This window comes from Agrobacterium cavarae, assembly GCF_004310285.1.
Taxonomy (GTDB): Bacteria; Pseudomonadota; Alphaproteobacteria; order Rhizobiales; family Rhizobiaceae; genus Agrobacterium; species Agrobacterium cavarae.
Genome location: NZ_SISF01000032.1, coordinates 114,608 through 172,278 on the forward strand (window position 1 = coordinate 114,608; position 57,671 = coordinate 172,278).

The 57,671-nt window shown below is 58.2% G+C and carries 51 protein-coding genes (2 of these 51 running past the window's edge); 26 read left to right on the forward strand and 25 right to left on the reverse strand.

Annotation, left to right across the window (positions count from 1 at the left end):
- The 5 genes from purC to gpt form a co-directional block, all read left to right on the forward strand.
- Window positions 1-740, forward strand: the 3' portion of a protein-coding gene (gene purC / locus EYC79_RS16530) for a phosphoribosylaminoimidazolesuccinocarboxamide synthase (protein WP_027673419.1). It extends 25 nt beyond the left edge of the window; the window shows 740 of its 765 coding nt (coding positions 26-765); the start codon falls outside the window, past its left edge; its stop codon occupies window positions 738-740.
- Window positions 741-757: 17 nt separating this feature from the next.
- Window positions 758-1,000 (forward strand): phosphoribosylformylglycinamidine synthase subunit PurS, encoded by a 243-nt coding sequence (purS, locus tag EYC79_RS16535; protein WP_062441600.1) that lies wholly within the window; start codon window positions 758-760, stop codon window positions 998-1,000.
- Between the two features lie 118 nt (window positions 1,001-1,118).
- Window positions 1,119-1,790 (forward strand): phosphoribosylformylglycinamidine synthase subunit PurQ, encoded by a 672-nt coding sequence (gene purQ, locus EYC79_RS16540; protein WP_062424238.1) that lies wholly within the window; start codon window positions 1,119-1,121, stop codon window positions 1,788-1,790.
- Window positions 1,791-1,856: 66 nt separating this feature from the next.
- Complete coding sequence (locus EYC79_RS16545; protein WP_130978671.1) at window positions 1,857-2,261, forward strand: hypothetical protein; 405 nt, start codon at window positions 1,857-1,859, stop codon at window positions 2,259-2,261.
- A gap of 185 nt (window positions 2,262-2,446) precedes the next feature.
- Window positions 2,447-2,944: a xanthine phosphoribosyltransferase gene (gene gpt, locus EYC79_RS16550; RefSeq protein ID WP_062424236.1), complete on the forward strand. Its 498-nt coding sequence runs from the start codon at window positions 2,447-2,449 to the stop codon at window positions 2,942-2,944.
- Window positions 2,945-3,045: 101 nt separating this feature from the next.
- Here gpt and soxR read toward each other — a convergent pair whose 3' ends face one another.
- Both soxR and EYC79_RS16560 read right to left on the reverse strand, forming a co-directional pair.
- Window positions 3,046-3,513: a redox-sensitive transcriptional activator SoxR gene (gene soxR, locus EYC79_RS16555; protein ID WP_112357923.1), complete on the reverse strand. Its 468-nt coding sequence runs from the start codon at window positions 3,511-3,513 to the stop codon at window positions 3,046-3,048.
- A 187-nt stretch (window positions 3,514-3,700) separates the two neighbouring features.
- Window positions 3,701-4,279, reverse strand: a complete 579-nt coding sequence (locus tag EYC79_RS16560) for a histidine phosphatase family protein (RefSeq protein ID WP_130978672.1) — start codon at window positions 4,277-4,279, stop codon at window positions 3,701-3,703.
- Window positions 4,280-5,056: 777 nt separating this feature from the next.
- Here EYC79_RS16560 and EYC79_RS16565 point away from each other — a divergent pair.
- On the forward strand, window positions 5,057-8,860 hold the full coding sequence (locus tag EYC79_RS16565; protein ID WP_130978673.1) for a vitamin B12-dependent ribonucleotide reductase: 3,804 nt from the start codon (window positions 5,057-5,059) through the stop codon (window positions 8,858-8,860).
- A gap of 756 nt (window positions 8,861-9,616) precedes the next feature.
- Here the strand turns inward: EYC79_RS16565 and EYC79_RS16570 are convergent.
- From EYC79_RS16570 to EYC79_RS16590, 5 genes are all read right to left on the reverse strand, one after another.
- Window positions 9,617-9,964 (reverse strand): hypothetical protein, encoded by a 348-nt coding sequence (locus tag EYC79_RS16570; protein ID WP_062441615.1) that lies wholly within the window; start codon window positions 9,962-9,964, stop codon window positions 9,617-9,619.
- Between the two features lie 184 nt (window positions 9,965-10,148).
- Window positions 10,149-11,756 carry an ABC transporter ATP-binding protein gene (locus EYC79_RS16575; RefSeq protein ID WP_130978674.1) on the reverse strand — a complete coding sequence of 536 codons (1,608 nt, stop codon included), beginning with the start codon at window positions 11,754-11,756 and terminating at the stop codon, window positions 10,149-10,151.
- A 1-nt stretch (window position 11,757) separates the two neighbouring features.
- Complete coding sequence (locus EYC79_RS16580; protein ID WP_130978675.1) at window positions 11,758-12,888, reverse strand: ABC transporter permease; 1,131 nt, start codon at window positions 12,886-12,888, stop codon at window positions 11,758-11,760.
- Window positions 12,881-13,804 carry an oligopeptide ABC transporter permease OppB gene (gene oppB / locus EYC79_RS16585; RefSeq protein ID WP_062424177.1) on the reverse strand — a complete coding sequence of 308 codons (924 nt, stop codon included), beginning with the start codon at window positions 13,802-13,804 and terminating at the stop codon, window positions 12,881-12,883. Before oppB ends, EYC79_RS16580 begins: the two co-directional genes overlap by 8 nt.
- 60 nt (window positions 13,805-13,864) lie before the next feature.
- A complete protein-coding gene (locus tag EYC79_RS16590) occupies window positions 13,865-15,463 on the reverse strand; it encodes a peptide ABC transporter substrate-binding protein (protein ID WP_130978676.1) in 1,599 nt (532 codons plus the stop codon).
- Between the two features lie 379 nt (window positions 15,464-15,842).
- Between EYC79_RS16590 and EYC79_RS16595 the strand changes: the two genes are divergently transcribed.
- The 8 genes from EYC79_RS16595 to EYC79_RS16630 all read left to right on the forward strand — a co-directional run bounded on the left by EYC79_RS16595 (window position 15,843) and on the right by EYC79_RS16630 (window position 24,283).
- The gene (locus tag EYC79_RS16595) at window positions 15,843-16,640 is read left to right on the forward strand and encodes a DeoR/GlpR family DNA-binding transcription regulator (RefSeq protein ID WP_130978677.1); all 798 of its coding nucleotides are present in this window, start codon (window positions 15,843-15,845) and stop codon (window positions 16,638-16,640) included.
- 83 nt (window positions 16,641-16,723) lie between these two features.
- The gene (glpD, locus tag EYC79_RS16600; RefSeq protein WP_130978678.1) at window positions 16,724-18,232 is read left to right on the forward strand and encodes a glycerol-3-phosphate dehydrogenase; all 1,509 of its coding nucleotides are present in this window, start codon (window positions 16,724-16,726) and stop codon (window positions 18,230-18,232) included.
- Between the two features lie 87 nt (window positions 18,233-18,319).
- Window positions 18,320-19,402 carry an ABC transporter ATP-binding protein gene (locus EYC79_RS16605; RefSeq protein WP_130978679.1) on the forward strand — a complete coding sequence of 361 codons (1,083 nt, stop codon included), beginning with the start codon at window positions 18,320-18,322 and terminating at the stop codon, window positions 19,400-19,402.
- Window positions 19,403-19,414: 12 nt separating this feature from the next.
- Window positions 19,415-20,485, forward strand: a complete 1,071-nt coding sequence (locus EYC79_RS16610; protein WP_130978680.1) for an ABC transporter ATP-binding protein — start codon at window positions 19,415-19,417, stop codon at window positions 20,483-20,485.
- Window positions 20,486-20,488: 3 nt separating this feature from the next.
- The gene (locus tag EYC79_RS16615) at window positions 20,489-21,355 is read left to right on the forward strand and encodes a carbohydrate ABC transporter permease (RefSeq protein ID WP_062424173.1); all 867 of its coding nucleotides are present in this window, start codon (window positions 20,489-20,491) and stop codon (window positions 21,353-21,355) included.
- Between the two features lie 14 nt (window positions 21,356-21,369).
- Complete coding sequence (locus EYC79_RS16620; protein WP_062424172.1) at window positions 21,370-22,185, forward strand: carbohydrate ABC transporter permease; 816 nt, start codon at window positions 21,370-21,372, stop codon at window positions 22,183-22,185.
- Between the two features lie 14 nt (window positions 22,186-22,199).
- Window positions 22,200-22,481, forward strand: coding sequence for a DUF2160 domain-containing protein (locus tag EYC79_RS16625; RefSeq protein WP_113265306.1), 282 nt, complete (start codon window positions 22,200-22,202; stop codon window positions 22,479-22,481).
- 80 nt (window positions 22,482-22,561) lie between these two features.
- The gene (locus EYC79_RS16630) at window positions 22,562-24,283 is read left to right on the forward strand and encodes an ABC transporter substrate-binding protein (RefSeq protein WP_130978681.1); all 1,722 of its coding nucleotides are present in this window, start codon (window positions 22,562-22,564) and stop codon (window positions 24,281-24,283) included.
- Between the two features lie 59 nt (window positions 24,284-24,342).
- Here the strand turns inward: EYC79_RS16630 and EYC79_RS16635 are convergent, their stop codons facing one another.
- The 4 genes from EYC79_RS16635 to EYC79_RS16650 form a co-directional block, all read right to left on the reverse strand.
- A complete protein-coding gene (locus EYC79_RS16635; protein WP_130978682.1) occupies window positions 24,343-25,365 on the reverse strand; it encodes an LLM class flavin-dependent oxidoreductase in 1,023 nt (340 codons plus the stop codon).
- 91 nt (window positions 25,366-25,456) lie between these two features.
- Window positions 25,457-26,545, reverse strand: a complete 1,089-nt coding sequence (locus EYC79_RS16640) for a quaternary amine ABC transporter ATP-binding protein (protein WP_130978683.1) — start codon at window positions 26,543-26,545, stop codon at window positions 25,457-25,459.
- On the reverse strand, window positions 26,538-27,425 hold the full coding sequence (locus EYC79_RS16645; protein ID WP_062441642.1) for an ABC transporter permease: 888 nt from the start codon (window positions 27,423-27,425) through the stop codon (window positions 26,538-26,540). Before EYC79_RS16645 ends, EYC79_RS16640 begins: the two co-directional genes overlap by 8 nt.
- A 148-nt stretch (window positions 27,426-27,573) precedes the next feature.
- Window positions 27,574-28,575, reverse strand: coding sequence for an ABC transporter substrate-binding protein (locus tag EYC79_RS16650; RefSeq protein WP_130978684.1), 1,002 nt, complete (start codon window positions 28,573-28,575; stop codon window positions 27,574-27,576).
- A gap of 413 nt (window positions 28,576-28,988) precedes the next feature.
- Here EYC79_RS16650 and fba point away from each other — a divergent pair, with 413 nt between their 5' ends.
- The 3 genes from fba to EYC79_RS16665 all read left to right on the forward strand — a co-directional run bounded on the left by fba (window position 28,989) and on the right by EYC79_RS16665 (window position 32,695).
- Window positions 28,989-30,053 carry a class II fructose-bisphosphate aldolase gene (gene fba / locus EYC79_RS16655; RefSeq protein ID WP_062424165.1) on the forward strand — a complete coding sequence of 355 codons (1,065 nt, stop codon included), beginning with the start codon at window positions 28,989-28,991 and terminating at the stop codon, window positions 30,051-30,053.
- 185 nt (window positions 30,054-30,238) lie between these two features.
- Entirely contained in the window at window positions 30,239-30,898 is a 660-nt protein-coding gene (locus tag EYC79_RS16660; protein ID WP_062424164.1) for a peroxiredoxin, read from the forward strand.
- 168 nt (window positions 30,899-31,066) lie between these two features.
- Entirely contained in the window at window positions 31,067-32,695 is a 1,629-nt protein-coding gene (locus tag EYC79_RS16665) for an ABC-F family ATP-binding cassette domain-containing protein (RefSeq protein ID WP_113272522.1), read from the forward strand.
- Between the two features lie 77 nt (window positions 32,696-32,772).
- Here the strand turns inward: EYC79_RS16665 and EYC79_RS16670 are convergent, their stop codons facing one another.
- Window positions 32,773-33,006: a DUF2171 domain-containing protein gene (locus tag EYC79_RS16670; RefSeq protein WP_062424162.1), complete on the reverse strand. Its 234-nt coding sequence runs from the start codon at window positions 33,004-33,006 to the stop codon at window positions 32,773-32,775.
- Window positions 33,007-33,208: 202 nt separating this feature from the next.
- On the opposite strand from EYC79_RS16670, the gene EYC79_RS16675 reads away from it, so the two are divergent.
- Window positions 33,209-34,888 carry an FAD/NAD(P)-binding protein gene (locus tag EYC79_RS16675; RefSeq protein ID WP_130978685.1) on the forward strand — a complete coding sequence of 560 codons (1,680 nt, stop codon included), beginning with the start codon at window positions 33,209-33,211 and terminating at the stop codon, window positions 34,886-34,888.
- 52 nt (window positions 34,889-34,940) lie between these two features.
- Window positions 34,941-35,681: an MOSC domain-containing protein gene (locus tag EYC79_RS16680; protein ID WP_130978686.1), complete on the forward strand. Its 741-nt coding sequence runs from the start codon at window positions 34,941-34,943 to the stop codon at window positions 35,679-35,681.
- 17 nt (window positions 35,682-35,698) lie between these two features.
- On the opposite strand, the gene EYC79_RS16685 is transcribed toward EYC79_RS16680, so the two are convergent.
- From EYC79_RS16685 to EYC79_RS16740, 12 genes are all read right to left on the reverse strand, one after another.
- Complete coding sequence (locus EYC79_RS16685) at window positions 35,699-36,940, reverse strand: glucoamylase family protein (protein WP_245495305.1); 1,242 nt, start codon at window positions 36,938-36,940, stop codon at window positions 35,699-35,701.
- Between the two features lie 106 nt (window positions 36,941-37,046).
- Window positions 37,047-38,117: a lipocalin-like domain-containing protein gene (locus tag EYC79_RS16690; protein ID WP_165457057.1), complete on the reverse strand. Its 1,071-nt coding sequence runs from the start codon at window positions 38,115-38,117 to the stop codon at window positions 37,047-37,049.
- Complete coding sequence (locus tag EYC79_RS16695; RefSeq protein ID WP_130978687.1) at window positions 38,107-40,515, reverse strand: ABC transporter permease; 2,409 nt, start codon at window positions 40,513-40,515, stop codon at window positions 38,107-38,109. Before EYC79_RS16695 ends, EYC79_RS16690 begins: the two co-directional genes overlap by 11 nt.
- Complete coding sequence (locus EYC79_RS16700) at window positions 40,512-41,171, reverse strand: ABC transporter ATP-binding protein (protein WP_130978947.1); 660 nt, start codon at window positions 41,169-41,171, stop codon at window positions 40,512-40,514. The genes EYC79_RS16695 and EYC79_RS16700 overlap by 4 nt, the downstream gene beginning before the upstream one ends.
- Window positions 41,172-41,222: 51 nt before the next feature.
- A complete protein-coding gene (locus EYC79_RS16705) occupies window positions 41,223-41,762 on the reverse strand; it encodes a 2'-5' RNA ligase family protein (RefSeq protein WP_245495306.1) in 540 nt (179 codons plus the stop codon).
- Window positions 41,734-41,985 (reverse strand): DUF2188 domain-containing protein, encoded by a 252-nt coding sequence (locus EYC79_RS16710; protein ID WP_062600022.1) that lies wholly within the window; start codon window positions 41,983-41,985, stop codon window positions 41,734-41,736. The genes EYC79_RS16705 and EYC79_RS16710 overlap by 29 nt, the downstream gene beginning before the upstream one ends.
- Before the next feature lie 104 nt (window positions 41,986-42,089).
- On the reverse strand, window positions 42,090-42,983 hold the full coding sequence (locus EYC79_RS16715; RefSeq protein WP_130978688.1) for a DMT family transporter: 894 nt from the start codon (window positions 42,981-42,983) through the stop codon (window positions 42,090-42,092).
- 253 nt (window positions 42,984-43,236) lie between these two features.
- Window positions 43,237-44,979, reverse strand: coding sequence for a methyl-accepting chemotaxis protein (locus EYC79_RS16720; RefSeq protein ID WP_245495307.1), 1,743 nt, complete (start codon window positions 44,977-44,979; stop codon window positions 43,237-43,239).
- Window positions 44,980-45,158: 179 nt separating this feature from the next.
- Window positions 45,159-45,812, reverse strand: coding sequence for a DNA oxidative demethylase AlkB (gene alkB, locus EYC79_RS16725; protein ID WP_130978953.1), 654 nt, complete (start codon window positions 45,810-45,812; stop codon window positions 45,159-45,161).
- A gap of 2 nt (window positions 45,813-45,814) precedes the next feature.
- The gene (locus EYC79_RS16730; protein WP_130978689.1) at window positions 45,815-46,450 is read right to left on the reverse strand and encodes a hypothetical protein; all 636 of its coding nucleotides are present in this window, start codon (window positions 46,448-46,450) and stop codon (window positions 45,815-45,817) included.
- 264 nt (window positions 46,451-46,714) lie between these two features.
- Window positions 46,715-47,701 carry an aldo/keto reductase gene (locus EYC79_RS16735; protein WP_418123246.1) on the reverse strand — a complete coding sequence of 329 codons (987 nt, stop codon included), beginning with the start codon at window positions 47,699-47,701 and terminating at the stop codon, window positions 46,715-46,717.
- Window positions 47,702-47,803: 102 nt separating this feature from the next.
- On the reverse strand, window positions 47,804-48,580 hold the full coding sequence (locus EYC79_RS16740; RefSeq protein ID WP_130978691.1) for an SDR family NAD(P)-dependent oxidoreductase: 777 nt from the start codon (window positions 48,578-48,580) through the stop codon (window positions 47,804-47,806).
- 109 nt (window positions 48,581-48,689) lie between these two features.
- On the opposite strand from EYC79_RS16740, the gene EYC79_RS16745 reads away from it, so the two are divergent.
- Window positions 48,690-49,610, forward strand: coding sequence for a LysR family transcriptional regulator (locus tag EYC79_RS16745; protein WP_130978692.1), 921 nt, complete (start codon window positions 48,690-48,692; stop codon window positions 49,608-49,610).
- Window positions 49,611-49,780: 170 nt separating this feature from the next.
- Window positions 49,781-50,503: a metallophosphoesterase gene (locus tag EYC79_RS16750; RefSeq protein WP_130978693.1), complete on the forward strand. Its 723-nt coding sequence runs from the start codon at window positions 49,781-49,783 to the stop codon at window positions 50,501-50,503.
- Between the two features lie 80 nt (window positions 50,504-50,583).
- On the opposite strand, the gene EYC79_RS16755 is transcribed toward EYC79_RS16750, so the two are convergent.
- Window positions 50,584-52,395 carry an IlvD/Edd family dehydratase gene (locus EYC79_RS16755; protein ID WP_130978694.1) on the reverse strand — a complete coding sequence of 604 codons (1,812 nt, stop codon included), beginning with the start codon at window positions 52,393-52,395 and terminating at the stop codon, window positions 50,584-50,586.
- Between the two features lie 495 nt (window positions 52,396-52,890).
- Here EYC79_RS16755 and ytfQ point away from each other — a divergent pair, with 495 nt between their 5' ends.
- From ytfQ to EYC79_RS16780, 5 genes are all read left to right on the forward strand, one after another.
- Window positions 52,891-53,850, forward strand: a complete 960-nt coding sequence (gene ytfQ / locus EYC79_RS16760; RefSeq protein WP_062441680.1) for a galactofuranose ABC transporter, galactofuranose-binding protein YtfQ — start codon at window positions 52,891-52,893, stop codon at window positions 53,848-53,850.
- A gap of 174 nt (window positions 53,851-54,024) precedes the next feature.
- On the forward strand, window positions 54,025-55,548 hold the full coding sequence (gene ytfR / locus EYC79_RS16765; protein WP_112954046.1) for a galactofuranose ABC transporter, ATP-binding protein YtfR: 1,524 nt from the start codon (window positions 54,025-54,027) through the stop codon (window positions 55,546-55,548).
- Window positions 55,548-56,591 (forward strand): ABC transporter permease, encoded by a 1,044-nt coding sequence (locus EYC79_RS16770; RefSeq protein WP_165457058.1) that lies wholly within the window; start codon window positions 55,548-55,550, stop codon window positions 56,589-56,591. The genes ytfR and EYC79_RS16770 overlap by 1 nt, the downstream gene beginning before the upstream one ends.
- The gene (gene yjfF / locus EYC79_RS16775; protein WP_082546327.1) at window positions 56,588-57,568 is read left to right on the forward strand and encodes a galactofuranose ABC transporter, permease protein YjfF; all 981 of its coding nucleotides are present in this window, start codon (window positions 56,588-56,590) and stop codon (window positions 57,566-57,568) included. The genes EYC79_RS16770 and yjfF overlap by 4 nt, the downstream gene beginning before the upstream one ends.
- 21 nt (window positions 57,569-57,589) lie before the next feature.
- Window positions 57,590-57,671, forward strand: the start of a protein-coding gene (locus EYC79_RS16780) for a FadR/GntR family transcriptional regulator (RefSeq protein ID WP_130978696.1). It continues 647 nt past the right edge of the window; the window shows 82 of its 729 coding nt (coding positions 1-82); it begins with the start codon at window positions 57,590-57,592; the stop codon falls past the right edge of the window.

Genomic DNA, 57,671 nt, shown 5'->3' on the forward strand with positions numbered 1-57,671 from the left:
AAGGCAAGGCCAAGATCCTGTATGAAGGTCCGGAACCCGGAACGCTCATCCAGTTCTTCAAGGATGATGCGACTGCTTTCAATAAAAAGAAGCATGAAGTCATCGACGGCAAGGGCGTTCTGAACAACCGCATCTCGGAATACGTCTTCACGCATCTGAACAAGATCGGCATTCCCACCCACTTCATCCGCCGCCTGAACATGCGCGAGCAGTTGATCAAGGAAGTGGAGATGATCCCGCTCGAGGTTGTCGTGCGCAACGTTGCGGCAGGCTCGCTCTCCAAGCGCCTCGGCATTGATGAAGGCGTTGTGCTGCCTCGCTCGATCATCGAGTTCTATTACAAGTCGGATGCGCTGGAAGACCCGATGGTCTCCGAGGAGCACATCACTGCGTTTGGCTGGGCCAACCCCGCCGAACTCGACGACATCATGGCGCTTGCCATTCGCGTCAACGATTTCCTTTCCGGTCTTTTCCTCGGCGTCGGCATTCAGCTCGTCGATTTCAAGATCGAATGCGGCCGTCTGTTCGAAGGCGATATGATGCGCATTATCCTGGCGGATGAAATTTCGCCGGATAGCTGCCGCCTGTGGGATATCGAGACGCAGGAAAAGATGGACAAGGACCGCTTTCGCCGCGATATGGGTGGGCTTGTGGAAGCCTATTCGGAAGTGGCGCGCCGTCTCGGCATCATCAATGAAAACGAACCGATCCGCGGCACAGGCCCGGTTCTCGTCAAGTGAAATCAGGAGACCATCAGGTGATCAAGGCACGGGTGACTGTTACGCTGAAGAACGGCGTTCTCGATCCGCAGGGTAAGGCAATCGAAGGCGCGCTGGGCAGCCTCGGTTTTGACGGCGTGGGCCAGGTCCGTCAGGGCAAGGTCTTCGATCTTGAACTGAACACCACCGACAAGGCCAAAGCCGAAGAAAACCTGAAGGCGATGTGCGAGAAGCTGCTCGCCAACACCGTCATCGAAAACTACGCGATCGCCATCCTCTAGGGCAAGTGTGGTGAACGATGGTTCACCTCCATTGCTCTTAACTCTTTGTTTGACGCATTTTCCATGCAGACCGCAGGCACTCTTGCTGGAAATGCTCTGAATTTCGGAGCCAAGGCCCATGAAATCCGCAGTCGTCCAGCTTCCTGGCCTCAATCGCGACCGTGACATGATCGCGGCCTTGACGAAGATTTCAGGTCAGGCGCCCGTCACCATCTGGCAGACGGAAACCCAGATCCCGGATGTCGATCTGATCGTCATCCCCGGCGGCTTCTCCTATGGCGATTACCTTCGCTGTGGCGCGATCGCCGCCCGCATGCCCGTCATGCAGGCGATCCGCGAAAAGGCTGAACAGGGCGTCAAGGTTCTGGGTGTCTGCAACGGCTTTCAGATTTTGGTCGAGGCCGGCATGTTGCCCGGCGCCTTGATGCGCAATGCCTCGCTCAAATTCGTCTGCCGTGAAGTCAAGCTCGAGGTCGTCAACAACGACACGGAGTTTACCCGCACCTACGACAAGGGCCAGATCATCCGCTCTCCCGTCGCCCATCACGATGGCAACTACTTCGTCGAAGCCGACGAGTTGAAGGCGATGGAAGACAATGGCCAGGTGGTGTTCCGTTACGCCGAAGGTACCAATCCGAATGGTTCGCTGAACGATATTGCCGGCGTCATCAACGACAAGGGCAATGTTCTCGGCATGATGCCGCATCCGGAAAACCTGATCGAAGCGGCGCATGGCGGCAAGGATGGCCGAGGCATATTTGCCTCAGCGCTTGGCGTGATCGCTGCCTGATATGAGACACATCCAGCCGGGCGCATCCGCCCGGCTTTATTTTTGCAGCTCATGCTGGATTGAAGAATGAACCATATCCTTTCTGGACGTTCCATTGGCATTGCCGCTGTGGCCCTCGCTGCACTCGCACTGGCCGCATGCCAGCCAAAGCCTGAGCCCCCAACGGCCGCGTCGCAGGCCGCCCTTCCGGTCATGGAGCGCGTTGCGCTCGGCGCCAATGCCTGCTGGTTCAAGTCTGGCGATCCGGCATTCAAGGCCTATCGCCTGGCACCGGAACTCAACTCCTTCTCCGGTCGCCCCCGTATTCTGCTCGTTCCGCGTAACAGCCCGGAATCACGCCCGATGCTGGTGGTGCAGGCCGAAGGCAATCCGGCAAACCTCCAGGCCTTCGGCCCTGTCATGAACGACGGTCATGCACCGCGCATTTCCGCCGACATCAAGCGCTGGGCCAATGGCGGCAAGGGCTGCTGACAGCCAACCCAAGGGGCCACGACCGATTGTGGTCCCTCTGAAAGCCCCCCGAAAGCCCACGGCGGCTCTGCATCGAGCGCCGTCAACAAGATCATGATTGCCGAAAGCGCATAGACTTGCTTTTTGCCGTTTCTTGCCGCTATTAGCCAAAGCCATCAGCAATTGAATGAGATGGCAGACCCACCATGTCCCTTCCCGATAAAGCCTTCCCAGTATCCTGGGATCAGTTTCACCGCGATGCCCGCGCGCTGGCGTGGCGTCTTGCCGGCCTGAACCAGGAGTTCAGGGCCATCGTCTGCATCACCCGTGGCGGTCTCGTTCCGGCAGCGATCATTTCCCGCGAACTCAACATCCGCCTGATCGACACGGTATGCATTGCCACCCGCCACGATTACCTGAATCAGGGCGATACCGTTCTGCTGAAGGGCATCTCTCCAGAACTGTTGGAAAAGTCCGGTGAAGGCATTCTCGTCGTCGACGATCTGACCGATACCGGCAAGACCGCATTGGAAGTGCGCGAGATGCTGCCAAAGGCGCATTTTGCCTGCGTCTATGCCAAGCCAACCGGCGTTCCGACAATCGACACCTTCGTCACCGAAGTGAGCCAGGACACCTGGATCTATTTCCCGTGGGACATGGGCTTCACCTATCAGGAGCCGATTGCCAAGGGCGCGCCCGGCTGAGCACCACGCAAAATTCACGTCGCGCGAAATCCTGATGGGTTTTGCGCGACGCGGTCCGATCCTGTTTCCCAGATCGCCTTACAAGCCTGCGATCTCTTGCCTCACTCCCCAGGCTCGAGCAGCACCGGCCCAGGGCCCTTGTCCCCCAATATATCTGCCGGATTGCGCAGCGGACATTCATCCGTCGAAAGACAACCACAGCCAATGCAACCGGTGAGCTGATTGCGCAGCCGCGTAAGCCGCGCGATGCGGTCATCCAGTTGCGCTTGCCAATGGGTGGCGAGCCTTTGCCAGTCCTTTCCCGTCGGTGTGCGGCCATCCGGCAGGGTGTTCAGAGCCTGCTGTATCTCCTTGAGCGGGATGCCTGCCCTTTGTGCCACCTTGATGATGGCGATGCGCCTCAGCACGTCGCGCCCATAGCGGCGGTGGTTCGAGCTGTTGCGCCAGCCCTTGATCAGCCCTTCGGCCTCGTAAAAGTGGAGCGTCGAGACCGCCACGCCAGCGCGCTCGGCAACATCGCCGACCGAGAGGTCGCGTACGAGAGGAATCTGCTGAAGTTTTTTCGTCATGCCCGTTGACCTCAACTTTACTTGAGGAACTACCACTTGGAGGTCAACGCTGAAAGGGGGTATCGATCCATGACAGACACAACGCTCTCGCTCCGCATTATTCTGGGCAGCGCCCGTGCCAAGGGCCACATGCGAATTGATCTGCAAAATATGGAGATCAATCACATGCGGTAGTGATCGGGACGGATCACGTATTCCATGCTCGGATGACTGGTTCTTCCATATTGTGTTCGTAGCCCAATACGCTGACAGTTGCGGTATCGAGGACGAAGCTTCTCCCGTGTTCAGGCGGAAGCCCGAGCCACCTGGCTGCCAGCACGCGCAGGAAATGTGAACTTGAAAAGATCAGGATGGTCGTGCCGCTGGCCCTGATATCATGGATAATGCGATCTGCTCGCACACCCACCTGCTCAATGCTCTCACCACCGGGAGCGCCGTCACGGAATAGCTGCCAGCCGGGCGCCGTCTTGTGGATGTCCTTTGTGGTGACGCCTTCATATTGTCCGTAATCCCACTCGTTGAGGTCCGACTTGACAGACATTGCGGACGCAAATCCCGCAAGCTCGCATGTTCTGCGCGCTCGCAAAGACGGGCTCGACCACACCACATCAGGGGTAATCCCTTTCAAGCGCTCGGCGAGCAATCTTGCAGCATTTTCGCCGTTGGGCGTCAGATCGATATCCGACCTTCCGGTATGACGACCGGACACTGACCAGGCAGTCTCGCCGTGTCGGACCAGAAAAATCTGTGGCAGCGATGTTTGCATCGCGTATCCCTTCCATGAGTGTTGATCCGAGGTTAGATAAGCTCGCTCGTCGTTTCAAGATCGTGTTGTCCCGTTCCGTTGCTGGCGTGGGCGCAGGACCCGAAACCTTCCAGGTACCGCTATATCTTGTACCGCATCGCTTCCGCCTGCCCCACGCATCGCTTCCGCCTGCCCCACGCATCGCAAACCTTGTGGATAGGCCAACACTTGTTGCTTGTACGCAACAACGACACGTTCCCAGAATTCCGCCATATCGCTCCTTCCACCACCACAGGCAAGCTTCACGCAAGGTAAGCGGCCAGCCATAATGCGCCGCAAGTGCCTGATATTTATGGAAGGTTTTTCTTTCCCCGTTTTCCACACCCTATCCACACCACATCTTGTGGTAAATGAACCCTTACAAACTAGGCCTTGACGGAATCAGCACGTTTTCTAAAAGTAGATCCATGTTGCGGCGGCAACGGAATCGGCAGGTTCATCTGCGGTTCTCTCCTGTATCAGTTCACGCGATGTCTTGCGTTCCAACCACGAGGGGTGAGGAACGCTGGGGCGTGTCCATGTTCGGGAGCTGCCAAAAACATAAGGCGGGGTCTGGCGACAAGAAACTGTTAATACTATATATAGTATGCTTGCAGCCATCATAACCACGACATAAGGGAACGACATCCAAGGATGATCGTTTCCATTCATCGGCAGACAACTGGTGGCGCATGGCCCATGCGACGCCGGAACGATATTTTGCGCCCGATCAGGCGCCAACGGACAAGGACACCAACGATGCGCATCGAACGCCGCTTTACGAAGCCCGGCCAGTCGCCCTACGCGGAAATCGAATTCCGCAAGGCAATCAGTGAAATCAAGAATCCGGATGGTTCCGTCGTGTTCCGTCTCGCGGATATTGATGTGCCGGCGCAGTTCAGCCAGGTGGCGACCGACGTTCTGGCGCAGAAGTATTTCCGCAAGGCAGGCGTTCCGAAGGTTCTGAAGAAGGTCGAAGAGAATGATGTCCCGTCCTTCCTGTGGCGCTCCGTTGCCGATACGGCTGCCATGAAGGATCTGCCTGAAGCTGAGCGTTATGGCTCGGAAATCGACGCGCGTCAGGTTTTCGATCGCCTCGCCGGCACCTGGGCCTATTGGGGCTGGAAGGGCAAGTACTTCTCGTCCGAAGAAGATGCTCTCGCCTTCCGCGATGAGCTTGCCTACATGCTCGCCACCCAGCGCGTCGCGCCGAACTCGCCACAGTGGTTCAACACTGGCCTGCACTGGGCCTATGGCATCGACGGTCCGGGCCAGGGCCACTTCTATGTCGACCCCTTCACCGGCAAGCTGACCAAGTCCAAGTCCGCTTACGAGCATCCGCAGCCGCATGCCTGCTTCATCCAGTCCGTTGAAGACGACCTCGTCAACGAAGGCGGCATCATGGACCTTTGGGTTCGTGAAGCACGTCTGTTCAAATACGGCTCCGGCACCGGTTCCAACTTCTCCTATCTGCGTGGCGAAGGCGAAAAGCTCTCCGGCGGCGGCAAGTCCTCCGGCCTGATGAGCTTCCTCAAGATCGGTGACCGTGCAGCCGGCGCCATCAAGTCCGGTGGCACCACCCGTCGTGCGGCCAAGATGGTCGTCGTCGATGCCGATCACCCCGATATCGAAGCCTATATCGACTGGAAGGTGAACGAAGAGCAGAAGGTTGCCGCCCTCGTCACCGGTTCCAAGATCGTCGCCAAGCATCTCAAGGCCATCATGAAGGCCTGCCTCAACTGCGAAGGCGATAACGGCGATTGCTTCGATCCTGCCAAGAACCCTGCCCTCAAGCGCGAAATCCGCGCAGCCAAGAAGGATCAGGTTCCGGAAAACTACATCAAGCGCGTCATCCAGTTCGCCCAGCAGGGCTACAAGGATATCGAATTCAAGACCTATGATACGGACTGGGATTCGGAAGCCTACCTCACGGTCTCCGGCCAGAACTCCAACAACTCTGTTTCGTTGAAGGACGACTTCCTGCGCGCTGTCGAAAGCGACGGCGACTGGAACCTCACCGCTCGCCGCGACGGCAGAGTGATGAAGACGCTGAAGGCACGCGACCTGTGGGAGAAGATCTCGCATGCCGCCTGGGCCTCTGCCGATCCGGGTCTGCACTTCAACACCACCATGAACGACTGGCACACCTCGCCAGCCGCTGGTTCCATCCGCGCATCCAACCCATGCTCGGAATACATGTTCCTGGACGATACGGCCTGCAACCTTGCCTCGCTGAACCTCCTCCAGTTCAAGGACGCGGCCACCAAGAAGATCAACATTGCCGATTACGAACATGCGGTGCGCCTGTGGACCGTCGTTCTCGAAGTCTCGGTGATGATGGCGCAGTTCCCATCGCGCCAGATTGCGGAACGCTCCTACGAGTACCGCACGCTCGGCCTCGGCTACGCCAATATCGGCGGCCTGCTGATGTCGTCGGGCATTCCTTATGACAGCGATGAAGGTCGTGCGATTGCAGGTGCCTTGACCGCGATCATGACCGGTGTGTCCTACGCCACGTCTGCTGAAATGGCAGGCGAGCTTGGCCCCTTCCCGGGCTTTGCGCCGAACCGCGACAACATGCTGCGCGTCATCCGCAACCACCGCCGTGCGGCCCAGGGCCTTGCCTATGGTTACGAAGGCCTGTCGGTAAACCCGGTTCCACTGATCCATGCCGATTGCACCGATCAGGAGCTGATCAAGCACGCCGTTGCTGCCTGGGACAAGGCGCTGGAACTTGGCGAGCAGAACGGTTACCGCAACGCCCAGACCACCGTTATCGCACCGACAGGTACGATCGGCCTCGTCATGGATTGCGACACCACCGGTATCGAGCCTGATTTTGCGCTGGTGAAGTTCAAGAAGCTTGCTGGCGGCGGCTACTTCAAGATCATCAACCGTGCGGTTCCGGAATCGCTGCGTTCGCTCGGCTACTCCGAAAGCCAGATCGCAGAGATCGAAGCTTACGCTGTCGGCCACGGCAACCTGAACCAGGCGCCTGGCATCAACCCCGGCTCGCTGAAGTCCAAGGGCTTCACCGATGAGAAGATCGAAGCCGTCAATGGCGCGCTGAAAAGCGCCTTCGACATCAAGTTCGTCTTCAACCAGTGGACGCTCAGCGCTGACTTCCTGAAGGACACGCTGAAGGTTTCCGACGAGCAGCTTTCCGACATCAGCTTCAACCTTCTGGAGCATCTCGGCTTCTCGAAGAAGGACATCGAAGCAGCAAATGTTCACGTTTGCGGTGCGATGACGCTGGAAGGCGCGCCGTTCCTGAAGGATGAGCATCTGTCCGTCTTCGATTGCGCCAACCCCTGCGGCAAGATCGGCAAGCGTTATCTCTCGGTCGAGTCCCACATCCGCATGATGGCGGCGGCACAGCCCTTCATCTCGGGCGCGATCTCCAAGACAATCAACATGCCGAACGATGCCACGGTGGAAGATTGCGGTGCAGCCTACATGCTGTCCTGGAAGCTGGCACTGAAGGCAAACGCGCTTTACCGCGATGGCTCCAAGCTTTCCCAGCCGCTCAACGCTTCGCTGGTGGAAGATGAGGACGACGAGGACGCCATGGAAGAGCTGCTGGCTCAGCCACAGGCAGCCCAGGCCGTCACCATCACCGAAAAGATCGTCGAGCGCATCATCGAGCGCGTCGTTCGCAGCCAGGAAAAGCTGCCGACCCGCCGCAAGGGCTACACCCAGAAGGCCAAGATCGGTGGTCACACCATCTTCCTTCGCACCGGCGAATATGACGACGGCCGTCTTGGCGAAATCTTCCTTGATATGAACAAGGAAGGCTCGGCACTGCGCGCCTTCATCAACAACTTCGCGATTTCCGTGTCGCTCGGCCTGCAATATGGCGTGCCGCTGGAAGAATATGTCGACGCCTTCACTTTCACCAAGTTCGAACCTGCCGGCATGGTCACGGGCAACGACGCGATCAAGAACGCCACGTCGATCCTCGACTACGTGTTCCGCGAACTCGCCATCTCCTATCTCGGTCGCCACGATCTGGCGCATGTCGATACGTCGGACTTCTCCAACACCGCACTTGGTCGCGGCGTGTCCGAAGGCAAGGCAGATGTCGTCTCCAAGGGCCTGACCCGCGGCTACAAGCCAACGCTCGTCTCCAACAATGGAAGCGAACGCGGCTCGGCGGAAATCAAGGGCTCGGCAACGGCAGCCCCTGCCCGCGCCTCGGCCAACGTGACGGCGATTTCCGGCAACGCAGCCCGCAAGCTGGAGGCAACAGTTTCAGTCGCCACATCGGAAGTCGTCGCCTTCAAGCGTGACTATGAGGAACGCGCCCGCGAACTGGCCGAAGAGATTGCAGAAGAAGTGGTCGAAACCGAACAGAGCGCCACCGGCCTCTTCTCGGACAAGGCCGCTGCCGACGCAGCCTCTGCCAAGGCCGACGCCAAGAAGGTGGAAAACGAACGCCGCATGCGCTCGATTGCCCAAGGTTATACGGGCAACATGTGCTCCGAGTGCCAGAACTTCACGATGGTCCGGAATGGGACTTGCGAGAAGTGCGATACTTGTGGCGCGACGAGCGGTTGCAGCTAAAATAGGATTTAGTGGCGTGACTGATTAGTTGTAAAAACGAAAAAAGCCCGAGGAAACCATCCTTGGGCTTTTTTTCTAAAGGAGACAGATCAGTTATTCCAGTAGAGCCAAGAACAACGGAGCTGCGACGACAAAAAATCGGTTGCAGCGGTGAGTTCGCAGCGAATACGCTTCACTAGCTCGATATCAAAAGGCTCTTAAGCCAATGAGACCAAACATTATTGAAATTCGAGACTCAGCTGGAAGCAAAAGCACCAGTATTTGTCGTGAAGCTACGAATTGATGCCCCCAGCCGTCTAATACAAACGATGAGTCGCTAAAGGAGTCTCATGAGGAGTTGTGTTGTTGAAATTCCGTTGGACGCTTCGTTTGTGCGCATCCGTGACGAGAGAGACATTGAGCTTTTCCTCGGCGATGAAGATCAAGCCTCACGGATACTAAACATAATTCCGCCTGGAGTTGGAGGGCAAACCCATCTGATCTACTTACGAGGTGAGATAATACGTGAAAAAGATAATATAATCGTGGTTTATACTAAAGAAGCTAGAGATCTTGAGAGTGCCGTCGAGATTGAGGTTAGTGGCGGCACTGTGAGAAGAGTGTCTGTGGTGTGGCCGTAAGCTCGTTGCCACTTTTTGATTTCTAGCTCTTGTTTACGCCGCCAAACTTCCGGAATTGAATCTCTCGTAATCAGGCCATATCCCAAAGAAAAAGGTCCGCCCAAGCGGACCTTTCTCACCTTCTGAAAACCTACAATCAAATCTCCGGGCAACCGCGCTGGTTGGCGAAGGTGATGGTGTCGGGGCCGCGGCGGGTGTCGCCTTCGACGACCACGCGGCGTGGCGTGATACGGACCACCTCGGGATCGCGCAGGCCGGATGCTCGTGCAGCGGCGCGGGCTTCGCGTTCGCTGCAGCCCGCCATACGTGGCGGACCACGGCGGTCCATGTCGCGGCGGTCGCGGTCGCGATCGCGGATAACCGGGCGGACGCCATCGGGGCCGATCCGCAGCTCCACATCCTGCGCCTGTGCCACGCCGGACACGGCGACGCTTGAAACTGCCATAGTAACAGCAAGTCCCGCAACTTGAATAATCTTCCGCATGTTGCCTCCTCAGTGCCATTACTTCGGCACACATAAATGTTCACCGCGCTATAACGTCGAGACGTCTCACTGGTTCCTTCATGGTTGTTTCACGATGATCTTGGGACGGCACGCAGATCACAATAAAATGCCCCGCCGAAGCGGGGCATAAGAGATTGGTAGTGCGTATTTGAGGATCAACACATCAGGCTGCGACATCCGCCGTGAAAGCCGATTTGATCAGCGTCTTGGTGTAGTCGGCAGACGGCGCGTTGAAGATTGCGTCGGTCTCTCCCTCCTCCACGATTTTCCCATCCTTCATGACGATCACATAATCTGAGATCGCCTTGATCACCGAGAGATCGTGGCTGATGAAGATATAGGAGAGGCCATGCGTCTTCTGCAATTCGCGCAGCAGATCGATCACCTGGCCCTGCACCGAGCGGTCCAGAGCAGAGGTCGGCTCGTCGAGGATGACCACATCCGGTTTCAGGATGATGGCTCTGGCAATCGCGATACGCTGGCGCTGGCCGCCGGAGAATTCGTGCGGATAGCGGTTGCGGGCTGCAGGATCGAGCCCGACCTCCTTCAGCGCTTCGATGGCGCGCTTGTCACGCTCCGCGCGGCTCAATTGCGGCTCGTGGACGAAGAGGCCTTCGGTGATGATCTCGCCCACCGTCTGGCGCGGCGAGAGCGAACCGTAAGGGTCCTGGAACACCAGTTGCAACCGCCGGCGCAGGGGCCGCATGGCTTTGCGATCCAGCCCCGTGATCTCCCTCTTCTCAAAGGTGATCCGTCCCTTGGCATTGGTGAGCCGGAGCAGCGCCCGGCCGAGCGTCGACTTGCCCGAACCGGATTCCCCCACGATGCCAATGGTCTGGCCCTGGCGCAGATTGATATTCACGCCGTCGACCGCTCGAAACACGCTTGCCTTGGAAAGGAAGCCGCCGGGAATGTCGTAATCGACGGTGACATTCTGGCCGGAGAGCACGACTGGCGTGCCGTCTGCCACTGGCGGCTTGTGGCCGCTCGGTTCGGCATCCAGCAGCATCTTGGTGTAGTCCGCCTGCGGGCGTTCGAAGATATCCTCCGTCGTGCCCGCCTCGACCACCTCGCCGCGCCGCATCACCGTGACGCGGTCGGCAAAGTGGCGCACCACGCCAAGATCGTGGGTAATCAGCACTACAGCCATGCCGAAGCGTTGCTGCAGCGACTTCAACAGATCGAGGATCTGCGCCTGGATCGTGACATCCAGTGCTGTCGTCGGCTCGTCCGCAATCAGGATGTCCGGCTCGTTTGCCAGCGCCATGGCAATCATGACGCGCTGGCGCTGCCCGCCGGAAAGCTCATGCGGATAGCTGTCGATGCGGCGCTCCGGATCGGGAATACCGACGAGCTTCAGAAGTTCGAGAACACGGGCGCGCGCCTCGCTCTTGCTGCCGCCACGGTGATGCAGGATCGGCTCGGCGATCTGCGCGCCGATCCGGTAGAGTGGGTCGAGCGAGGTCATCGGCTCCTGGAAGATCATCGTGATCTTCGCGCCGCGGATGGTGTTGAGTTCATCGACCGGAAGGCCGATCAACTCGCGTCCGCGATATTTCGCCGAGCCGTTGATGACGCCATTGGAGGCGAGAAGCCCCATGATGCCCATCATCGTCTGGCTCTTGCCGGAGCCGGATTCACCAACCACGGCAAGCGTCTCACCCTGGCGAACATCAAGATCAATGCCCTTGACGGCATTGACCATGCCGTCCGGCGTGGTGAAATCGACCTTGAGATTGCGAACCGTCAATATGGTTTCAGATGTCGTCATGTCAGCGATCCTTTGGATCAAGTGCGTCACGCAACCCGTCGCCCACGAAGTTGAGGGAGAACAGGGTCAGCACGAAGAACAGAGCCGGGAAGATCAACAGCCAGGGTGCTGACTGCATGTTGTTGGCGCCTTCCGAAATCAGCGCACCCCAACTCGTCAGCGGCGCCTGCACGCCAAGGCCGAGGAAGGAAAGGAAGCTTTCCAGAAGGATGACCTTCGGCACCACCACGGTCACGAAGACGACGACCGGGCCAATGGTGTTGGGGATGATGTGACGGCGGATGATCTGCCAGTCGCTCAATCCCAAAGCCTGTGCCGCACCGACAAATTCCCGTCGCTTGAGCGCAAGCGTCTGGCCTCGGACGATACGCGCCATATCCAGCCACTCCACCGCCCCGATCACCAGAAAGATCAGGATGAAGCTTCGGCCGAAGAACACCACGAGGACGACGACGAGAAAGACGAAGGGCAGCGAGTAGAGGATTTCGACAAAGCGCATCATCACATTGTCGACGCGTCCGCCGATATAGCCGGCCGTCGCGCCATAGACCACGCCGATGCCGAGCGACACGAGGCTTGCCAGAACCCCGACCGCGATCGAAATCTGCCCGCCCAGCATGACACGGGCCAGCATATCACGCCCGTTGGTATCGGTGCCAAAGAAGAAGTATTCCCGGTTCACCTCGCCTTCCAGCTTCAATGTCCGTCCCTCGTCCTCGGTCGCGACGACCTTGGTGTTTTCGAACTCGTTGGCACGGTCGAAATAGCGTGTCGTGCGCGGATCGATGGCGCTGCTGGATGTCACCGTTGCCGTGAAGGTCTGGCCGCTGACGGCAAATTCCTTCAGATCGACACGGGCACGGCCTGCAACGCCTTCCATCACGTCTTGCAGATTGTTCACATCCGGACGTGGCTCCAGGCTCGGCGGCACGGAGACGTAAGATGAGAACACCTGGTCATAGGTGTGGGTGAGGAAATGCGGACCGATGAAGGAAAAGAGCGTGATCAGCACCAGCATGACGGAGCCCGCCATCGCCGCTTTGTTGCGGCGGAAGCGCATCGCTGCCAGCTGGAACAGGCTTCGGCTCTGCACCTCGGCTTGGGGTGGAAGATTGGTCGAAAGATCAGTCATGTCGGACCCTCGGATCGAGAAGGCCGTAGAGAATATCGACCACGAGATTGAAGAGGATGACGAAGATGGCGACGAGAACCACGGTTCCCATGACCAGCGTGTAATCGCGATTGATGGCGCCGAGCACGAAGTAACGGCCCACACCTGGAATGGTGAAGATCGTTTCGATCACGGCAGAACCTGTCAAAAGTGCTGCAGCGCAAGGTGCCAGATAGGAGACGACCGGCAGCATGGCAGCGCGCATGGCATGGAAGACGACCACGCTTCTTGCCGGAAGGCCATAGGCCTTGGCGGTGCGAATATGGTCCATGCGCAGAGCTTCGATCATCGCACCACGCGTCAGACGCGCGATCACCGCAAGCTGCGGCAAAGCAAGCGCAATCATTGGCAGGATGAGATAACGCAGCGATCCGTCGCCCCAGCTGCCGGCAGGCAGAAGGCCGAGGAACACAGCAAAGACGAGCGTGAGCACAGGTGCGACAACGAAGTTCGGCACCGTCACACCCACCGTCGAAATCGACATGATGGAGAAATCGAAGGCGCTGTTTTGCCGAAGGGCCGCGAAGGTACCGGCAATGACGCCACCAATTACCGCCAGAAGCAGCGCATAGCAGCCAAGCTCCAGCGAGTAAGGCAGGCCTTTGCCGATCAGCTGCGCGACGGTGTTATCCTTGTAAATATAGCTCGGACCAAAATCGCCTGTCACTGCATTGCGCAGATAAATCAGATACTGACGCCACAATGGTTCATCCAGATGATAAGTCCTCATCAGGTTTTCCATCGTTTGTGGCGGCAGGGGCCGTTCAAGGTTGAACGGACCGCCCGGTGCAAAACGCATCAGGAAAAAGGAAATGGTGACGACGATAAACAGCGTCGGCACCGCGCTCGCCAAACGGCGCAGAACAAATGAAATCATGGCTTTTCAGGCTCCGGGGCATGGCACGGCGGTCTTATTCAGCCGCCGTGCCAGCGCTGCTTATTCGGAAACGCTCAGAAAGCGGCTCAAGTGTTCATTGGCAGCGTTGTCGTGCCAACCCTTGACGCGATCCGATACGAGCCAGAGATCGGCCTGGGTCAGAAGCGGTGCCACCGGCTGTTCCTTCATCAGGATCGTTTCAGCCTCATGCAGCAGATTGGAGCGGGCAGCCGGGTCCTTCTCCTCGTAAGACTTCTTCATCAACGCGTCGTATTCCGCGTTGTTGAACTTCGCATAGTTGAAGGTCTTGTTAGAGGAAATGGAGAGTGCCAGGAAGTTTTCCGCGTCTGCGTAGTCGGCGACCCAGCCGGCACGCGCGACATTGTACTTGCCGCCTTCCTGCAGGTAGCCATAGTGCGACGCCACGTCGAGGTTCACCAGGGACACATTGGCACCAAACGTGTTCTTCCACATATCGGCGATGGCGGTTGCCACGCGCTCGTGGTTCGGGTTGGTGTTGTAGCGGATTTCGATAGAGAGCGGCTTGCCACCTCCACCGTAACCGGCTTCCTTCATCAGCTTGAGGGCTTCGTCTTCACGATCGAGCTGGGACAGGGTTGCGAAATCGGCCTTGGCCGGCTCGCCGTAGGAGTCCATGCCGGGCGGCACCATGGAATAGGCTGGAACCTGCGATCCGCTATAGATTTCCTTCGCCAGGAAGTCGCGATCGACAGCCATGGAGAGCGCACGACGAACGCGAACGTCGCTATAGGGCGCTTCGCGCGTATCGAAAGTGTAGTAGTAGGTTGCAAGTGTGGGCGACACATGGACCTGCTCGCCATAGGCTTTGCGCAGGCGATCGAGCTGATCGGCGGAGAAGTTGTAGGCGAGATCCATTTCCTTCGCCTCGAAGCGACGAACCGAGGCTGCCTGGTCGTCGATCGGGTAGAAGATCACCTTGTCGATCTTGGTATTGGCAGCGTCCCAGAAGTTCGGGTTCTTCACCACGGTCAGGCTGTCATTGGGAACATGCGACTGCAGCGTATAGGCGCCGTTCGAGACCATGACGCCCGGCTTGACGAAGTCCTTGCCGTTCTTGTCGAAGCTTGCCTTGGAGACGGGCAGTGCCGTCTGGTGCGCGAGAAGCTCTAGGAAGAAGGGTGTCGGGCGCTCAAGGGTAATTTCGAGCGTCTTGTCGTCCACCGCCTTCACACCAAGCTGATCGAGCGACAACTCGCCCTTGTTGATCTTTTCGGCATTTTTGATGGGATAAAGAATATTGGCGTATTTGGCAGCCGTCTTCGGGTCCTGAACGCGCTGATAGGAGAACACGAAGTCCTCTGCGGTAACCGGAGAGCCATCCGACCACTTCGCATTGTCGCGCAGCTTGAATGTATAGACGGTGCCATCATCCGACAGCTTCCAGCTTTCGGCTGTGCCGGGCACAATCTTGCCGGCGGAGTCATAAATCGTCAGACCTTCATAGAGGTCCTTCAGGATGAAGGCTTCGATATTGATCGAGGTCTGTGCCTGATCGAGAGTTTGGGGTTCCCCCGGATTACCGCGATGCAGAACGGTTTCAGCAAGAGCGGAACTGGCGCCAATCAGAAGTGAGCCGAGAAGAATTGCGGCTCGCGTTGTCGTTTTAAACGAAATCATTTTTTTAATGCTCCCAGACAGTTTGAGAGGCCTAAAACAAGGGCAAATTGGCTTGACGCGCAACCCCCAATATTTTCAGCCACTTCAAGCCTGCCTTTTGAGCAGGCAATACTTATGAATGCGCAACAATGCGGCAAGGCAAAATATCTTGGAAAAATATCGGGATACGCGACGTCGTAATCGGTCAAGCTGACTGACAAATTTCGTCTAGATATGGCGTCCGCCTGTGGAAAACGATGAACGGGGAAGCGCAAATAGAGCCCACCTTTTAGAGAATCCTCTGCCGACAGGCTGATGGGGAAGAGAGTGAAGGGCGCTTGAGCGGCTTTCGTTTTTGGCTAAACTGAAACAAAACGAAAAGATTTTAGGGGGTCATTCAATGTTTTTCAGCGCGCGTCAAACCGAGATCATAGAGCTTGCCAAGTCCGAAGGACGAGTGCTGGTCGAATACCTCGCGGCACGCTTTTCCGTTACGCCGCAGACGATCCGCAAGGACTTGAACGAACTCTGCGAAAACAGAACGCTGAATCGCATTCACGGCGGCGCGATTTTCCCGAATGGCACCGAAAATATGCGCTACGAGGCGCGCCGTTCGATTGCCGCGAGCGAAAAGCAGGCCATCGGCAAGGCGGCAGCGAACATTATTCCCAACAAGTCCTCCCTCTTCATCAATATCGGCACGACGACGGAGGCGGTGGGCGATGCGCTGCTCGATCATCAGGAACTGATGGTCATCACCAATAATATCAATGTCGCAAACCGGCTGCGTATCTTCCCTTCCATCGAGGTCATTATAGCCGGCGGCGTCGTGCGCGGAACCGATGGCGGCATTGTTGGCGAGGCGGCAGTGGACTTCATTCGTCAGTTCAAGGTGGATTATGCGGTGATCGGCGTTTCCGCAATCGATCAGGACGGCGCTCTACTGGACTACGACTTTCGGGAGGTGAAGGTAGCCCAGGCCATCATCGCCAATGCGCGCCATGTGATCCTTGCCAGCGACTCAAGCAAATTCGACCGCACAGCCCCCGTCCGTATCGGCCATCTCTCGCAGGTTCAGACCTTTATTACAGACCATTGCCCATCGGAGTCGATACGAGACATCTGCCGGGAAGCGGGAGTCGAGCTGATCGAAACAACCCCACGAGAGACAGACATCATAGACGATAGTTTCGTTTGACATTCGCTTTCAGTTCCTTTTATTTTCCCTTTAACAAAAAATGCTTCGCCTTTAAGGCGCAAGACAGCAGGGAGTGGTGACAGGTGGCTCAAGAGGCGGTTCGCGACATCTTCGTGATCGGCGGCGGTATCAATGGCTGCGGCATCGCGCGTGATGCGGCTGGCCGGGGTTATTCCGTCACGCTGGCCGAGATGAAGGACTTTGCTTCCGGCACGTCCTCCGGCGCCACCAAGCTGATCCATGGCGGCCTGCGCTATCTCGAACATTATGAGTTCCGTCTCGTGCGTGAAGCCTTGATGGAACGCGAAGTTCTGTGGGCGATGGCGCCCCATATCATCTGGCCGATGCGCTTCGTTCTGCCCTTCCACAAGGGTGGCATTCGCCCCGCTTGGCTGATCCGGCTCGGTCTCTTCCTCTACGATCACCTCGGCGGTCGCAAATTGCTGCCTGCCACCAAGTCTCTCGACATGCGCCGCGATCCGGCTGGCAAGCCGTTGAAGCCGCTCTTCACCAAGGCCTTCGAATATTCCGACGGCTGGGTGGATGACGCGCGTCTCGTGGTGCTGAACGCACGCGACGCGGCAGACCGCGGCGCGGACATCATGAACCGCTCGAAGGTAACTTCGGTCCGGCGCGAAAACGGGCTTTGGACCATCAACGTCCAGAACATCGAAAGCGGCGACGTGAAAACCGTGAAGGCGCGGATGCTGGTCAATGCGGCCGGTCCGTGGGTGGATCAGGTATTGTCCAACGCGGCGGGCAAGAACCAGGTTCATAATGTGCGCCTCGTTCAGGGCAGCCATATCGTCGTGAAGAAGAAATTTGACGACCCCCGCGCCTATTTCTTCCAGAACCCCGACAACCGCATCATCTTTGCCATCCCTTACGAAACCGATTTCACCCTGATCGGCACCACCGACCGGGACTATGACGGCGACCCGTCGCAGGTGAGGATCAGCGAAGAGGAAACGGATTATCTCTGCAAGGCGGCCAGCGAGTATTTCGCCGAGCCCGTGACGAAGGACGATATCGTCTGGACCTATTCCGCCGTTCGCCCGCTCTATGATGACGGGGCATCCAAGGCCCAGGAAGCAACACGCGATTACGTGTTGAAGCTTGAACAGAACACCGGCGAGCCACCACTGCTCAACGTTTTTGGTGGCAAGCTCACAACCTATCGTCGTCTTGCCGAACATGCGCTGGAAAAGATCAACGAAGCGATCGGCACCAAGGGTTCGCCCTGGACCGCGAAGAGTTCGTTGCCCGGCGGCGATTTTGCACCGACCGGCTACGAAGCTGAAGTGGCCAAACTGAAGGCCCGCTACGGTTTTCTTTCGGATCGCCATGCCCGTCGGCTGGTCCGCCTTTACGGAACGAAAGCTGCCGTCTTCCTGGGAGATGCAACCGGTGTGGAGGCACTGGGCAGGCATTTCGGCGGGGATCTTTACGAGCGCGAAGTTACCTGGCTGATGGAACAGGAATGGGCCAGAACCAGCGAGGACGTGCTCTGGCGTAGAACGAAGCAGGGCCTGCATTTTTCCCGGGAGGAAGTTGCAGCGCTCAACGACTACATGACGACAAAGGCTGCCTGAGACGACTGATTTGGACGCGCCGCGACGGCGCAGCATAAGACGTATTGATTGCAGACATCTTGCCGGTGGAGGAGGCCGCGGGACAGAATGCTTGAATTGCGCAACATCGCGAAGATGGTGGGCGGGGATTATCACATCTACCCCACCAATCTGACACTCAAGCGGGGCACGCTGAATGTCCTGCTTGGACCGACCTTGTCTGGCAAGACGTCGCTGATGCGACTGATGGCAGGCCTCGACAAACCGACCGAGGGCTCGCTGGTCTTTGATGGCACCGACGTCACCGGCAAACGCGTGCAGGATCGCAGCGTTGCCATGGTCTACCAGCAGTTCATCAATTATCCCTCGCTTTCCGTTTACGAAAACATCGCCTCCCCGATGCGGATTGCAAAAAAGGATAGTGCGACGATCGACCGCGAGGTTCGAAAAGCGGCCGACCTGTTGAAATTGACGCCCTATCTGGAGCGGACGCCGCTCAATCTCTCCGGCGGCCAGCAGCAGCGCACCGCACTTGCGCGCGCCATCGTCAAGAATGCCAGTCTCGTTCTCCTGGATGAGCCGCTTGCCAACCTCGATTACAAGCTGCGTGAAGAACTGCGTGAGGAACTGCCAAAGATATTCGCTTCGTCCGGCGCGATTTTCGTCTACGCGACGACGGAGCCCTCGGAGGCACTTCTTCTGGGCGGCAACACTGCGACGATGAACCAGGGTCAGATCACCCAATACGGTCCGACCATCGACATGTATCGCAATCCGGTCGATCTTGTCTCTGCCAGAACCTTTGCCGATCCGCCATTAAACATCGTCGAACTGGTCAAATCAGGCGGTTCCTTCCTGCAAAACGGCCAACCGGCTTTCGCCGTTCCTTCTCACCTTGCCGGCATTCCCGACGGTCCGATAACAGCGGCGTTTCATCCGCATCACCTTTACCCTGACCCAACCAATGCTGCTGCAGCCAAGCTTCAGGCAAAAACGCTGGTCTCGGAAATCGCCGGCTCTGAAAGTTTCATCCATCTCGACTTTGCCGGCCATCGCTGGGTCATGCTGACCCGTGGCATTCTCGACATCGAGCCGGACCGCCAGATCGACATCTATCTCGACACCCGCCATCTCATGGCCTTCGACGTGAATGGCCGCTCCCTTGCAACCCCAAAACTCGCTGCCGCGTGAGGAGATAGAGACATGGCACGTATCAGTCTCGACCATATCCGCCACGCATATAACGCCAAAGCAAAAGCGGCCAACGACTACGCTTTGAAGGAGGTGCACCACGACTGGAGCGATGGGGGCGCCTATGCGCTGCTCGGTCCTTCCGGCTGCGGCAAGACCACCCTGCTCAACATCATTTCCGGCCTCATCCATCCGTCCGACGGCCGCATTCTGTTCAATGGCAAGGATGTGACGAATTTGCCGACCGAACAGCGCAACATCGCCCAGGTGTTCCAGTTTCCGGTGATCTACGACACGATGACGGTTTACGACAATCTTGCCTTTCCGTTGCGAAACCGCGGTGTTTCCGAGCCCGACGTCGATCGCCGCGTCAACGAAATCCTGGAGATGATCGATCTTGGCGCCATGGCCAAGCGCCGCGCTCGCCGCCTGACCGCAGACCAGAAACAAAAGATCTCGCTCGGTCGCGGTCTGGTGCGCAACGACGTCAACGCCATTCTCTTCGATGAACCGCTGACGGTCATTGATCCCCATATGAAGTGGGTGCTTCGTTCACAGTTGAAACGCCTGCACCGCCAGTTCGGCTTCACCATGGTCTATGTCACGCACGATCAGACCGAAGCATTGACCTTCGCCGACAAGGTCGTCGTCATGTATGATGGCCAGATCGTCCAGATAGGCACGCCAGCGGAATTGTTTGAGCGCCCCAGCCACACCTTCGTCGGTTACTTCATTGGCTCGCCCGGCATGAATGTGCTGCCTGTTTCTCTGAACGGCGCGCAGGCTAGGATTAGTGACCAGACGATTGCATTGTCTTCCGCTCCAGACGTCAATGTGGGTGCCAAGACGGAACTAGGCATCAGGCCTGAATTCATCTCGCTTGGCCGCGACGGCATGCCGGTCTCAATCACCAAGGTCGAGGACCTTGGCCGCCAGAAGGTGGTGCGTTCCAGCTTTGCCGGCCAGCCGCTGACGATCGTAGTCCCGGAGGACGGTGAAATCCCAGCAGACCCGCGCGTGACCTTCGATCCGAGGGCCATCGGCATCTATGCCGATAGCTGGCGCGTGGGAACAGGAGCCTGAGCCATGGACAAGACAGTCAACAACAAGGCCTGGTTCCTCGTCATTCCGGTTCTGGTGCTCGTCGCTTTTTCGGCGGTCATCCCGCTGATGACGGTCGTCAACTATTCTGTGCAGGATACGTTCGGCAACAATGAGTTCTTCTGGGCAGGCACTGACTGGTTCGTGCAAATGCTGCACTCGCCACGCTTTTGGGATGCGCTGATCCGCAACCTGATCTTCTCGCTCGTCATTCTGGCGATTGAAATTCCGCTTGGCATTCTGATCGCACTGAACATGCCGAAGAAGGGGCTTGGCGTTCCCGTCTGCCTCGTTCTGATGGCGCTACCGCTCCTCATCCCTTGGAATGTCGTCGGTACCATCTGGCAGGTTTTCGGTCGCGTCGATATCGGCTTTCTTGGCCACTACCTTTCAAAGCTCGGCATCGACTACAACTACACGCAGGACCCGGTGGACGCCTGGGCAACCGTCATCATCATGGATGTCTGGCACTGGACAAGCCTCGTCGTGCTGCTCTGCTATGCCGGCCTCGTCTCCATACCGGATGCCTATTATCAAGCGGCTCGCATCGATGGCGCCTCGCGGTGGTCCGTCTTCCGCTTCATTCAACTGCCTAAGATGAAACGCGTACTGCTGATCGCCGTGTTGCTGCGCTTCATGGACAGTTTCATGATCTATACCGAGCCCTTCGTCGTCACCGGCGGCGGCCCCGGCAATTCCACGACCTTCCTCTCCATCGATCTCGTGAAGATGGCCATCGGTCAGTTCGACCTTGGTCCGGCAGCGGCCATGTCGATCATCTACTTCCTGATCATCCTGGCGCTGTCCTGGATCTTCTACACCGTCATGACCAACAGCGACGCGGATGCGTGAGAAAGGAGATCGATATGAGCAATTCCACCATGAGCCGCTTCTCCTTCTTGATCCCGACGATCTACATCATCTTCTTGCTGCTGCCGATCTACTGGCTGGTGAATATGAGCTTCAAGGAGAACGCCGAAATCCTCGGCGCCTTCTCGCTTTGGCCACAAAATCCGACGCTGCGCAATTACACGATCATCTTCACCGATCCGGCCTGGTATAATGGCTACATCAACTCGATCATCTATGTCGCGTTGAACACCGTCATCTCGGTCGCGGCGGCGCTTCCAGCGGCCTATGCCTTCTCTCGCTATCGCTTCCTTGGCGATAAGCATCTGTTCTTCTGGCTGCTCACAAACCGAATGGCTCCACCCGCCGTCTTCGCCCTGCCGTTCTTCCAGCTCTATTCCGCATTCGGCCTGATCGATACGCATATAGCAGTGGCGATTGCCCACTGCCTGTTCAACGTGCCGCTGGCGGTGTGGATTCTCGAAGGCTTCATGTCCGGCGTTCCAAAGGAAATCGACGAGACCGCCTATATTGATGGATACTCCTTCCCGCGCTTTTTCGTGAAGATCTTCATGCCCCTGATTGCAAGCGGCATCGGTGTCGCGGCCTTCTTCTGCTTCATGTTCTCATGGGTCGAGCTACTGCTCGCCAGAACACTCACGACAACAGCAGCAAAGCCGATTGCCGCGACCATGACGCGCACGGTTTCCGCATCGGGGATGGACTGGGGCGTTCTGGCTGCAGCCGGCGTGCTGACCATCATTCCCGGCGCGCTCGTCATCTACTTCGTCCGCAACTACATCGCCAAGGGCTTCGCCCTCGGTCGCGTCTAAGAAGGAGAACAGAAATGAACTTTTCCTGGATGGCGTGGACGTTACCGACGGCACTGTTTTTCCTGACGATCCTGACCCTGATGATCGGCATGGCGGTGTGGGAGTATCTTTCGCCCGGCGGCAATCCGCGCGTCGGCATTCTACGCTTCGAGACGACACGGGGGGATAGGCTCTTCGTCTCGCTGCTTGGCTCCGCCTTCATCAACCTCGCCTGGCTCGGCTTCGTCGGCACAGGCCTTTGGTGGGCGCTCGCTCTTTCGGTTGTCTATGCGATCGGCGTGTTCCGCTTCGTATAGCTGCCGACAACATACCGGGGCGGAGGACGGCCCGGCAGTTCTACGCATGACGCAATCGCAAAACCTTGGGAGGACCTCTTATGCGAATGCATCTTCTTACCACGACAGCAGCGGCGCTGCTGGCAATCACCGGCGTGGCTCACGCTGGCATGAATGAAGCCAAAGCCTTTCTCGACAAGGAAGTCGGCGACCTTTCGTCCCTTTCCCGTGCGGACCAGGAAAAGGAAATGCAATGGTTCATCGACGCTGCAAAGCCCTTTGCAGGCATGGACATCAAGGTCGTCTCCGAGACGCTGACGACGCACGAGTATGAATCCAAGGTCCTGGCCAAGGCGTTCTCGGAAATCACCGGCATCAAGATCACGCACGACCTGATCGGCGAAGGTGATGTGGTTGAAAAGCTACAGACGCAGATGCAGTCGGGCGAAAACATCTATGATGCCTTCGTCAACGACAGCGACCTCATCGGTACGCACTGGCGCTACCAGCAGGTTCGCAACCTTACAGACTGGATGGCGGGCGAAGGCAAGGACGTGACCAATCCAGGTCTCGACCTCCCCGACTTCATCGGCACCAAGTTCACCACCGCTCCCGACGGCAAGCTTTACCAGCTGCCTGATCAGCAGTTCGCGAACCTCTACTGGTTCCGCTACGACTGGTTCAACGATGCCAAGAACAAGGCCGACTTCAAGGCGAAGTACGGCTATGACCTCGGCGTTCCGGTCAACTGGTCTGCCTACGAGGATATCGCAGAGTTCTTCACCGGTCGCGAAATCGACGGTAAGAAGGTCTACGGCCATATGGACTACGGCAAGAAGGACCCGTCGCTCGGCTGGCGCTTCACCGATGCCTGGCTCTCCATGGCTGGCAACGGCGACAAGGGACTGCCAAACGGTCTGCCGGTCGACGAATGGGGTATCAAGGTCAACGAAAAGTCCCAGCCGGTCGGCTCTTGCGTAGCGCGCGGCGGTGACACCAATGGTCCTGCTTCTGTTTACGCCATCCAGAAATACCTCGACTGGCTGAAGGCATACGCTCCTCCAGCAGCGCAGGGCATGAACTTCTCCGAATCCGGTCCCGTGCCGGCGCAGGGCGAAGTGGCACAGCAGATCTTCTGGTACACCGCCTTTACCGCGGATGCGGTCAAGAAGGGGCTGCCGGTCGTCAACGAGGATGGAACGCCAAAGTGGCGTATGGCCCCCTCCCCGCATGGTGTGTACTGGAAAGACGGCATGAAGCTCGGCTATCAGGACGTGGGTTCCTGGACGCTGATGAAGTCCACCCCAACCGACCGCGCCAAGGCCGCCTGGCTCTATGCGCAGTTCGTCACCTCCAAGACGGTGGACGTGAAGAAGGCGCATGTGGGTCTTACCCTCATCCGTGAATCGACCATCAACCACGAGAGCTTCACCAAGCGCGCCAAGGATCTCGGCGGTCTGATCGAATTCTACCGTTCGCCCGCTCGCGTTCAGTGGTCGCCGACCGGCACCAACGTTCCTGACTACCCGAAGCTGGCTCAGCTGTGGTGGCAGGCTGTCGGTGACGCTTCTTCCGGTGCGAAGACTGCGCAGGAAGCCATGGACTCGCTTTGCGCCGAACAGGAAAAGGTCATGCAGCGCCTGGAACGTGCAGGCGTTCAGGGCGACAAGGGACCGAAGCTGGCGGAAGAGCACGATCTCGAATACTGGCACAAGGATGCCGTCGCCAAGGGCAACCTGGCACCGCAGTTGAAGGTCGAGAACGAGAAGGAAAAGCCGGTAACCGTGAACTACGACGAACTGGTGAAGAGCTGGCAGAAGTAAGCCTGCTCGTTAAATAAAGAAAAAGCCGGGGCGAATTTCGCTCCGGCTTTCTCATATCGTCAGCGCCAGCCGAGTTCCGGCGCAACATATTTCAAGATCGCCTCCAGCGCATGGACGTTATAATCGACGCCAAGTTGGTTCGGAATGGTCAGCAACAGCGTATCGGCTTCCGCAACCGCTTCATCCTTCGCCAGTTCCTTGACCAGCACATCCGGCTCGGCGGCGTAGGACCGGCCGAAGATGGCGCGCGTATTGGCGTCGAGGTAACCGATGCTATCGCTTTCCTTCGAACCGCGACCGAAATAGGCCCGGTCGCGATCATCCACCAGCGCGAAGATGCTGCGGCTCACGGATACGCGAGGCGTCCGTTCGTGACCGGCTTCTTTCCACGCCTCGCGATAGGCTTTGATCTGCGCCGCCTGCTGGACATGGAAGGGTTCGCCCGTTTCGTCGTCCTTCAAGGTGGAGCTTTGCAGGTTCATGCCGAGCTTTGCAGCCCATCGGGCTGTCGCGTTGGAGCCGGCACCCCACCACAAACGGTCGCGCAAGCCTTCCGAATGGGGTTCGAGTCGCAAGAGACCGGGCGGATTTGGGAACATTGGCTGCGGATTGGGCTCGGCAAAGCCCTGGCCTTTCAGGACCTCCAACAGGATCTCGGTGTTGCGCCGACCCATATCGGCGTCGCTTTCGCCCTCGGCGGGGCGATGGCCGAAGTAGCGCCAGCCGTCGATCACCTGTTCCGGCGAGCCTCGGCTCAAACCCAGTTGAAGACGTCCGTTGGCTATCAGATCGGCGGAGCCTGCATCTTCCGTCATATAAAGCGGGTTCTCGTAGCGCATGTCGATGACGGCCGTGCCGATCTCGATCGACTTGGTGCGCGCACCGACTGCGGCAAGCAATGGAAAGGGGGAAGCAAGCTGGCGTGCAAAGTGATGAACGCGGAAATAGGCGCCATCAACGCCGATTTCCTCGGCGGCGACGGAGAGTTCAATGGATTGTTGCAGAACGTCCTTGGCGGAACGCGCTTGTGAATGGGATCCAGGGCTCCAATGGCCGAAGGACAGAAAACCGATCTTCTTCATGAGATAAAACCTGCTGGCTTAATTGATGTGGTTGTCCCACATATAGTGCGCCGCCAGCAGGATGTACCGAAGCGATTGGTGAACAGTGCGTTCAGGCCTGTGCACGCACGACATGATCTCCGTGACAGGTTTCCGCTGTTCCGGAGCCCGGCGCATTGACCATGGCACCTGCCAGCTGACGGAATGTGATCATGCCGAGCGGCTCTACCTTCTTGCCCACCACCGTAGCAACTTCGTGCCCGCTCATAGAAAGCAGTCGCATGGCCTCTTCGATGCTGGTGCCGGCCGGGATTGGCGGAGCATCCGCAACGACGCCGCTGCGTACCGGCGTCATGATGGCTTCCACATGGACAACCCGACCGCGGTTGACTTCCTTGACGAAGCTTTCGATGTAAGCGTCCGCAGGGCGCAAGACGATATCCTGGCTCGTTCCCTGCTGAATGACTTCGCCATCCCGAAGGATCGCAATCTGGTCGCCGAGACGAAGCGCCTCATCCAGATCATGGGTGATGAAGATGATGGTCTTCTTGATTTCGCTCTGGATATCGAGAAGCACCGTCTGCATGTCCGTGCGGATCAGAGGATCAAGGGCGGAATAGGCTTCGTCCATCAACAGCACCGGCGCGTCGTTGGAAAGCGCACGGGCAAGGCCCACGCGCTGCTGCATGCCGCCCGACAGCTGGTTCGGGTAACGCTGTTCGAAACCCTTCAGGCCGACGCGCTCCAGCCACCGCATTGCGATGTCTATGCTCTTGTTACGGGCGACACCCTGAACCTCGAGACCGTAGATCGTGTTGTCCAGCACGTTGCGATGCGGCAGAAGTGCGAACTTCTGAAACACCATGGCCGTCTGATGACGACGGAACTCGCGAAGCTCCGTCGGTGACATCTTCACCACGTCCACGCCATCCACCAGCACCTCGCCGGCGGTTGGATCGATCAGCCGGTTGATGTGGCGGATCAGTGTGGACTTACCGGAACCCGACAGGCCCATAATGACCTGAATGCAGCCGGACGGAATGGTGATGTTGATATCGCGAAGCCCGAGCACATGGCCATACTTCTCGTTCAACTCTTGCTTCGTCAGACCGTTGCGCACGGCCTCCACATGGGACGCAGGGTTGGAACCGAAAATCTTGTAGAGATTGCGGATTTCAATACCGCCGAAACCATCAGCCATGGGCGACCTCCTGGTGCTTCTGGAGCCGCTTGCCATAGGCCTGGCTGATCCGGTCGAAGATGATGGCAATGCCGACAATGGCAAGACCGTTGAAGATGCCGAGCGTGAAGTACTGGTTGGCGATGGCCTTGAGCACCGGCTGACCCAGCCCCTGCACGCCGATCATGGATGCGACCACCACCATGGCAAGTGCCATCATGATCGTCTGGTTGATACCGGCCATGATCGTCGGCAAGGCGAGCGGTAGCTGCACCTTGAAGAGCTTCTGCCAGCCGGAGGAACCGAATGCATCTGCCGCTTCCAGCACGTCCTTGTCGACGAGGCGGATACCGAGATCAGTCAGGCGGATCATCGGCGGGATGGCGTAGATAACGACGGCGATCAGGCCTGGCACCTTGCCGATGCCGAGCAGCATGACAACCGGGATCAGATAGACGAAGCTTGGCATCGTCTGCATCACGTCCAGCACGGGATTGACGATCCGCTGAAAGCGATCGGACCGCGACATGGCAATGCCCAGTGGAAGGCCGATGGCAATGGACAGCACCGTACAGACGAAGATCATCGAGATCGTTCGCATCGTATCGGTCCACATGTCGAAGTAACCGATGAGGAGGAGTGTGATCAGACAGCCGAAAACGATCTTGATGCTGCGGCTGGCAAACCAGGCGATTGCCATGATGATCAGGATGATGATCGGCCACGGTGTCTGTGTCATGAAGCGTTCGGCCGAAATCAGGAAATGCTGAAGCGGCGAAAAGAACGTTTCAATCGTGCCGCCCCATTCCCGGGTAAAGCCGCGGAAGCCGTCGTCGATCACCTTCTTGAGGTTCCGAAGAGCCTCATCATTCATATGCGGAAATGTGTAAAACCAATCCATAGTCATCCCCTGTGAGCGTTGCCCCGGGAGGGGAACGGTCGAACAGTGACGTATCGTCACCCACGGCGTTGACATGCGGCAGATGGGCGCCGCATGTCGTTTCGCGTGCCGCGCGTTCTCAAGAGAACGGCGTGGCGAGGGGGAGTAGTTAGAGAGACGCCTTGATCTTCGCGGCTGCTTCCGGCGAGACCCACGTCGACCAGACGTCGGCATTTTCCTTGAGGAAGTGCTTGGCGCCGTCTTCGCCAGTCGCCTGGTTGTCGGTCATCCATGCCATCAGCTTGTTGACGGTGGCGTTGTCCCAGGAACGCTTGTTGAGATAGGCCATCACGTCAGGGCCAGCCTTTTCGGAGAAGGGCTTGGCGACGAGCGTCACGACCTGGTCAACCGGCCAGGCGTTCGGCTTGGGATCCGGGCAATCGGCAACCGTGTTGCAGCGTTTCCATTCTGCCGGATCGTTCGGCACGTCCTGAGCCAGCTTCACCATCTCGTACTTTCCGAGGATAGCGGTCGGCGCCCAGTAATAGCCGACCCATGGCTGCTTGCGCTCATAAGCCTTTGCAATCGAGCCATCGAGACCGGCGGCGGAGCCGCTGTCGACCAGGGTGAAGCCAGCCTTTTCACCGCCATAGGCCTTGAAGAGCTGCGCGGTTACGACCGTGCCACCCCAGCCCTGCGGACCGTTGACGACAGCACCCTTGCTCGGATCTTCAGGATCGGGGAACAGCTTCGGGTTCTTGAAGACATCTGCGAAGGTCCTGATTTCAGGGTGCGCGTCCGCGAAATATTTCGGGATCCACCAGCTCTGAACGCCGCCATCCTTCAGCGCCTTGGCCGCAACGACCAGCTTGCCTTCATCGACGCCGCGCTTGACGACATCTGGAAGCAAATCCACCCAGGCTTCCGGCGCGATATCCGGCTGGCCCTTTTCAGCCATCGAGGTGATGGTCGGAACCGTGTCGCCAACCGTGATCTCGGCGGTGCAGCCATAGCCTTCGTTCAAGATGATCTTGTCGATGTTGGAAAGCACTTCAGCACTCTGCCAGTTCATGCTGGCGATGGTGGGGCTACCGCATTCGGCAGCATTGGCGGCGACGGCGCCACCCAGCAGTCCAAATACGAGACAGGTCGATGCAAGAAGTTTCTTCATATCTGTTCCCTTTGTTGGCGGCATCTATGAAAGCGCAAGTGCGCCGCTGGCACCAGGCTCATTTCTTGTCTTTTGCAAGCTTGGGTGGATGATGGCGTGAAGACCGCCGACAGCCTGCGCAGAAAGCGACGGGTTTTCGCTCAACTACGACAGGTTAATTTCTTTTGAATTCGCCTATTGAAAGAACCGATTCGATTCTCGCTTAAGTTGAGAATGACGGTCGCGGTACCGGTTTGAAGCGCCATCCCAAAAAAAGATTCGATCCAAATCGTTTGAAAAACTCATGCCGTTAAAAAGTGCTTGGCGAGTTATGTCCTTCAAGACAAGAGTGTTTTCCGTGATGAAAAATCGGTCACACACTCGGTTCAAATGGTCCCCGCAATCGACGGCGACCTCAATTAAGGGGAGAAACCTTGGCTCGAATTACGCTCCGCCAACTGCTCGATCACGCAGCTGAACACGATTATGGCGTGCCCGCCTTCAACATCAACAATATGGAACAGGCACTGGCCATCATGGATGCCGCCAGCGCAACCAACTCGCCCGTCATCATGCAGGCCTCGCGTGGCGCTCGTGCTTATGCCCATGACATCATGCTCAAGCACATGATGGACGCTGTGGTGGAAATCTATCCGGACATCCCCGTCTGCGTTCACCTCGACCATGGCAACGAGCCCGCAAACTGTATGACGGCCATCCAGGCTGGCTTCACTTCGGTAATGATGGACGGCTCGCTGAAGGCTGACGGCAAGACGCCGGGCGACTGGGATTACAATGTCGATGTGACGCGCCAGGTCACGAACATGGCCCACTATGGCGGCATCTCGGTCGAAGGCGAACTCGGCGTTCTCGGCTCTCTCGAAACCGGCATGGGCGAAGCCGAAGACGGTCATGGTGCCGAAGGCGTTCTCTCGCACGACCAGCTTTTGACCGACCCGGATGAAGCGGTGAAATTCGTTCGCGAGACAAAGGTCGACGCGCTGGCCGTTGCCATGGGCACCAGCCACGGCGCCTACAAATTCACACGCAAGCCGGACGGCAGCGTTCTGGCCATGAACGTCATTGAAGAAATCCACCGCAAGCTGCCGAACACGCACCTTGTGATGCACGGTTCCTCGACGGTTCCGCAGGATCTGCAGGACATCATCAATGCCTATGGCGGCGCGATCAAGCCGACCTTCGGCGTTCCGATCGAGGAAATCCAGCGCGGCATCAAGAACGGCGTTCGCAAGATCAACATCGACACCGATTGCCGTATGGCCATCACTGGTCAGATCCGCAAGGTTCTTGTCGAAGAGCCTGCTGAATTCGATCTGCGCAAGTATCTGAAGCCTGCCCGCGAAGCCATGACCAAGCTCTGCAAAGAGCGTTTCGAGCTGTTCAACACGGCTGGTCAGGCATCCAAGATCACGCCGATCCCGCTGCGTGACATGGCAAAGCGTTACGCTTCCGGCTCGCTCGATCCGGTCATTTCCTAAGAGCGCACATTCTCTCGATGGCCGAACATCTGGTTCGGCCATCGATCATTTGTAGGATAAACTTTGCGCCCTCCTACAAAATTCAGACTCATTTTTCTTTGAACCTTTGCAGCAAGCACAAATCTGCGGCGACATGCGGTGGGTTTCACGGCACTATTCCGTCAACATGTGAATGGGAGCAGACAATGACATTGCGCATCAACCAGACCGCACCAGATTTTACGGCGGACACGACCCAGGGCCAGATCAGCTTTCACGACTGGATCGGCGATAGCTGGGCGGTACTCTTCTCTCACCCCAAGAATTTCACCCCTGTCTGCACAACCGAGCTCGGCGCGATGGCCGGCCTTGATGGGGAATTCAAGAAGCGCAACGTCAAGGTCATCGGCATTTCCGTCGACCCGGTCGAAAGCCACGCGCAGTGGAAGCAGGACATCAAGACCGCAACTGGCTTTAATGTCGAGTATCCGCTGATCGGCGACAAGGAACTGAAGGTTGCCAAACTTTACGACATGCTGCCGGAAGACGCCGGCAGCAGCTCCGAAGGCCGCACACCGGCGGATAACGCGACGGTGCGCTCCGTCTACGTCATCGGCCCGGACAAGAAGATCAAGCTGATCCTCACTTATCCGATGACGACCGGCCGCAACTTCGATGAAATCCTGCGCACGATCGACTCCATCCAGTTGACGGCAAAGCATCAGGTGGCAACGCCCGCCAACTGGAAGCAGGGCGACGATGTCATCATCACGGCTGCCGTTTCGAATGAAGACGCGGTGAAGCGTTTCGGATCCTTCGACACCGTGCTGCCCTATCTGCGCAAGACCAAGCAGCCCCAGGCATAACCAGCCTCCCAAGGCGAGAAGAGGAAAAAGCGGCCCTATAAGCGGCCGCTTTTTCCGTTTGAGATCGGCTTTGGCACTGTTCTTGGCCACCCCGAGCATTCAACGGATGACACCGCAGGCAGGCCGTGGCATAGGGGCGCAACGTTTTGACAGTTTGGTCCGCTCCCCATGATCCGCATTGAAAATATCAGCAAATCCGCCAGCCATCGCATTCTCTATATCGAGGCGTCCGCGGCGCTCAACCGCGGCGAAAAGGTCGGTCTGGTGGGACCGAACGGCGCTGGCAAGACCACGCTTTTCCGCATGATCACCGGCGAGGAGCTGCCGGATGAGGGGCAGGTCGCCGCCGAGAAGAACATCACCATCGGCTACTTCAATCAGGATGTCGGTGAGATGGCCGGTCGCAGCGCGGTTGCCGAAGCCATGGAAGGCGCCGGCCCCGTCAGCGTCATTGCCGCTGAACTTCGCGAACTTGAAGCCCGCATGGTCGATCCCGATCAACTCGATCAGATGGACGAGATCATCGAACGTTACGGCGAGGTCCAGGCCCGCTATGAGGAGCTTGATGGCTATTCGCTTGAAGGCCGTGCACGCGAAGTCTTGGCGGGCCTCAGCTTCACCCAGGAAATGATGGATGGCGATGTGGGTAAGCTTTCGGGCGGCTGGAAGATGCGTGTGGCGCTTGCCCGCATTCTCTTGATGCGTCCGGACGTGATGCTTCTCGACGAACCGAGCAACCATCTTGATATCGAAAGCTTGATCTGGCTGGAAAACTTCCTGAAGACCTATGACGGCGCTTTGTTGATGACCTCTCACGACCGGGAGTTCATGAACCGCATCGTCAACAAGATCATTGAGATCGATGGCGGCTCGCTGACGACCTATTCCGGCGACTACGGCTTCTACGAACAGCAGCGGGCGCAGAACGAGAAGCAGCAGCAGGCGCAATTCGAGCGCCAGCAGGCGATGCTTGCGAAGGAACTGAAGTTCATCGAACGCTTCAAGGCGCGCGCATCGCACGCCGCCCAGGTCCAGAGCCGGGTGAAGAAGCTCGACAAGATCGAGCGTGTCGAGCCGCCGCGTCGTCGCCAGTCGGTGGCCTTCGAATTCCTTCCTGCCCCTCGCTCCGGTGAAGACGTGGTGTCGCTGAAAAAGGTCAAGAAGGCCTATGGCAGCCGCACCATCTACGACGGACTGGATTTCATGATCCGCCGCAAGGAACGCTGGTGCCTGATGGGTGTCAACGGCGCTGGCAAATCGACGCTGTTGAAGCTGGTAACGGGCAGCGCCGAGCCGGATGCCGGCGTCGTCACGATAGGTGCGAGCGTAAAGCTCGGCTATTTCGCCCAGCACTCCATGGATCTCCTGGATGGTGATGCCACCATCCTGCAATGGCTGGAACAACGCTTCCCGAAGGCGGGACAGGCCCCCCTTCGTGCACTGAGCGGCTGTTTCGGCTTTACCGGTGACGATGTGGAGAAGAAGTGCCGCGTACTCTCGGGCGGCGAGAAAGCCCGCCTGGTGATGGCCGCGATGCTGTTCGATCCGCCGAACTTCCTCGTCCTCGACGAACCGACCAACCACCTGGATCTCGACACAAAGGAAATGCTGATCAAGGCGCTTTCGGAATATGAAGGCACCATGCTCTTCGTATCGCACGACCGCCATTTCTTGGGCGCCCTCTCCAACCGCGTTCTCGAACTGACGCCGGATGGCATCCATCAATATGATGGTGGCTACACCGAATATGTCGAGCGGACAGGCATGGAAGCGCCAGGTCTGGAACGCGCCGCCTGATAGCGCTCGTGGCAAGACAACTGAGCAAAAAAAATGCGGCTGAAAGGCCGCATTTTTCGTGAAGGAGTGTCACTCGATTAGTTGAGTGTTTCCCAGTTCTGGCGCACGTCCGATGCGGACTTGCTGAGATGAACATGGGAATCAACATGGTCGACCCAGTCAAGCGGAATGAGATGATGCTTGCCGTCATCGGCATCGTTCTTGGTGAGCTTGATGCGGCTCTGGCCTTCCAGGTGGTCGACGGTGCCAACATGGCTGCCATCAGCGGCTTTGACTTCCATATGCTCGCGAATATTGTCTGCAGATACCATTGGTATTTCCTCCTGTTTTATCGTTTCGGATGCGAAGGAAATGAGCCCGGCGCCGTTTCGTTCCGACAAAAAAATCACTCAAGCCGCCAAAGAGACCCAGACTGACCGTCCGTTAGCGGACGCTTTAAGGGACGATGGAACAACATTCCGATCCTAGACTTTAGTGTGGTCACCATCATCATCCGGACTGGGCGGGATCCACGTGAAAAACAGAATCTGCATCATCGGATCGGGTCCGACCGGCATCTACACGCTGAAGAACCTGATCGAATCCGCCACGCCTCTCGACATCACCATCTATGAGGCCGAGAGCGAGGCAGGCAAGGGAACCCCTTATCTGCCGGGCATCAACGACCCGGTGATGTTGTGCAATATCCCGAGCATCGAAATTCCATTGATCGGCCAGATCTTGACGGACTGGCTGAAACAGCAGCCGGACGCTTACCTCCAGCGCTTCGGCATCGTCAAAAGCGAGATCAATGAGCGCCAGTTTTATCCGCGCGTGGTGCTGGGAGACTATTTCCATACGCAATTCCGTTTCCTTCTCGCAGAGGCAGAGGAAAGAGGGCATGCGGTCACGGTAAAGCCTGGTCATCGCGTGTCGGACATTGTCGTCGGTCCTGGCGCCATTCAGGTGAAAACGGAGCATGCCGAGCAGTTGGGGAGCGCTTTTGGTCATGTGATCATGGCGACCGGCCATGATTGGCCTGAAACGACCGAGACGAAGCCCGGATACTTCGTCTCGCCCTGGCCAGCCACCGCTCTCGAGAGCATTCGCGGCGGACGGCTCGGCATTCTTGGAACGTCGCTGAGCGCCATCGACGCCGTGATGACCGTCTCGACGTCGAACGGCTCTTTCCTCTATGACGAGGCGGGCGCGCTGACCTATAAGACTGCAAGCGACGCTGGTGATTTTCACGCGACATTGATGTCGCGAAAAGGTCTGCTGCCGGAAGCCGACTTCTATTTCCCCATTCCCTACGAGACGCCGAGCATTTGTACCGAAGAAGCGGTCGATGCGCTGATTGCAAAAGGACCAGGCGGCCTTCTCGATGCGACATTCGAGCTTTTCCGTCAGGAACTCTCGCTGCGCGATCCGGACTATGCCATGCAGATCGGATTGTCGGATCTCGACGTCGACACCTTTGCCGATGCCTATTATGCGTACCGCTCCGGAACGGACCCCTTTGCCTGGGCAGCGCTCAATCTGGCCGAAGCGAAGAGCAATATGACCCACGAGGTCACGGTGCCGTGGCGCAACGCCATCATGATCACCCATGAGATCGTTGCGAGAATCGTGCCTCATCTGGATCTTGAGGACTTCAAGCGGTTCGGAAAGTCCTTCAAAAGCATCTTCATTGATGAGTATGCGACTGTCCCGCATCTCTCCATTGAGCGAGTCCTTGCGCTTCGCAATGCCGGCGTGCTGTCGATCCAGAAACTCGGAAACGATTATGAGATCGCGACCGATCCCGGGCGCCGTGGCGCGACGGTGACGATGGACGATACGACACTCCAGTTCGACACCTTCATCGATGCGACGGGCCAGAGCGCCCACTCCGCCAAGGACATCCCCTTCCCCAGCCTTGTCAGCAGTGAGGTGGTGCGGGAGGCGCCAACCGTGCTGGAACGCAGCGTATTCTCGGATGACAATGCGCGCGCAGTTGCCCATCTTGGCGGCATCGATGTGGATGAGGAGTATCGCGTGATCTCCGGGGGTGCACTTCAGACAGCGCTCTATTGTGCTGCAATTCCCTATCTCCTGCACAAACATCCGTTTATACAGGGGATCACCAGTGCCGCTGAAATAGGAGAAGTCGTTGCAGGGTCGATTATCAAGGACTTGGCGAAAATTGACCTGCACGAGCGTCTTACGGCTTGAGGACGCGTCCCGTAACAGGGAAGCAGTCTGATCAACCGTTGGAATTCGCAGCATGAATAAAGTTGGCCACATCCAGGAAATCTGGCGTTACCCCGTCAGTTCAACTGGAGGCGAAAGATGTGACACCGTTACCCTCCATGAAAGAGGCATAGCCGGCGATCGGTGCTTTGGGCTTTTCGAGACCAGCACCGGCGCCATCGCCACACCGGAAAAGGACGCACGCTGGCGCCCTGCCCTCATGCTCTCCAGCCGGATCGATGGCGCCGGAAAAACCTGGCTTCTGTTTCCCGATGGCGATGAACTGCCCATTGACGATCACCATCTTCCAAGAAGACTGTCTGCGCATTTCGGCTTCAGCGTCTCCATCGGCAAATACGCCGATGCGGCGGAGGAGCTCGAACAGAGGCTCCCCGTTATCGGCAGGGCCTATCAGGCAAGCCCGCTCCACCTTCTCTCCTCGGCCTCGGTCGCGCAGATCCGAGACCGTCTGGCCTCGGGCGAGGCCGATCGCAGGCGCTTCCGACCGTCGATCTTTCTCCAGGCATCGGTAACGGATGCGTTTCCCGAAGACGATTGGATCGGTGCCATCCTGCATATCGGCAACATCCGCGCCATCGTCATTGAGAAGACCAAGCGCTGCGGCGTTACCCTGATCCCGCAACCGGAGCTGCCTGAGCAGCCGGATGTCTTGAGAACCATCCTGCGCACGAACCACAGATGCCTTGGCGTCTATTGCGATGTGGTCGAGAGCGGGGTTCTGCGCACCGGAACGGACGTTTTCATCGAAGGCTGAGGACCGGCCGTTCGGCTTCATTTCGGTCGCTCGAACCCCAACCTGTCCAGTCCGCGCTGCACTTCGGGTGACTTCATGAACAACCGCCAAAGCAGACCGGAGCGATGGTTTTCCATCATCGCGACGATCGGCCCCTGGTTGGTGGCCAGATGCGTTTTCGCCGCCCAGCCGGTGGCAGGTGAGAAGGAATCGACAAAACCATATCGTCCCAGCAGCTTTCCATCTTGATTGGACGCGAAGATCTCCAGCGCCTCCTCCGCCTCATCCGGCAGAAACGCAAAACTCGAAAGGGCGGCCGTCGGCGCGATAATGCCGCCATCGACGGTTGGCGAGAAAGCGCGATAGCCTTTCGGCCCATCGCAGGCCGTCATTCCCCAGGCACCTGGATCGCCAAACTTTGCCTTGCAGTAATCGTGATTGATCCGGGCATGGGCGGTAACCTGCTCAGCGTAATCGCAATAGCGGTCGCGAAGCCCGAACGGGTCGAGGCCACAGAACGAGTATTGCGACAGGAACAGCGGGCCACCAAAGGGCTCGCCCAGAGGCAAAACTGTGCCGAGATAGGTGTTACCATTGACCATCTCGCCATGCCTTGCCCAGCCGGCATGGTAACTCTCCGGCTTGATGGCATGATCCTCTGCGCCAGCTGCAAGCACGTAAGCGATCAGCGCCTCGTTCCAGCCGGTGATCGGCACGTTACGCGCCCAGTGATACTTTGGACTCCAATGCCAATAAAGCGGGCCATGCTTCTTGCGGGTGAACCACGACCATTCGACCCCTTGAATGATGTGATCCGCAGAAGTTCTAAAGGCCGTTTCGTCTGAAGTCTGTCCTGCGAAATACTCCCTCGCGCAGATCAGGCCCTGCAGAAATAGAGAGGTCTCCACCAGATCGGCACCATCGTCCCTGCGACCGAAGGGGAGAATCGTCAGCGTCTGCGCATGCACGAAATGCGGTAAGGCACCGTGAAACCGCTCCACGGAGGACAGCGACTGAAGCATGCGCGAGACGCGCTCGAGCGCTTGCCCGCGACCGATCCATCCCTGTTCGGCACCGACAAGTATGGCCATGAGGCCGAAGCCGGCACCGGATATCGAGACGATGTCGTTGATCGGCTTTCCCTCGGCACTCAGCCGGTCGAAAGGCAAACCTGTGTCGGGGTGAGCGCCCGACCAGAAATAGTCGAAGGTCGACCGATGGATATCGTCAAAAAGATTGACGGAGGGAAAGGCACTCGTCTCGGACGTTTCTATTCGCACTCTTGTCCGGCTATCGCCTTTGCGACAGCCGCCCCTGGCATCGAGATCATGTATAAAACTCGCTTTCTCCGTCTCGAAAAGACGATGCTGTGCATAGGCTTATGTATCAATAGCCCGTCATCTCCAGATAACCCACACCCTTGCTGCTACCCTCGAAGGAAATTGGCCCCTCCCAATAGGGCGTGGACGTTGCCATCCAGGCTTGCTCGTTGAGGGGGCGCGTCGTGATATCAAGACCTTTGCCCGGAATTCTCACCCGCCACGCGACTGGAATGCTCTTTCCGTTCACATCGGCGCTCCGCAACGATTCGAGAATGACGTCATCGGACGACAGCGGCGTCGTCTTGCCATCGGCGGATATCCAGTTGGCAGAGGTGTACCCACCCTTGCTGTCCCGCAGTCGGAAGGCCATGACCTTGTCGCCCGACGCCAGATGAAGCGAGAACCAGTCCCATCCGGTTTGATCTGCAGCAAGCGGTTGCGACGACCACTCCCGATCAAGCCACGCGCGTCCGCTGACCTTGATCGGCTGACCATTCAGTTCGACACTGCCTGTGACCTGATAGAAGGGCTGGGAGTAGTAATAGCTTGCCTGGCCCGCGAGCGACTTGACCGAAAAACCGCGATCTCCCTGCAGCGCGAGAGGTCCTTTGGCATCCAGTTGCAGTCGATAGGAGAAATCCGTGCCGTTGGCCGTCAGCGTCAAATGATCCAGGGCGTCGCCGGAATCCTTCGGACGGGCCGTCATCTGCCAATCATCGATCCAGGCATTGAACGGCGCGATTTCTACGCCGGCTTGCCCGACACCACCCCGTCCCAATTTCTCGGCAACGAAATGCTTTCCCGGGGTGGTGACCGCAGCGTGGCCGATCCAGATCTGAGAACTGGACCAGCCTTGCTTGTCGGTGGGCGCAAGAGCAGAACGAAAAAGCGTCCACTGCGCCCCGAGAGAACGGCCATCTTCGGTCGTCAGATTGGCGGTTACATACCACCACTCGATACGATAGTCCGGATGCGCTCCATGATCCTTAGGAAAGCGCAAGCTCACGCCACGCTGTGGTATTGCAAAGCCTTGCGCCTCCGACCCCAGCCCCGCAAATCCTTGCGCCGATGCTGCAAGCGGCTGCAACAGGGTAAGACATAAAAACAGGAGGCTGAGATGCATTCTACCGCTCATTGGCAAACACCCTGAGAAGATCGGCCGGATCGATGGAGGCCAGGCGGCGGACTGGCAGGACGATGGAGAGCAGCGCTGCAATCAGCGCGATGACGCCAAGGCGCAGCCACTCCAACGGAAAGATCATCATCGGAAGCTTCCAGCCGAAGGCCTCGACATTCACGATCGCGAGCAGCACCCATGCCAGTGCAAGGCCAACAGGAATAGCGAAAATGAAGGTGATGGACCAGAGAGCGAGCGTTCGCCACACTTCGAAAAACGCCAGATTGCGCCGCCTGATCCCCATAGCCCAAACGGGTGCGAGCTGTGGGAGTCTTTCGCCCGAAAGGGTGAGAAGACTGGCGAACATCGCGAAACCGGCAACGCCAAGCGTCAATATATTGAGGGCCGCCGTTACGGTGAAGGTTTGCTCAAAGACTGCCCGGGACTGACGCTTGATCGCCGCCTGATCGATAATGTTTCCCTCCGGCAAGCCAAGCTCTGTTACCATCTGTCTCTTCAACGCGGCAGCGCGGGCGGGCTCGACGCGGATGCCATAGCGCAATTTCGAGGCTTGCGGGTAATGCGTCGTCAGAGCATTCGCACCGACCATCAGCTGACCGCGCGGGTTGCCATAGTCGGAATAGACGCCGACGATCCGCACGGTCCAGCCGTCCGCAAGCCGCAGTGTTTCTCCGAGTTTCAAACTCCCTCCGCGCCAGAGCTGCTCATTGATGAGAGCGCCGGCCCCAGAGGCAACGGCATCCCAGGCATCTGGCTGCTCGGACAAAAGCGGCCAGTGGTCGCGATAGGTCGCATGGTCCGCGACTCCTGATATCTGCACCGGCTTGCCCATGACCTCCCCTTCCGCACTGAAGATCGGAAGCACGGCATCGGCGTGCTGTGGCAGCCATGCTCTGAGGCGAGCGGCTTCCTCGTCGTTTCTGGCGGTGACATAGAGCTCAGACACCAGGCGCTGATCGAGCCAACCGATGAAAGTCATTCGGAAACTCGACACCATCGTGCCCACGCCGATATTGGCCGAAAGCGCCAGAAGCAGCGCCATCAAAGCCAGAGACAGGCCCGGCAATTGCAAGCGCGTATCCGCCCAGAACCAGACGCTCAGTGCCGCCTTTGCACGCCGTTGCGCCCATGTCAGCGCTCTTGACAGGAAGGCAGGCAGAAGGAGTGCTGCCCCCAACAGCAATGCGCCCAGCACTGTGAAACCGGCGACAACCCCATTGCCGAACAGCGCCACCATCACTGCGATCAGGAGAAGGCCGGCACCTGCGATGGCCTGCAGACGGAGCGCGCGAGCCGATGAAACGCCCCAGGCCTGCGGCTGCGAGGAGGCGAGAAGCGGCATGCGACGCACCCGCCATAGGCTTTGGATGGAGGACAAGAGGGTGCCGACAAGCGCCATCCCCATTCCCGTGGCCCACCACTCCGGTCGCAATTGGAGGCTTCCAGGAACGGACGCGCCATAGAGACCACGCAGCGTCGATGACACGCCAGGAAGCAAGGACGAAGCGATGACGTAGCCAAGGGCGACACCGATGATTCCGGCCAGCAACGCCAGAACCAGGATTTCCACCAGGAGCAGCACCGTCAGCATGGGCAGCGAAACGCCAAGCCCGCGGATGGTGCGAAAGCTGGCTCGCCTCTGTTCGAAAGACAAGCCGGTTGCCGAGTAGACAATGAAGAGACCGACGATGAAGGCAAGAAAGCCGAAGGCGGTGAGGTTCAGGTGGAAACTGTCGGTCAGACGGGCCATATCTCCCCGGTCTTCCATCGGCTGGAGGTGAAGCTCCGGCGCAATGGTTTGCACATCCGGCAACCCGGAGCGCTGGTTTTGCGCCATCACAATGCGGCTCAATCGCCCGTCTCGGACCAACAACCTGTCCGCCAGTCCGATATCGACGAAAGCGGCGTCATCCGGCACATCCGGCGAAATCTTCAAGGGGATCTGCGTCTCACCTTCAAGTCGCACTGCGGTCGCAGGCGATACGATCAGCAGGCCCTTGTCTGCCATGAAGGCCGCGAGATCGGATGAACCGGCGATCTGAACCGGACCGCCCTCACCCGTCATCGTCAGCGGATCGACTCCGGTCAGCCTGATCCGCACCGTATTGAAACGGTAGTCACCCTCGATCACTGGCGAGACGTTCCATCCCGCCCGCCGAAGCGCCCCAAAATTTTCCTGCGCGATCAAGCCTGCGTCGTTGGCAACGAGGCGCGGAAGGCTGCCTTGCTCGATAATCGACGCCGAACGCGCGTAACTTGCCCTGGCCTCCGCATTGATGGCCTGAACGCCGGACCACAATGCAGTTGCAAGACCGATCCCGAGCACGAGCGTCACAAGCTGCAGCGGGCGGTAGCGCCAGTGCGAGATCAGCGCGTGGAAAACGGCCCAGATCATGCGACGATCTTTCCACCGCGCAACACCACCTGCCGGTCCAGCTTGCTCGCCATGCGGCTTGAATGTGTTACCAGCAGCAGTGCCGAGCCCGCACTTCGGCTCAGCGAGATCATCAGGTCGAGCACCACTTCGCTGGTTGTCTCATCCAAATTGCCGGTCGGCTCATCGGCCAGAACCAGTGCGGGGCGTGCCGCTAGCGTCCGGGCGATCGCCACACGTTGCTGCTGCCCGCCCGACAGTTGCTCGGGATAGCGATTGAGCAGCGTACTGAGGCCCAGGGTGTCGGTAAGTTCACGCGCCCAGTCCGCATCGTAGCGGTCGGCAAGCTTCGCATGAAAGGCAATATTGTCTGCGACGCTGAGGGAAGGAATAAGGTTGAACTGTTGAAACACCAGCCCGACAGTCTTGCGCCTGTAGCCAGCGCGTCCAGCCTCATCCAGCGCGGTAATATCTTCCCCATTGACAATGATCGAGCCGGTGTCGGCCCGATCCAGCCCGCCGGCAAGATGGAGAAGCGTGCTCTTGCCGCTGCCCGATTCCCCCGTCAGAGCCACACTTTGCGCCGCATCCACGGACAGGTCTATGCCACGCAAAACAGCAATCGGTCCCTCTGCGGTTCGGTAGGACTTGCTGACATTGGAGAGCGTGAGAAGCATTGCTGAAGGCATCACTTTCGTATTTGCCGGCGGAACGCCGGAAGCAGCACCCTACTGCGGAAAAGGCAGAAACGCGCGGTGTCCCCATGGTCCACCGAGATAGTCCCACAGGTCAATTCCAAGGATCGTGATATGACGCGGTTCAAGGCCTGCACGCAACGCATCGTAGAGAGTATCCGCGGACGCCTTCTCCACCTTGTTCTGGACAGTGATATGCGGTTTGAACTTCTGTCGATCCTGCGGCCCGGGCCACGATCCGAAGGCTCTAAAAAGGTTGGCGCGCAGGGTTTCCAATTCAAGGCTCATGATCTCGAAGGCGACGCCACCGCCCAGATGCCTGACACCTGATACTTCCGCGATGAAGGGCATCGTTTGCGCCACAACCTCTTGAGCAAGACTTGACGCCTCACCAAAGACCCGTCCGGGCAGGTGGTGAAACAGGGTGATGTGGGCATTTAGGAAGTTTCGATGGGGCGGAAAATGCTTCCGCCTCACTTGGTCAAAATATGCCATATCGCCTGGCGCGGCATGTGCCGTGACGATGATGGGCGGGAGCGTCATTTTATCGGTCTGCGGTGTCGTCGACGACATCCGTCTCCGGCCGGTCTCCACCCTTCACATGCTGCGATTGCCAGTGCCCATCGGCAAGCTGGTAGGAAATTTCCACTTCGTCTCCGCCGATCTGCTGGCGGCGCGCCGCATCCCGGGCGGCTTCCAGAGCCGTATCGTGATCTGGAAAGGTCTCGGACCAGACATCATCGACGCGATACGCAAATCCACCGTCATGTTGATCGACATGATAAACAACTGCCATGAGAGTCTCCTTTTACAGGCTCTCGAAAACGTCGCGACAGCGCGGATGTTCCCAAGCAAGGTGGCTTTGACAGCGAAAGCACGGGCAGCGCAGACACGGGACGTCTAAAGAATACGCTCCTTCGGCGATCGTACTGCGCGCCGCTCCCAGCCAACAAGCACGAGGCTTGCGGTCACGATCAGAAGGGCGCCGATGAAGACGTTGGCGGCCGGGATTTCCGACCAGATGATATAGCCATAGAGAAACGCCCAGATCAGCCCGGTATATTCGACCGAGGCGAGTGAGGAAGCTTCGGCGTGCCGGAACCCCTCATAAAGCAGAAATTGACCGAGCGTGGAGATCAGGCCGACCCCGATCATCAGCGCCCAGCCCTGCATGTCCGGGTTCTTCCACAGCCACGGCAGTGCCAGCGCGCAGGCGATGCCGAACAATGCGCTCGTCGCATACATCTGCGTCAGCGTCGTTTCGCTCTTGCTGACGATACGAACGAGTATGGTGCTCCAGGCCCAGCAGAAGCCGGCAACGATGCATAGAAGCGCCGGAAGCCAGTTCGGCGAGTGCGTCGGATTGGCCGCAACGAGCACGCCGATAAAGCCGAAGGCACATGCAATCCAGCGCCCCATGCCGACCTTTTCCTTCAAGACAAAGATGGAAAGGACGACGACCATGATCGGCGCAGAAAAGTAAAGTGTCGTCAGTTCCGCCAGACCGAGATAGAGCGACGAACTGTAGAACAGCATCCAGGCGATCAGCATCAGCGTTGCGCGCAGCACCAGCGTGCCGCGATACTTGCTCTTCAAAATGGATGGGTGACCGTAGAAATAAGCCAGCGTTCCGGTGATCGCCACGATAACAGCACTACGCACGAAAAGGATCTGGGGAACATAATAGGTTTCCACAAGGTACTTCACCAACGCATCCTGCATGGCAAAGCAGGAATAGCCCATAGCCGCGAGACTGATGCCGAAAAGCGGCCTAGCCTCCAAAGAACTCGTCATGCTCATTCACCACTGGCTGTCTATGCTCGCCCGTTGAAATACCGATCGGCGACCGGACTATCGAGCAAACATGAATGCGTCCGCCTCAGGCAACGCAGTGCAGGATGGATCGGATATCCTGCCGGCTTTTGCAACCCCAAAATGCATCAGGCTGGTTCACCAGTCTAACTCCGACCAACGCTCGCCAGAATAGCAGAAAGCCGCGGAGCGAACCCCACGGCTTTCGCACATGCGCTAAAACGGTTCCAAGTGATCAGAACAGCGCATCGGCAAAGAGATCGTCGTCGTCTGCTTCCACCGACGGTGTGGCCGTCGCGTGAGCGCTGGCGCTGTTGGCAGGCAGATATCGCACGTGAATATCGCGCTCATGCGCCATGGTGTAAAGCTTGTAGACGCGCGACGAAAAGCCTTCGATCTTGTCGGCGAAGCCCGACACATCGGCCTGAAACCCCTGCGACAACTGGGCTGCAATATTGCAGCAATCGTTGAAGGTGGCACCCAGCTCACTTTCGAAATCGAGGGTGGTGACGACAGCACTGATGCGGCTGAAGACGGCCTGTCCCTCTTCGGCGAGCGCCTGCGTTCCCTGCTCCATTTGAGATTTGGCATTCCGGATCGAATCCAGCGCTTCATTGAGCGGCGCGCTGAAGTTCTTCGAAAGCCCCTGCCCCTGTTCCACCAGTGCCTGTGTGGCAACCTCTACGCCGCGCAGATCCTCGACGATGGCGTCAGCCGGCGTTTCAAGCTTGCCGGCGAAGATCCGCATCTCGCCACTGACAACGTTGACGGAACGCCCTGCTTCGCCAAGCTTGGAGCAGCGCAGGTTGGAGTTCAGCGCCATGTAATGGATGTCGATCTTGATCGAACGCAGCACCTCGATACCGCGCAGCAATTCCTGAGCGCTCTCTGCAACGGAGAACACGACCTTGTCCGCGTCACCGCTGCTGCCCTGAACGCGTTCAGCCAGCTTGCAGGCCTCGACAATATCTCTTTCCATCAGCGCAAGCACGTTGTTGTCGCCGTTCGAGCTGCGATCGACGAGTTCGTCCCGCAAGGACAAAATGCGGCCCGCATCATCGATAAAGCTGGAAATGCTGGTGAAGATCTTGCTGCAATCGCGCTGGAAATCCGCAGCCGTTTCGTCCATCTGCGCACTGACAAGCTGCAGCACCGCTTCGCGCAGCACCTCATGTTCGGTCTCGGTCAACGCTTCGCCTTCCGCCGAGGCGACGAATTCTTCCAACAGTTGGAGAATGCTCTGAATGTGCTCGATGCGCTGTCTGGTAATGTCACCGATCTGAAGATTGGACAGGACGGACCCGATCTTGCCCTGCACCCCTTGGGCAATCTTTTTGACCTGACCTGCGATCTCCGCCATTTCCCGATGCTGGGCAACGATGCGGGCGGAGTTTTCCGTCAGTCCCTTGATGATGGGCGGAATGATCGAGCTGAAGTCGGTCAGTGTTTTCGATGAAAATGAGCGGGCATCGGTGAGTTGCGCGCGCATCGCCTCAAGATTGGCACCAAAGCGGGCAACCTCATCCGCACCCGACTGGATGCGATCGCGAATTTCGTCGGCAAAACCGGAAAACTCCGCCAGCCCCGCACCGGCAATCTTCACCGTTATGGCAAAGGTCTTGAGGTAGCGAATGGTCTCGTGAATATCGTCGATATGGCCGCGGGTCGAGGCGCACATGGTGGTCAGTGCTTCAAAACCGGATTTGCGATCGCGCTCGATTTCCGGCAGATGCGCCAGATCCGTCATCGTCCTGCGCAGACCGGCAACCGTCTCCTCGGTCTTGCCCTGGTCCATTGTTCCTGTGATCCCATCGAGGATGCCGATAAGATCGTTGAGCATCTCCATGACGGAAACGAGCACTGCGCCGCCATCAAGAAACCGCTTCTCGATGCGCGCATGGGCAGCCGTCAGCTTGCTGTTAAACTCAATCTGTTGGTCTGTATCGTAGGCCCTGTTCGGCTTGAGCATTGCACCCATGGTCGTTTCCCGATCTCGTGTTGTGCTTTCACGCTACACAGGAATGACGAAACGACAGGTAAACGCGACCTGAGGAAAGGGCGGAGATCGTTTTTAGAGTTAACACACTCGTTAAAGTCCAGTCTTTCCGCGACGATCTTCGAGACCTCAGCACAGCGTGGGCGTGGGCGACGCCTTGATTACACCACGGCGTGGCGGAAGGTGAGGTTATAACCGAAGGGGCCGGCTTTCTCGTGGATGCCGTCTTTCAGTGTCAGCACACCGTGATAGAAAAGGCGGGAGGGTCCGCCCCATACCACCACATCGCCATGCTGCAACGGATACTTCGTCACAGGATCGGTGCGTTGCAAGCCGCCAAACTGGAAGGCAACAGGGAGACCAAGCGACACGGAAACGATGGGACTGGAAAAGTCCTTCTCGTCCTTGTCCTGATGCAGCGACATCTTCGCGCCTGGCTCATAGCGATTGATAAGGCAGGCATTCGGCAGGAACTCGGGATAACCGGCCTCGTTGGCAGCCCTTACCGCAAGTGACAAAAAGCTCTCCGGCATCGGGCTCCAGTTCTCACCCGTTAGAGGATCCTGCCGCTCATAGCGATAGCCGCGCCGATCTGTCACCCAGCCATAGGTGCCGCAATTGGTCATCGCGACCGACATGGAAAAACCACCGGGTGTGACCATGTGGCGAAAGGGGGCAGATGATGAAATGCGTTGGATATCGGCAATCAGTTGATCTGCTTGGGCAAGTGCACGGCCGCGGATGAGCACGGCACCGTCTGCCATATCCTGCCGGGACGCCTGCTGAGGCTCAAGCCCGGCGAAGAGGTCATTCATCATTACGCAGCATCCAGATCGGCTGTTTCAAGAGACGGGTGCAGCACTGGTCGATAGCCTGCCTCCAAAGCTTTTAGCGTCGATGGCGGCGTCAAAAGCCCGTCGACGAAAGGCAGCGTGGATGTTTGACGATAACCTTGAGGGCTCCAGTGGTAGGTATTGCCATTGGCAACGAGATAGGCCTCGCCTTGCGCCGCAATCATCGTCCCGTCCGGCAGCTCCTCGACAGGCGTCACAAGGACATTGACGCGCTTTCGTTTCATCTGCAGGCGTTCCCGGTGCAGCGTTGCGTCTATATCGCGGATGGAACCTGCCTGAGAACCATTGCCCTCAACCCAGGCGGCAACGAACTTGCCTGCCTCATCACGTCGGCATTGAAAGCAGGGGCGATGCCCGGCTGCCAGTGCAGTCGCCTCATCGAGAAAGAACAGCTCCGTCCAGCTTCGCGACGCCATGACGTCGCGGCGGACGTCTTTATAGCTGCAACTGCAAATCAACCAGGATTTCGAAGCCCATCGCTTGGTCGTCAGCGTTCGTGAGGCCGGGTCATGGATGATGCCGCGATTGCCGGTGAAGAGGCCTCGCAGTGGCAGGTCGAGAATATCCCCGAATGGATCGACACGGTTTTGCAGCGGCATGTCCTTCCTCCCTTGCTTCCAGAGCAACATCATCAACAATCTATAGAAAGTGGACAGTTTTGAGGTCAGACATGGCGATGAGACAAATATCTCTCGTGAAGAGGTAGCTCGTTTTTAGGGATCGAGTGTCAGTAGACCCGCGCCGGCAATCCAAACCCAGAGGAATTGCAAGCGAGCCAACGGGCAGTCTCTTATGATGCATTCATTCAAAGAAGAAGCGCCGTGGGTGATACGGCCCAGGGCGCTTCTTCTTCGTCTCTTTACCTACCAACGCTGATGGACATGCGGCGCTATTTTGTCACGGTAAAGGGCCCGCACCTTATCCATGACTTCTGCGGGGATTGCCGCCACACGGCTCGCCGCAGCGTTGGAAGTTGCTTGATCGCGGTTTTTTGCACCAGGAATGACGACCGAGACGGCCTCCTCCATCAGGATCCAGCGCAGCGCGAACTGCGCCATGGTCACGTTGCTCGGAACCAGCGCTCGCAATTCCTCAACCGCCTCAAGCGCGACATCGTATGGGACTCCTGAAAAGGTTTCGCCGACATCGAATGCTTCGCCATGGCGATTGAAGTTGCGGTGGTCGTCAGCAGCGAAAGTCGAGTCCTTGCCCATCTTCCCCGTCAGCATACCGCTTGCCAGAGGCACACGCACGATGACGCCGACGTCGCGGCGCTTGGCCTCAGATAAGAACAGATCGGCGGGGCGGTGCCGAAACATGTTGAAGATGATCTGAACCGTCGATACGTTCGGGAAGGCGATGGCCTTGAGCGCTTCCTCCACCTTCTCCACCGATACGCCATAGAAGCGGATCTTGCCGGCCGAAACGAGGTCGTCCATCGCGCCGAAGACTTCGGGGCGATAGTAGACCTCTGTCGGCGGGCAATGGAGCTGGACCAGGTCAAGAGCCTCGACGCCAAGGTTCGTGAGGCTCCGATCAACGAAAGCCTCAAGATTGGCCTTGGTATATCCATCGGCCACATGTGGGCTCAGCCTGCGTCCGGCCTTCGTCGCAACGATCGGCCGATCGCCGCCGCGCTCCTTCAACACGTCACGGATGATGCGCTCGGAGCGACCATCACCGTAAACATCAGCCGTGTCGATGAATGTCATACCGGCATCAAGCGCGGCATGGACGCTGGCCTTCGCATCACTCTCGTCCACGTCTCCCCATGAGCCGCCGATGGCCCAGGCGCCAAAACCGATTTCCGACATATTCCAGTCCGTCCGACCGAGACGGCGTGTCTGAATGGTCATGAATGTACTCCGTAAGAAAGGCCGACGACTTCGGCGGTGTGCCGGTCGGCTACGTTGGGGGCAAAGATTGGGAGGGACAAAGGCGCCAGAGGCGCCCTACGGCATCAGCTGTCCGCCGTTGACCTCAATAATCTGTCCGGTGATGTAGCCGGACAGGAGTGGCGAGGCGAGAAAGAGATAGGCGCCGACGCATTCGTCCGGTGTGCCGACACGGGCCATCGGGACGCTCTGACGCTGGGCATCGAGCATCTCAGGGCTGGTGTAGCGATCATGAAAGGGTGTCGCGATGATGCCGGGTGCGACGGCGTTGACGCGAATACCGTCGCCGACGAACTCCTTTGCGTGGCCGCGGGTGATCGTCGAGACGAAGCCCTTGGCCGCAGCGTAGAGGATTGCGCCATTGCCGCCGCCATTGCGTGCCGCAATCGAGGTCGTGTTGATGACGAAGCCCTGCCGCCGCTTCAGGAACGGAACGGCCGCCTTTGTCGCAGCCAACACCGAGCGGGCATTGAGGTCCATGACACGGGCATAATGGGCGTCGTCCATATCCGCCGTCGGCACGCGACCGAGCATGCCTCCGGCATTATTGATGAGCCCGTCAAGCCCGCCGAGCTTTTCAGCTGCAGCCTCAACCACGCGTTCACTCCCGCCTGGCTTTGATACATCTCCCTGGATAAGGATGGCTTCACCCCCAGCGTGGCGAATGTCGGCAAGCACCGCTTCGGCAGCCGCAGCGCTTTCATTGTAATGAACAGCAACCTTTGCGCCTTGCACGGCCAAGGCCTTGGCCACTGCCGCGCCGATACCGGTTGAGGCCCCTGTGACGAGAACGGCTCTGTCGTTCAAATCCGGGATCTTCAATTCGTGCCACATGGGGTGCTCCTCCGCACGCTTCGGTTGGGAAGACCCTAGGCCTTGCAGGCACAGAAGCAAGTTCTTATGCTTGCATCACATTCAACGATGCACTGAACGGAAATCATTCATGCCGCCGTTTCTCCGCTCGGAGCTGCCCGACCTTGCCGCCTTCTCAATCGTCGTTCGGCGCCGCAGTTTCAAGGCAGCCGCAATCGAACTGGGGATCACGGCATCTGCTCTCAGCCACGCAATCCGCCGGCTGGAAGAGCGTTTGGGCACAAAGCTTCTCAATCGCACAAGCCGGAGCGTTGCGCCGACGCCAGCGGGGCTGCGCTTCGCCGCCCGCCTGGAGGCGGGGTTCGATGAGATCGGCTCGGCGCTCTCCGAGATGGAGGACGGGCATGCTGGCGCTTTCGGCGAACTGCGCCTGAACATTCCCGCCGACGCCAGTCGCCTTCTGGTGAGCCCTTTACTCCCGAGTTTTCTGAAGCTCTTGCCAGATATGCGGTTTACCGTCGTCGTCGAAAATCGCCCGGTCGATATGGTGGCCGAAGGCTTCGATGCCGGGATACGATACGGGGACACAGTTCCCGAGGATATGATCGCAATCGCGCTCACCAAACCTTTGGAATGGGTCATCGTCGGCGCGCCGAGCTACCTCGACACGCATGGCCGACCGAAGAAGCCGGACGACCTGATGCAGCATTCCTGCCTGCGCCTTCTTCTGGGTGACAATTCGGCGTTCCGATGGGAACTGGGCAATGGCGATGCCATGATACGGATGGACGTGCCCGGCAACTGCACGATCAGCGATACGCAGAGCACCATCGATGCCGCTGCCGATGGTTTGGGTCTCGGCTACGTCCTGAAACGCCGTGCCGATGCGGAGCTGCGCGATGGACGGCTGGAAGTCGTTTTGCCTCAATGGTCATCGACCGGTGCCGGCTTCCACATGTATTATCCGAGCCGACGGCAAAACCACCCGGCGCTGCGTCACCTGATCGAACTCATCCGGGCGCGGGAAGGACTGCCGGCCTTGGCGCGATGATACACGACCGACGGCCAGTCGGTGAAGCGCGACGTTGTTGCGCGTCGGGAATGAGGAGTTTTCAAATCCCGCAGGATCGCGCTGACAGGTTTCCTTTTCAACTCGAAGTGCTCTAAGGCTGGTAGAGATTTCCCGGCTCTAGCCCCTTCTCCAGATCAATTGGTCCATCCATGCGCCAGAAGCTCTTCTTCTCCGAACGACCGGAGGTCATCTATGCAGTAGGCGATGTCCATGGCTGCCTCGACCTTCTTCACATTCTGCAGGAGAAGATTGTGGCCGACGCCGAACGTGAAGTCGGCGAAAAGTGGATCATCATGCTCGGCGACTATGTGGATCGCGGACCGAAGTCCTCTGCGGTCCTCGAAGAGTTGATCACGACCCAGCCCGACGGAATTCGGCGTTTCTGCCTCGCTGGGAACCACGAGGAATCGATGGTGGATTTCATCCGAAATCCGCATGGTGATCATCGTTGGCTGGAATTCGGCGGTCTTGAAACCTTGCGGTCTTATGGCATTGCCAGGTTGCCAGAGGATAATCGGCAATTGCGAGCAGCCGTGCAGAAGGCCATACCGGCACATCACATTAGCTTTGCCGCCAGCCTTCCTTCGCTCATTGCGGTGCCGGGGCTGTGTTTTGTCCATGCCGGACTTTTGAACGACGTTCCCCTCGAACAGCAGGAGGACAAGAACCTCCTCTGGATTCGACCAAGCCAACAGGGAGCACCTTCGGTGGCAAACCCATTTCTGACCGTCCACGGTCATACGCCGGTGCGCAACGTCGCCATGGTCCATAACAGGTTGAATGTCGATACCGGCGCCTTCATGACGCGACGACTTTCAGGCGTGAAGATCAAACGCAGCGGCGAGATCACCGTCATGACGTCGGACAGGTAGACAAAGAAAAGCCGCCGGCTAAGTAACAACCGGCGGCGAGAAATGATGTGCCGGATCGCTCCGGCACATCGCACCATGCTTTAGTGGTTGTCGCGCGGAAGACCCTTGGTCTGGGCGATGCGCTGGTACTTCACGGCTGGCTCGAGCACGGCACCCGTCTCCATCTGTCCAACGATGCCGCGCTGGATTTCCTGCCAAGGCGTCTGGTGATCAGGATACTTGTAGCCACCCTGAGCGTTCAGCGCCTCATGACGCGTCGCCAGTTCTTCCGGCGAGATCAGGATATCGGCGGTGCCTCTGCCCACATCGATACGAACGCGGTCGCCGGTCTGCAGAATGGCAAGACCGCCACCTGCTGCCGCTTCCGGCGAGGCGTTGAGGATCGACGGGCTGCCCGACGTGCCTGACTGACGACCGTCGCCGATGCAAGGCAGCGAGTTGACACCTTCCTTCAGCAGGTAATCGGGAGCACGCATGTTCACGACTTCTGCCGCACCCGGATAGCCGATCGGACCTGCGCCGCGCATGAACAGAACCGTCTGCGCGTCGATACCGAGCGACGGATCGTCAATGCGGTGATGGTAATCTTCCGGACCGTCGAACACCACGGCACGGCCTTCGAAAGCCTCGGGATCGTTCGGGTTGGAGAGATAGCGCTGACGGAATTCAGGGCTGATAACGCTGGTCTTCATGATGGCGGAAGAGAAGAGGTTGCCGCGCAGCACGCGGAAGCCTGCACGCTCCTTCAACGGACGATCGTAAGGACGGATGACCTTCTCGTCTTCGATGATCGCACCACGGCAGTTCTCGCCGATCGTCTTGCCGTTGACGGTCAGGGCGTCTTCCATGATGAGACCCTGTTCCATCAACTGGTTGACGACGGCCGGAACGCCACCGGCGTGATAGTAGTCTTCGCCGAGATATTCGCCAGCCGGCTGCAGGTTGACAAGCAGCGGAACTTCTTCGCCATAGGTCTGCCAGTCATCGACGGTGAGCTCGACGCCAACATGGCGTGCAAGACCGTTCAGATGGATCGGCGCGTTGGTGGAACCACCGATTGCCGAGTTGACGCGGATGGCGTTGATGAAGGCATCCTTGGTCATGATGTCGGACGGCTTCAAGTCTTCCTTGACCATCTCGACGATACGAAGACCCGTGAGATAGGAAATTTCCTGGCGATCGCGATACGGTGCAGGGATCGCGGCAGAGCCCGGAAGCTGCATGCCGAGCGCTTCGGCCAGCGAATTCATCGTGGTCGCCGTGCCCATGGTGTTGCAATAGCCGGTGGACGGCGCGGACGAGGCAACGAGTTTGACGAAGCCCTGGTAGTCGATCTCGCCCTTCGCCAGAAGTTCGCGAGCCTTCCAGACGATGGTGCCGGAGCCGGTGCGCTCGCCGCGGAACCAGCCATTCAGCATCGGGCCGACGGACAGAGCAATCGCCGGAATGTTGACGGTGGCCGCCGCCATAAGACAGGCAGGCGTCGTCTTGTCGCAGCCGATCGTCAGAACGACGCCATCGAGCGGATAGCCATACAGCACTTCGACGAGGCCGAGATAGGCAAGGTTACGGTCGAGACCGGCAGTCGGGCGCTTGCCGGTTTCCTGAATCGGATGAACCGGGAACTCGATGGCAATGCCGCCCGCTTCGCGGATACCTTCACGAAGGCGGTTCGCCAGTTCGAGGTGGTGGCGATTGCAAGGCGAAAGGTCGGACCCTGTCTGCGCGATACCGATGATCGGGCGATCGGACTGAAGCTCGGCCTGGCTCAGACCGAAATTCATGTAACGCTCGAGATAGAGCGCCGTCATGTCGGCATTTGCGGGATTGTCGAACCAGGCGCGCGAACGCAGCTTGCCTTGTGGGGCGGTCAAATTCTTCGAGTCTGTCATGATAATGGTCTCCAGCCGGAAGTGGCGAACGGGTAGGTCAACGGGAGTGCGACGAATTCATGGTGAAGCGTCGACAATGGGACCACGCAGACGCGTAGCGGAGACGACGACATCTGGCAAGGCGGACATCTGCCCAAACCTTCCACTGCGTCCAAACTCTCGCTGACGATTCGCACGATTCCTCCCGCCTCAATCTTTTTCATCCCTTGCCTGATCTGCGGCAATTGAGGAATGCGGTCAATGCCGCAGATTGTTCTTTATATTCGTATTACTATTTCGGGATGAACGCAATTGTCAAGGAACGCAAAGACAGACGCGGCAATGCCGCTGAAAAAATATTACTAAATTATCCCATTGAATCTAATTATCTTTATTTAGAATGACCCGTTCTATTTCAAGCTGAGTGGCGATCCGAAGCAAAAAATCGCTTTTCAAAGATAATACTATATGCTCATATCGCCACGTCAGCCGACATCATCTCTGGGAGGATTAAAGATGAAAAAAGCACTCGCGGCGGTTACCGTCGCTTTTTCCGTATGCCTGGCTTCTGGCGTATCCGCAAAGTCGCTCACCGTCGGCTTTTCGCAGATCGGCTCCGAATCGGGCTGGCGCGCTGCAGAAACCACTGTCACCAAGCAACAGGCTGAAAAGCGTGGCATCACTCTGAAATTTGCCGATGCGCAGCAGAAGCAGGAAAATCAGATCAAGGCCGTTCGCGGCTTCATCGCCCAGGGCGTCGATGCCATTCTGATTGCCCCTGTCGTCGCCACCGGCTGGGACGCCGTTCTGAAAGAAGCCAAGGAAGAAAACATTCCCGTTATTCTTCTTGACCGTCAGATCGAAGCTCCAGATAGCCTCTACCTGACCGCTGTGACCTCCGACCAGGTTCACGAAGGCAAGGTTGCCGGCGACTGGCTGGTCAAGGATGTCGGTTCGAAGGACTGCAATGTCGTCGAACTTCAGGGCACGACCGGCTCTTCCCCTGCCATCAACCGTAAGAAGGGCTTCGAAGAAGCCATCGCTTCGCACAAGAACATCAAGATCACGCGCTCGCAGACCGGCGACTTCACCCGCACCAAGGGTAAGGAAGTCATGGAAAGCTTCATCAAGGCTGAAAATGGCGGCAAGAACATCTGCGCTGTCTACGCCCACAATGATGACATGGCTGTCGGCGCGATTCAGGCGATCAAGGAAGCCGGCCTGAAGCCCGGCACAGACATCAAGGTCGTCTCCATCGACGCCGTTCCGGATATCTTCAAGGCCATGGCTGCCGGGGAAGCGAACGCAACGGTCGAACTGACGCCGAACATGGCTGGTCCAGCCTTCGATGCACTTGACGCTTACCTCAAGGACAAGAAAGAGCCGAAGAAGTGGATCCAGACGGAATCCAAGCTCTACACGGCGTCTGACGATCCGATGAAGGTCTATGAGGCAAAGAAAGGCCTCGGCTACTAAGACCGGTTTGGGGGTGAAGTCCGCTTCACCCCAGATATCCAAACGCTTCCGTTCTTGCGCATTGCAGAGTGCCGCTGGTTCTTTGCTGAACATGCCTCACATCGGAACTGGCGATCGGAACGGTGCTTCGGCACCGTTTCCATTCACGCTTCTTCTTCAATGGAATGCTTCAGAATGTCCGAACAACCGTCCCTTCTGGAAGCACGTGCCATCGGTAAGTCCTTCCTCGGCATAACCGCTCTCGACAATGTCGATTTCACTCTGCGTGCGGGTGAAGTCCACGCGCTGCTCGGCGAAAATGGTGCCGGCAAATCCACGCTCATCAAGATCCTGACTGGCGTTTACACCCGCGACAAAGGAACAGTGCGCCTTGATGGCGACGAGATTTCCCCAGCCGATGTCGGTGAAGCCCAGGCGCTTGGCATTGGCACCGTCTACCAGGAGGTCAATCTCCTGGAAAACCTGACCGTTGCCGAAAATCTCTTTCTCGGCCGCCAGCCGCGCCGCTTCGGCCTCATCGACAAGCGCACCATGCGTGACGAGGCCCAGAAGCTGCTTGGTCGCTATGGCCTGAACATCGACGTCAATGCCCTGCTCTCCAGCTATTCGGTCGCCATCCGGCAGATCATTGCGATTGCACGCGCCGTCGATCTCTCCGGCAAGGTGCTCGTTCTGGATGAGCCGACAGCCAGTCTTGACGCGCATGAAGTCGAGATGCTTTTCACGGTGCTGAGACAGCTTCGCGCCGAAGGTCTCGGCATCGTCATCATCACCCACTTCCTCAACCAGGTTTACGACATTGCCGACCGCGTCACGGTCCTGCGCAATGGCAAGCTGGTGGGCACGCGCACCATTTCGGAGCTTCCAAGAGGCGAGCTCATTTCCATGATGCTCGGGCGCGAATTGCAGAATGTCACGCATAACCGCCAGCCCTCCGACAATGATGTGGTCGAAGGGGCGCCTGCCATCCGTTTTCAAGGCTATGGCAAGCGCGGCAGCGTCGAACCCTTCGATCTTGATATTCGTCCGGGTGAAGTGGTCGGCATTGCAGGACTCCTCGGTTCAGGACGTAGCGAAACCGCCTTCCTTCTCTTCGGCATCGACAAGCCGGAAAGCGGAACAGCGACCATCGATGGCAAGCAGGTTTCCATCCAATCACCGGAAGCGGCCATTGACCAGGGCTTCGGCTTCTGTCCTGAAGAGCGAAAGACGGACGGCATTATCGGCGATTTTTCCGTCGCCGATAATATCGCGCTTGCCCTGCAAGCCCGTCAGGGCTGGATGCGACCGATTTCCAAGCGTCAGAAGGCAGCGCTTGCCGACGACTTCATCAAGTCGCTCGACATTCGTCCCGCCGATCGTGAACGTCCGATCAAGTTCCTCTCTGGCGGCAATCAGCAGAAAGCAATCCTTGCCCGCTGGCTGGCAACCGAGCCTCGCCTCCTCATTCTTGATGAGCCGACGCGCGGCATCGATATTGGCGCACACGCGGAAATCCTCAAGATGATCGAGAAGCTCTGCCAGGAGGGCATGTCGCTCGTCGTCATTTCTTCGGAGCTGGAAGAACTAACGGCGGTCGCCCATCGCGTCATCGTCCTGTCGGACCGCCGCCATGTTGAAGAACTCAAGGGATCCGACGTGACTGCAGAAAACATCATGAAGGCGATTGCGACCTCCGCCCGCACGGAGGCCGCGTGATGAAGAGCGTAACGTTCAAATTGAAGAGACTGGCGCCGCAGTTCATTGCGCTATTCATCATTCTGGCTGCCATCACGGTGATATCGCCCGGCTTCCTGAACGTCTCGATGCAGAACGGACGCCTCTATGGCAGCCTTATCGATATTCTGGTGCGCGCCGCACCCGTGGCGCTTTTGACGATCGGTATGACGCTGGTCATTGCCACCAAGGGTATCGATCTCTCCATCGGCGCGGTCATCGCCATTTGCGGCGCGGTTGCAGCCACGCTGATCAGTGCCGGGCATTCCATTCCCGTCGTGATTGCCGTCTCATTGGCAGTCGGCATCGCGTGCGGCATCTGGAACGGCATTCTCGTCGCCGTCCTCGACATCCAGCCGATCATTGCGACCCTCATCCTCATGGTTGCCGGCCGCGGCATTGCGCAGTTGATCACCGAGGGCGTCATCCTGACCTTCAACAATGACAGCTTTTCAGCCATCGGTTCCGGATCCTTTGCAGGCGTTCCTCTGCCCGTGGTGATCTGGGTGGCAAGCGCCATTCTGATCGGTCTTCTGGTGCGCAAGTCCGCGCTCGGCTTCCTGATCGAGGCAACCGGCATCAATCGCCGCGCGGCCGCCCTTGCCGGTGTTCGCGCCCGCTTCCTGCTGTTCTTCGTCTACGCAATCTCCGGATTATGTGCCGCCATCGCCGGCATGATCGTGACCGCCGACATTCGCGGTGCGGATGCCAACAATGCCGGCCTTTGGCTTGAACTCGATGCGATCCTTGCAGTCGTCATCGGCGGCACGTCGCTCAATGGCGGTCGCTTCTCGATCACCGCGTCGCTCATCGGCGCGCTGATCATCCAGACGATCAATACCGGCATTCTCGTCTCAGGCTTCCCGCCCGAATTCAACCTGATCATCAAGGCAGGCATCATCATCGTGGTTCTGACCCTTCAATCGCCGGCACTTGTCACTTTGCTCGGCTTTACCAGGACGCCGAAAAAACCAAGCCCGGCGACACCGGCGCCCACCACCAACAAAGGAGAAGCTGCGCGATGATCCACACACGCAACCTTCCCTTCTTCACCACGCTGGCGATCTTCATCATTGCCTATGCCCTGTGCGTTTCCCAATATCCGGGCATTCTCAGCACACGGGTCATCGGCAATCTTCTGACCGACAATGCCTTTCTCGGCATTGCGGCCGTCGGCATGACATTCGTGATCCTGTCTGGCGGCATCGATCTGTCGATCGGATCGGTCATCGCCTTTTCCAGCGTCTTCGTCGCCGTGCTCGTCAACGGATATGGTGTTCATCCGCTCGTTGCCTTTGCGGCGGTGCTCGTCATCGCCACGATTTTTGGCAGCCTGATGGGCGCGATGATCCGCTTTCTCGCGATCCCGCCCTTCGTCGTCACCCTCGCAGGCATGTTTCTGGCACGCGGGGCCGCCTATCTCATGTCGACCGATTCCGTCCCGATCTCCCATCCGGTCATCGATGCCATCCAGGGCTTCTATATTCGTGTGCCCGGTGGCGGTCGATTGACGGCGCTTGCCATCCTGATGCTGATCGTTTTTGCGGTCGGCATATTGGTGGCAGCCCGCACCCGCTTCGGTGCCAATGTCTACGCGCTTGGTGGAAACCAGCAATCGGCGGAACTGATGGGTGTACCCGTCGCCAAGACCACGATCGGCATCTACGCGCTGTCCGGCTTTCTCTCCGGCCTCGCGGGCATCGTCTACACGCTCTACACTTCGTCGGGCTACTCTCTGGCGACCGTTGGTGTCGAACTGGATGCGATTGCAGCCGTGGTGATCGGCGGGACACTGCTGACAGGTGGAACAGGCCTCGTTGCCGGCACTTTCATCGGCCTGATGATCCAGGGCCTCATTCAGACCTATATCGTTTTTGATGGAACACTGTCATCCTGGTGGACGAAAATCGTCATCGGCATACTTCTGTTCATATTCATCGTTTTGCAACGCACAATCATCTGGTACTCAAACAGAAGAATGGCGGCGGCTCACCCGGCATAACATCAGCGAGGGAGATAGTTGTTGGGGCTACTGGAAAACACGATATCGGGACGAAAGCGGCGCAACAGCCATGCGCACGTCGTGGCGGAACTTGGCAGCGCCA

Coding starts and splice junctions, on each gene's coding strand:
- EYC79_RS16640 (WP_130978683.1), bottom strand. CDS start 26,545: ATGGCTGATGGTTTCGGCGGTATTGAAATCCGCAATCTCTACAAGATT.
- EYC79_RS16635 (WP_130978682.1), bottom strand. CDS start 25,365: ATGAAGAAGATCGGTTTTCTGTCCTTCGGCCATTGGAGCCCTGGATCC.
- EYC79_RS16750 (WP_130978693.1), top strand. CDS start 49,781: ATGCGCCAGAAGCTCTTCTTCTCCGAACGACCGGAGGTCATCTATGCA.
- ytfQ (WP_062441680.1), top strand. CDS start 52,891: ATGAAAAAAGCACTCGCGGCGGTTACCGTCGCTTTTTCCGTATGCCTG.
- EYC79_RS16670 (WP_062424162.1), bottom strand. CDS start 33,006: ATGGTATCTGCAGACAATATTCGCGAGCATATGGAAGTCAAAGCCGCT.
- EYC79_RS16755 (WP_130978694.1), bottom strand. CDS start 52,395: ATGACAGACTCGAAGAATTTGACCGCCCCACAAGGCAAGCTGCGTTCG.
- EYC79_RS16745 (WP_130978692.1), top strand. CDS start 48,690: ATGCCGCCGTTTCTCCGCTCGGAGCTGCCCGACCTTGCCGCCTTCTCA.
- alkB (WP_130978953.1), bottom strand. CDS start 45,812: ATGAATGACCTCTTCGCCGGGCTTGAGCCTCAGCAGGCGTCCCGGCAG.
- EYC79_RS16620 (WP_062424172.1), top strand. CDS start 21,370: ATGAGCAATTCCACCATGAGCCGCTTCTCCTTCTTGATCCCGACGATC.
- EYC79_RS16565 (WP_130978673.1), top strand. CDS start 5,057: ATGCGCATCGAACGCCGCTTTACGAAGCCCGGCCAGTCGCCCTACGCG.
- EYC79_RS16570 (WP_062441615.1), bottom strand. CDS start 9,964: ATGCGGAAGATTATTCAAGTTGCGGGACTTGCTGTTACTATGGCAGTT.
- purQ (WP_062424238.1), top strand. CDS start 1,119: ATGAAATCCGCAGTCGTCCAGCTTCCTGGCCTCAATCGCGACCGTGAC.
- yjfF (WP_082546327.1), top strand. CDS start 56,588: ATGATCCACACACGCAACCTTCCCTTCTTCACCACGCTGGCGATCTTC.
- EYC79_RS16590 (WP_130978676.1), bottom strand. CDS start 15,463: ATGATTTCGTTTAAAACGACAACGCGAGCCGCAATTCTTCTCGGCTCA.
- EYC79_RS16645 (WP_062441642.1), bottom strand. CDS start 27,425: ATGGATTGGTTTTACACATTTCCGCATATGAATGATGAGGCTCTTCGG.
- EYC79_RS16660 (WP_062424164.1), top strand. CDS start 30,239: ATGACATTGCGCATCAACCAGACCGCACCAGATTTTACGGCGGACACG.
- EYC79_RS16625 (WP_113265306.1), top strand. CDS start 22,200: ATGAACTTTTCCTGGATGGCGTGGACGTTACCGACGGCACTGTTTTTC.
- EYC79_RS16560 (WP_130978672.1), bottom strand. CDS start 4,279: ATGCAAACATCGCTGCCACAGATTTTTCTGGTCCGACACGGCGAGACT.
- oppB (WP_062424177.1), bottom strand. CDS start 13,804: ATGATTTCATTTGTTCTGCGCCGTTTGGCGAGCGCGGTGCCGACGCTG.
- EYC79_RS16695 (WP_130978687.1), bottom strand. CDS start 40,515: ATGATCTGGGCCGTTTTCCACGCGCTGATCTCGCACTGGCGCTACCGC.
- ytfR (WP_112954046.1), top strand. CDS start 54,025: ATGTCCGAACAACCGTCCCTTCTGGAAGCACGTGCCATCGGTAAGTCC.
- EYC79_RS16630 (WP_130978681.1), top strand. CDS start 22,562: ATGCGAATGCATCTTCTTACCACGACAGCAGCGGCGCTGCTGGCAATC.
- EYC79_RS16710 (WP_062600022.1), bottom strand. CDS start 41,985: ATGGCAGTTGTTTATCATGTCGATCAACATGACGGTGGATTTGCGTAT.
- EYC79_RS16770 (WP_165457058.1), top strand. CDS start 55,548: ATGAAGAGCGTAACGTTCAAATTGAAGAGACTGGCGCCGCAGTTCATT.
- soxR (WP_112357923.1), bottom strand. CDS start 3,513: ATGACGAAAAAACTTCAGCAGATTCCTCTCGTACGCGACCTCTCGGTC.
- EYC79_RS16690 (WP_165457057.1), bottom strand. CDS start 38,117: ATGAGCGGTAGAATGCATCTCAGCCTCCTGTTTTTATGTCTTACCCTG.
- EYC79_RS16615 (WP_062424173.1), top strand. CDS start 20,489: ATGGACAAGACAGTCAACAACAAGGCCTGGTTCCTCGTCATTCCGGTT.
- EYC79_RS16545 (WP_130978671.1), top strand. CDS start 1,857: ATGAACCATATCCTTTCTGGACGTTCCATTGGCATTGCCGCTGTGGCC.
- EYC79_RS16580 (WP_130978675.1), bottom strand. CDS start 12,888: ATGACTGATCTTTCGACCAATCTTCCACCCCAAGCCGAGGTGCAGAGC.
- gpt (WP_062424236.1), top strand. CDS start 2,447: ATGTCCCTTCCCGATAAAGCCTTCCCAGTATCCTGGGATCAGTTTCAC.
- EYC79_RS16665 (WP_113272522.1), top strand. CDS start 31,067: ATGATCCGCATTGAAAATATCAGCAAATCCGCCAGCCATCGCATTCTC.
- EYC79_RS16705 (WP_245495306.1), bottom strand. CDS start 41,762: ATGTCGTCGACGACACCGCAGACCGATAAAATGACGCTCCCGCCCATC.
- EYC79_RS16605 (WP_130978679.1), top strand. CDS start 18,320: ATGCTTGAATTGCGCAACATCGCGAAGATGGTGGGCGGGGATTATCAC.
- EYC79_RS16650 (WP_130978684.1), bottom strand. CDS start 28,575: ATGAAGAAACTTCTTGCATCGACCTGTCTCGTATTTGGACTGCTGGGT.
- EYC79_RS16730 (WP_130978689.1), bottom strand. CDS start 46,450: ATGCCGCTGCAAAACCGTGTCGATCCATTCGGGGATATTCTCGACCTG.
- EYC79_RS16715 (WP_130978688.1), bottom strand. CDS start 42,983: ATGACGAGTTCTTTGGAGGCTAGGCCGCTTTTCGGCATCAGTCTCGCG.
- EYC79_RS16575 (WP_130978674.1), bottom strand. CDS start 11,756: ATGACGACATCTGAAACCATATTGACGGTTCGCAATCTCAAGGTCGAT.
- EYC79_RS16740 (WP_130978691.1), bottom strand. CDS start 48,580: ATGTGGCACGAATTGAAGATCCCGGATTTGAACGACAGAGCCGTTCTC.
- EYC79_RS16595 (WP_130978677.1), top strand. CDS start 15,843: ATGTTTTTCAGCGCGCGTCAAACCGAGATCATAGAGCTTGCCAAGTCC.
- EYC79_RS16720 (WP_245495307.1), bottom strand. CDS start 44,979: ATGGGTGCAATGCTCAAGCCGAACAGGGCCTACGATACAGACCAACAG.
- EYC79_RS16680 (WP_130978686.1), top strand. CDS start 34,941: ATGAATAAAGTTGGCCACATCCAGGAAATCTGGCGTTACCCCGTCAGT.
- EYC79_RS16700 (WP_130978947.1), bottom strand. CDS start 41,171: ATGCTTCTCACGCTCTCCAATGTCAGCAAGTCCTACCGAACCGCAGAG.
- EYC79_RS16610 (WP_130978680.1), top strand. CDS start 19,415: ATGGCACGTATCAGTCTCGACCATATCCGCCACGCATATAACGCCAAA.